The sequence below is a fragment of the Vibrio sp. VP6 genome (genome assembly GCF_028823755.1).
Lineage (GTDB): Bacteria > Pseudomonadota > Gammaproteobacteria > Enterobacterales > Vibrionaceae > Vibrio > Vibrio parahaemolyticus.
Genome location: NZ_JAPEID010000029.1, coordinates 1 through 57,671, shown reverse-complemented (window position 1 = coordinate 57,671; position 57,671 = coordinate 1). Strand labels below are relative to the sequence as shown.

Below are 57,671 nucleotides of genomic sequence, written 5' to 3'. Positions count from 1 at the left end.
ACTCTTGGAAGCGTTATCAAGCAATACCTGAGTCCGCTTATCAATCTCATACACACCTTGAAAATTTCCATGCTCAGCGAATTTGGTCAAGATGTTCAGCCAAAAGTCATCATTCACATTCAGAAGGTGATATTTTGCTAGTTTCAACTCTTTCGAGTGCAGCAAGATAGCATTGATAAGAGCGATAACTTTGATCACTTTTTGATAAGCGGTTGTTGGACTAATAATCTTCCCACCGTTTTCAAGTGGATTATCTGCCGCTGTGATCCAGTATTTAAAGCTGTTTAACAACTTTTGGTGTTTTTTATCCGTGAGTTTCTTTCCGTCATCCAAATACACACTATCCCAATGGATTGTTTTTGGCTTTTTACAGAATGTTATTGTCCATTTAGGTGCAGTAAATTTGGACTCCAACCACTCAGGCTGTCTGTCATCGTAGCTGTAGATGCCTGTATGGAAATTCGTAATGATATCTAATGCTCGATAGTCATCATTTGCTACTGAGAAATTGATAATATCTTCAAGAGACTCGGCACTTAGACCATTCAAAAGCGAATGGTCTAGCACGATGCTTTCAATGAGGTTAGCAATAGAGGAATTGTCGATAGCAACACTTAACATAGCAGCGCTCCCTTAATCGAGTCAGTATCTAGTTTGTTATTGGTTGCAATATCAAGCATTCCCATCAAATCATCATCAGCACTATGCTTGCCTGAACTCAGGGTATCTAAAACAAACACTGCTGATTGATACCAGTGAGCCACAATATCTAAAAAAGAGTCCCCCTCATCACTACTCTCAACAACAAGGCGTATCGCCATTAAAAGTTGCAAAAGAGATGTCGAGATAGTGTATGTCAACTGGTCAAATGCTAATGATTCAGAAACTTCCTTATCAGTAGTCTGCTGCTGAGTAAAACCATGATCGAAATGCTCTGGAATATTGCTTATTCCGTGATTATTTAAGAACTCTTCGATGTCCTCTGCACTCATGTTCACAGCATCAAGTCGATGCACTGAATCTTTCATGGCTTCAAGTAAAATGGCGTTCTGAAACTGACGAACCCAACGTGCATTAAAGAAGTCCATGAGTGGTTTAGGAAGGTAAGAGGTCAGTAGGTTTGCATCCTTCTTTTCATGACCCAGCGCCTCGGCAACGGCATCCATTGAACGTGTTTCCAAGTAAATTTGAAAGCCTCTGTGTCGTCTGATTGAGCGTAATGAATGGATGCCAGAAATGGTTTTGGAATCTTTCAAGGTGATATCACTGCTCTTATCAAAGAGCGATTTGTCTTGAAGCCAATCATAAAAATCATTTGCCGAGAAAAGAGTTACAATGATATTGCTTGGGCGTATAGCATTGGTAGTGGTTGCAGTTAAAATCATCTTTCGCCAATTTACATTCCCTTTCTGCTTCAGGTGTTCACGCGCCATGCGTGTATGCTGTATCAAGAACTCTACTATAGATTTAGAAAACTGATTAAGCACTACTTCTTGCTGCGCATTGGTCGCTCCTTTGCGTGATTTGTAACTGACAGCAATATGCTGATTACCAACCTGCTTGTAGCCCACCATATTGCCATTTACATCAAATAAGTCCCACTTTGCTAACCAAGAAGGTGTTATCAGAGGATGCTCCATCACAAGAAGCGTCAAAAGAACATTCAGTGTTGATTTGGTTGGTAAATTTAACTCTGTATTGAGTTGGCTAGCATTACCTAGGAACCCCAAAAATAATAAATATTGTTCTTTCGCACCGAGGCCGTGTGCATAAAACGTTGCTACCGTATTGTCTAACTTATCTGCACCGACAAGGTTGTAATATTGATGATTATGGCTATTACTACTCAGTGGCTTGACAGAACCTTTGCTCTGAAAAGCTTTATTTCTCTCCTCTCGCTCTAAAAGCTCCTCAAATTTCAAGAGACACACATGCCTAATATGCGCCATGTCTCTATCTACACGATGCTTAATAATTGAAACAGCTTCTTCATCTTTAATTTTAAGTGGGATGTTAGCAAACCATCTAAGGTTTTCTGATGGCGTTGCATTACCACCAATCGAAAAGGTGGGCGCTGCCTCTTTTGGGTCTTTCCAGTCTGGAACGATGAATGGTTTATGAGGCTCAGCAAAAACACCCGTGTTGATGAAGCACTCGGTATAATAGTAAATGGTACTTCGCCACATAGTATGAAAACGCTTTGGGCAGTGCTGAGCAGCTTGGGAACGCACAAATAGCACCTTAAACACCTTGTGGAAAAAGAGTTGCACATGGTTGCGGCTCAGGAGGGCTTCTATTGTTAGTCCGTCTCGGTCGTTATAAACCGTGGAGAAACCCACAAAAAGTTTTCGAAGGTCTTTTAATGCCTGAGCAAGAGATGATGATTTTTGTGTAAAAGCATAGCTTTTTAGAGCAAGATGAACCTTGTTTGTAAACGCTTCGCCAAAATTCACATAAAGCGTATCAAGATAAGCCTCATGTTCTTTGCCTTCTTTTGATACCACCTGCCAACCATTAAGGTAGTCAATTTTTGTTTGATCTAACTTAAGCTGTCGGAATTGAGCTAGGCAGCTCGAAACATCCTCTGAAATTTTAGTGTACGACAGCTTTACGTCATTGAGGTCAAGTTGCTTATCCTGTGCAATGTAACGGAAAAGGTTTTTGAGTTGATTGCCTAAGCTATATCTGCGTATGATAGTGATATCATCATTGCTATAAACAAATCCAATGAGCCGCTGGAAGTGCGTATTGAGTTGGTTTGAGTCATTGAGTATTTCCAATGCACTGTAGTTGCCTTGTTCAACCAAGTAGCAGTAGGTCGCATAAAAATTCAATAACCCCTGTATATATTTTGGGGAGACTGAGTATTCAGCAGCAAGTGTTAGGTAGTTAGAGTATTCTACTGACAGTGCAGTTTTTAATAAAGAAAGCTCATTTAATGCTTTTAGATTCACAATCAGACCCCATAATTGACAACTCATAATAACATTAGTTATCAGAGTGATTGTTATCAATGTAAAAAAAAGGTATGCATTAGCATTTCAAGCATTACTATGCTGCAACTTATCTTGTTTTTGACAATTTTTAATTATTGGGATTATTAAAGTTTCATCAAGGAACAATAACCCATTGTGAGCCAAAGAAATCTCACCTGGTCTTGGCACCGAGCCACCACCAACTAATGCCGCCATCGAACTGGAATGGTGCGGCGCACGAAACGGACGCGACTTCCAGTTGTGCTCATTAATCTCACTTTGCGTCAGTGATGCGACTGAAGCCGTTTCCATCGCTTCTTCATCGCTCATCTCCGGCAGTAAGTCGCATAAACGCGACGCCAGCATGGTTTTTCCTGTACCAGGAGGACCAAGGAAAAGTAGGTTGTGGTTTCCAGCCGCCGCAATTTCTAGAGCACGCTTGCCTTGTTGCTGACCAATGATGTCTTGTAGATCTCGACCATGTTTTTCAACCGTTTTTCGCTTCGGAGTTTGATAAAGATTGAGACGATGCTGACCACATAACTCCGCACACACCTCAAGTAAGGATTGCGCTGACTTATGTTGCTCTTTGCCCACCAGCGCCGCTTGATCGCCATTGACATGAGGCACCACCAAATGACGTCCTACTTTGCTTGCAGCCAACGCGGCAGGAAGCACACCTTTGACAGGTCTTAATCCTCCAGACAGGGCTAATTCGCCAACAAATTCATAGTTTTTGAGCCTATCTGTCGCGATTTGCTCTGAAGCCGCCAAAATACCCAATGCAATAGGCAAATCAAAACGTCCGCCTTCTTTAGGTAAATCCGCTGGGGCCAAATTGACCGTAATGCGCTTGGCTGGAAACTGGAAATTTGAATTGATGATCGCACTGCGTACACGATCTTTGGATTCCTTTACCGTAGTCTCCGGCAACCCAACGAGAGTAAGTGTTGGCATTATTCCCCTTAAAACGTAATATCAATCAAATTAAGAGATATAGAAAGGTAAGTATTTATGAGCATTGCATATTCTTACATCCGCTTTTCATCAGCACAGCAAGCGCAAGGGGATAGCTTGCGTAGGCAAACACAACTAGCCCAACGATACTGTGAAGAGAATAACCTGACGCTATCAGATACCAACTTTCAAGACTTAGGAGTGTCTGCTTTTCACTCGGATAATGTGAAGGAAGATAGCGGTCTAGGACAGTTCTTAGAAGCCTTAGAGCAAGGAGCAATACCAGAAGGCTCTTATCTGTTAGTGGAAAGTCTAGACCGCTTGAGTAGAGCTAAAGTTCAAACGGCACTAATACAGATGCTTAGGATTACTCAGTTAGGGGTAAAAATTGTTACATTGATGGACAATCGACTCTATGACAAAGACTTAGATACCACCGACTTGATTATCTCTTTGACGATCATGGAGCGAGCACATAATGAGAGCAAGACAAAATCAGAACGTATCAAAGCAGCATGGACGAACAAAAGACAGAACCCCAACACAACGAATCGTCATAGTAGTGCACCATTTTGGTTAACTTTGAACTCAGATAAACGCACATACACAGTAAAAGAAGAGTATGCAGAGCTTGTACGTAAGATCTATCAGTTATCAATTGATGGATGGGGCGTTATAAAAATAGTCCGATACCTAAATGAAAATGGCATTACTGCACCTAAGGGAGCAAGTTGGGCAACAACAACGGTCAACAGAATCTTAAATTCAAAAGCGGCTTTAGGTCACTATGAACCGACTCAAAACAGAAAATCACTGAATACACTGATTGAGGACTACTACCCTCCGATCATTGATGAAACAACTTATTACCTCTCTCAACAACGTAAATTTGAACGCTCAAAACCAGAAGCAGCAGGGAGAAAAACAGAGTACCCAAACCCTCTAAATCAAATCGCTAAGTGCAAAAAATGCGGTTCATCAATGTACTACGAAAACAAAAGCCAGAGCTTAAAGTATCTGACTTGCAGAGAATTTAAGAAGAAAAATTGTACTAACAAACCGATAAGAATGGAGTTGATTTACCGATTCATTTATGAGGTATTCAACAGCCCTATGTATCATCAACAACATGCTAAGTTAGTGGACAAGTCGAAGCAGAAAGATGTTAATCACCATGCAGAGTTAAAAGGAAGATATGAAGCAGAACGTAAAGCTTACGAGGAGCTTCTAGAGGCATTTTCTTCCCGTAGTGACCCCATTGTATTAAAGGATTTACAAAGGCGCTCTGCGTTGATTCTAGAGCTTTCTAAGCAGATGGAAGAAGAAAAAGCTAAGGAAGCTGTTGAGAATGCTAGAACAGTACACATAAACTTCACTGAAGCGTTACAACTGACAGTCAATGCCTTTCATTTGCCCTTAGAGGAGGTTAAGGTAGAAGAGCTAAGCACTGATGAACTATTCAACACTAGGGTTAGACTCAATAGAATCTTAAAGCAAGCCTTCAATCATCTATCCATCTTCCATTGTAATGAAAGTAAAAGAATAACAATAGAAACAGAAGTGACAGAGGACTATCCAATAGATTTGAGATATGAGACAAACCAGAAAGCTATCAAAGAACCAATGAAGAATAGGATCTGGTCAGTGTATTAATTCTTTTATTGCCCCTTATAGGAAGGACAGGGATAAGGAATATCCCTCACGAAGTGAGATAAGATCATTGGTATAAAAGATAGACACTGAGAGAAGGAAGACATAGAAGATAACTTCACCTCACGAAGTGAGAATTATTCTCTAGAGAATGTCCGTCTCTCAGTGAACTTAAACACTAGTTGGTTAGTTCCACAACCACCACACAAGAAGAGCATCAATTGTTTAGACACTGAGGTAGTACAACTAGCTGTAACCTTAAGAGGCAAAGAAGCCTATTGTTTCCCAACCGTGACTAATCAGATAGGTCTAACTTCTATTACTAACAAATCAGAAAAGCCTTTCCCCCTTTATGGGAAGGTGTCCACTCACGGTAGGTACGTGTAGAAAATGGTTAATTTATTCAGGCGTATATGTATGAGTAATGAGATTCAATCCTGATTATTTCACACTTGTTAATTGCTAGTTTGCCATATCCTAAGAGTCTGCTTATTATACGACCGATATTTTCATGTGAGGTGGTTTAGAATGAATAAGTTTTTATCTCTTGTAGTGTCTTTTTTTATCCTGTCACTTGTAGGGTGTCAAAGCACTAAAAGTGATAGCGCCGTAAACCCAACACTTAGTAACTATCATGTTAGTAAGTTGGCGGTATTAGCAGTAGATAGCCCAGAGATTGAAGATATAGTTACAACTACATTACAAGATAATGGAGTAAATGCTACGGCAGTAAGAAGCTTACTTACTTTCGCCAAAGACGAAAAAGATTTTTTTGATCAAATAGTTAAGAACGGTTACTCTGATATTTTAGTCATAAAATCTTCTGTAGGAACGAGACAAGTTTCAGTTAGTGGCTATAACACGAATATAAACACTTATAATACCTATAATGGCACTGATTCTTATGCAACCACTACCCCAATTACTTCCTCTACAAACAATGCCTTAGCTATTGCGACAATACTAAACGTAGAGGGCATCAAGGTGTGGCAATCAAAGATAGATTTATCTGCTGGTGGACACCTTTACACTGATACGGACTCTATGACCGAAGGGTTAAGTGATGCACTGATAGAAGAGTTACAGAATAGCTCTCTATTGTAATCTTCGAAGGGTATTACAGCCTTGTTTTCCAATGCCTTTTTATAGTACTCAACCCTATCCCTAAGGCTCTAGCGGCTTCACTTTGTCCTAAGCCTTGGGATTTAGCATTTTGAACCTTTCTGTTTGTCTCTATAGCTGGTGGGCGTCCTAACGTCTTTCCTTCTGCTTTTGCTCTTTCTAAGCCTTGAGCTGTACGCTCTCTTATTCTGTTTCTTTCAAACTCGGCAAAAGCCCCAAACATTTGAAGCATCAAACGCCCTTCTGAGCTACTAAGGTCAGTAACAGGTAAATCAAGACAAACAAGCCTTACACCCATATCAGAGAACATCTGTACAGTTTGCTGTATGTCGATAGCATCACGCCCTAAGCGGTCAAGCTTTAGAACAACAAGAGAATCCCCTTCCTCCAGTCTGTCTACAAGTCTTTTAAACTCTGGTCTATCCATAGCCTTAACACTACCGCTAATCGTTTCTGATACAACTCTATTTGTTTGCACTTCAAAACCTGCATTAGCAATAGCTAAAATTTGGTTCTCTGTTGTTTGTTCAGTGGTACTAACACGACAATAAGCAAAACTTCTCATTCGTTTATCTCTAGCTGGGTCATAAAAGGCTAGTTCACATTTAAGCATAGACCATAAATGAAGTTCAATACTTTATGGGCTAGTTTTTTATAGTTTATTTGCTAGGTCATAAAACGAATGTTTAATGGACTAAGATTAAGCTAACCTCTTTTTTACATTGCATTTATTAAAAAGGTTAATATTGCCATTAATAGTAAAGCCGGGCATGCCATTACTGATATGCACTTCCACACTAACTGACGGCGCTTGCACCCCGACACTTGCCCGACTATGAATGATTGCCAGCCCCATAAACTCCCCAATCTATTGAACACTATATAAACAAATGTTTTATCTATGTGGTTATGTTATATACCGCGTCCAAATTGAGAGTTAATGTGAAAAAAGAATGACTTTTTGCTTGTCATGCAGCGGATTTGTGTGATACCACTAATGACGCAAACATTTTCGTAGAACATTACACAATACTATTTAACGAAAAAAGAACGACAGACAGATGAACCTATTCGCTCACATCAACACACTGCTAGCCCTGATTATCGTGGTCATTATTGGCACCGCGCGGGGGCTTGTGGGCGAAAGGTAACCACAAATTACAAAAAACCCCCGCGCTGAAAAGTCCGGGGGTTTTTTTACAACTACAAGTTGTCATCTGTCTAACCCTCGGACAGTTTAACGGGAAGAATGGGAGCGCACATGAAGTGCAACACACATGGCAATCGCTACGAGCCACAACGTAGCAAAGGAGGTTTACGATGACTGGTGCACAACTTGTCGTAGCCGCTTTAAGACAGCAAGGCATCAAGACGGTGTTTGGTTATCCCGGTGGAGCCATCATGCCAATCTATGATGCCTTGTATGACGGAGGTGTCGAGCACATCTTATGCCGTCATGAACAAGGGGCCGCTATGGCCGCCATCGGTATGGCTCGATCCACTCAAGATGTTGCCGTGTGCATGGCAACTTCCGGCCCTGGGGCCACCAACCTTGTTACCGGCCTAGCCGATGCTTTCCTTGATTCCGTTCCTTTGGTAGCCATCACAGGTCAGGTTGCCAGCTCTCATATCGGTACCGATGCGTTCCAAGAAATGGATGTGATTGGTATGTCTCTCGCCTGTACTAAGCACAGTTATCTCGTTACTGACATTGAAGATCTTGCGCCAACGCTAGCCGAAGCGTTTGAAGTGGCCAAAACGGGTCGTCCGGGCCCGGTCATTGTCGATATTGCGAAAGATGTTCAGCTTGCTCAAGCCCCAACAGAATTACTGCCACCTTACGTTGCACCTGAAATCGAAGACGTCAGCGCTGAAGACATCAAACGCGCGCAAGACGTACTGGCGGCGTCCACTCGCCCGGTATTGTATGTCGGCGGCGGTGTGCAGCTTGCGAAAGCAACAGATGCAGTGAGAGAGTTCTTACGTCTGAACCCGATGCCAGCGGTAAGCACTCTGAAAGGCTTAGGTACGATTGAACGCCATGACCCTCACTACTTAGGCATGTTGGGTATGCACGGCACCAAAGCGGCCAACCTTGTGGTTCAAGAAGCGGATCTGTTGATTGTCGTAGGCGCGCGTTTTGATGACCGTGTGACGGGCAAACTCGATACCTTTGCGCCGCACGCCAAAGTCATTCATATCGACATCGATGCGGCCGAAATCCATAAGCTTCGCCACGCAAACGCACCACTGCGAGGCGACATCAATACCATTCTTCCTCAGTTGGAGCTGACTCAAGATATCTCATCGTGGGTTCACCACAGTGAAAGTCTGCGTAGCGGCTTTAAGTGGCGTTACGACCACCCTGGCGATCTTATCTACGCGCCGCTGCTGCTTAAGCAGTTATCTGACATGATGCCAGACAGCGCAATCGTCTCGACTGACGTAGGCCAGCACCAAATGTGGGCAGCTCAGCACATTCAGCCACGCGATCCGCAAAACTTCATTACTTCCGCAGGCTTAGGCACCATGGGTTTTGGTTTGCCAGCAGCAATGGGCGCATCAGTCGCGCGTCCGGATGATCAGTCTATCCTTATTACAGGTGACGGTTCATTCATGATGAACGTGCAGGAGCTAGGCACGCTAAAACGTCGCCAAATTCCTGTGAAGATTGTTCTCCTAAACAACCAACGTCTTGGCATGGTTCGCCAATGGCAATCACTGTTTTTCGACGGTCGCCACAGTGAAACCATTCTTGATGACAACCCAGATTTCGTGATGTTGGCAAAAGCCTTCGACATTCCGGGCAAAACCATCACCAAGAAAGAAGAAGTCGAACCTGCACTTAAAGAGATGCTAGCGAGCGAAACTTCTTACATGCTTCACGTTTTAATTGATGAAGAAGAAAACGTGTGGCCACTTGTACCACCTGGTGCATCAAACAGTGATATGTTGGAAAACACGTAGGAGACATCACATGGACAGATATTTACTCGACATCAAAGCCGACGACAAACCGGTACTGTTAGAGCGCGTTCTACGTGTGATTCGTCACCGAGGCTTTGTGATCAAACAGGTGGCCGCTACTCAAAACCACGAAAGTAAAGTAGCCAGCGTCGAGATCATCGTCGACAGCGATCGACCAATCTCGTTTTTGATCAATCAAATTGAGAAGTTGTGGGACGTTCGTAAAGTTGAGGTGCTGAAAATCCGCAACGATGAACTGCCAAATCACAACTTACAACAACACGTAAGTGCATAAGGAAGGCAACAAATGGCAACGAAAACTGTAGATTTCATTTGGTTTAATGGTGAGATGGTTCCATGGGCAGAGGCGAACGTGCACGTTCTCACTCACGCCATGCATTACGGCACCTCGGTATTTGAAGGGGTACGCTGCTACAACACACCAAAAGGCCCAATTGTCTTCCGTCACCGTGAGCATGCACAGCGTTTAAAAGATTCCGCCAAAATTTACCGCTTCCCTATTCCATACTCTGTTGAAGAAATCATGGAAGCAACGCGTGAAACTCTGCGTCAAAACAAACTCGACAGCGCTTACATTCGTCCATTGGGATTTGTGGGCAATGTCGGTTTAGGTGTGTGTCCTCCAGTAGGCACCGAAATGGAACTGATCATCGCGGCGTTCCCATGGGGCTCGTACCTTGGTGAAGAAGCACTAGAAAAAGGCGTGGATGCGATGATTTCAAGCTGGAATCGCGCGGCACCTAACACCATCCCTACCGCTGCAAAAGCGGGTGGTAACTACCTTTCTTCACTACTCGTTGGTGGTGAAGCACGTCGTCATGGTTACGACGAAGGTATCGCACTGAGTGTTGACGGTTACTTGTCAGAAGGCGCGGGCGAGAACATCTTTGTCATCAAAGATCGCGTGATCACTACACCACCAGCCACCAGCGCTATCCTACCGGGCATCACTCGTGACTCGATCATGACCATTGCTCGCGATAAAGGTTACGAAGTCCGTGAAGCTAACATTGCCCGCGAAGCGCTATACCTTGCGGATGAAGTATTCATGACCGGTACCGCAGCAGAAGTTGTGCCTGTAGCTACCATCGACAAAATTGAAGTGGGCAGCGGTAAACGCGGTCCGATTACCAAAGAATTGCAAGAAGCCTACTTTGGCCTATTTAACGGCACCACAGAAGATAAGTGGGGCTGGTTAGACTATGTGTACCCAGAGCAGCAGTAAGAAGGATTTAAGAAATGCCAAAATATAGATCAGCAACCACCACACATGGTCGTAACATGGCGGGAGCTCGTGCGCTCTGGCGTGCAACCGGTGTAAAAGACGAAGATTTCGGTAAACCAATCATAGCAGTGGTGAACTCATTCACTCAGTTCGTACCAGGCCACGTACACCTTAAAGATTTGGGCCAACTTGTTGCTCAAGAGATTGAAGCGGCAGGCGGCATCGCAAAAGAATTCAATACCATCGCCGTCGATGATGGCATCGCAATGGGTCACGGCGGCATGCTTTACTCGTTGCCATCACGTGAACTGATTGCCGACTCGGTCGAATACATGGTTAATGCGCACTGTGCAGATGCGATGGTGTGTATCTCTAACTGTGACAAAATCACTCCAGGGATGCTGATGGCGTCAATGCGTCTCAACATTCCAGTTATCTTCGTATCTGGCGGCCCAATGGAAGCGGGCAAAACCAAGCTTTCAGACCAGATCATCAAGCTAGACCTTGTCGATGCCATGATCCAAGGTGCCGATCCAAAAGTGTCTGACGAACAAAGCGAACAGATCGAACGCAGTGCATGCCCAACGTGTGGATCGTGTTCAGGCATGTTCACCGCAAACTCAATGAACTGTCTGACAGAAGCTCTGGGTCTGTCTCAGCCAGGCAACGGCTCGCTGTTGGCAACGCATGCCGATCGTAAAGAGCTGTTTATCAATGCAGGTAAACGCATCGTTGAACTCACCAAACGCTACTACGAGCAAGATGACGAAACGGCTCTACCACGCAATATCGCGACCAAAGCCGCATTTGAAAACGCGATGGCACTCGACATCGCAATGGGCGGTTCGACCAATACGGTGTTACACCTTTTAGCTGCAGCGCAAGAAGGTGAAGTCGATTTTGATATGACGGACATCGACCGCATGTCTCGCCAAGTACCACACCTTTGTAAAGTGGCTCCTTCAACGCAGAAATACCACATGGAAGATGTACACCGTGCGGGTGGCGTTGTCGGTATCCTTAGTGAACTGAACCGTGCAGGTCTGCTGCGCAATCAGTCTAAGACTGTCCTAGGACTGACTTGGGAAGAACAGCTAGCCAAATACGACATCATGCTGACCGATTCAGAAGAAGTGAAATCATTCTACCGTGCTGGCCCTGCGGGTATCCGCACCACACAAGCATTCTCGCAAGATTGTCGCTGGGATACCCTCGATGATGACCGCGCGGAAGGCTGTATCCGCACCAAAGAAAACGCGTTTAGCCAAGATGGCGGCCTTGCCGTTCTGAAAGGCAACATCGCGCTGGATGGCTGTATTGTGAAGACTGCTGGTGTGGACGAAAGCATCCTGAAATTTACTGGCCCTGCGGTAGTGTTTGAAAGCCAGGAAGATGCGGTAGACGGCATCCTTGGCGGCAAAGTGAAAGCGGGCGATGTAGTTGTGATTCGCTACGAAGGTCCAAAAGGTGGCCCGGGCATGCAAGAAATGCTCTACCCAACCACTTATCTAAAATCGATGGGCTTAGGTAAAGAGTGTGCGTTATTAACTGACGGCCGCTTCTCTGGTGGTACATCTGGTCTGTCTATCGGCCATGCTTCTCCAGAAGCGGCCAATGGCGGTGCGATCGGCTTGGTTCAAGACGGCGATTTGATTGCGATTGATATTCCAAATCGCAGCATCTCTCTTGAGATCTCTGAACAGGAACTTGCAGAGCGCCGCGTAAAACAAGACGAACTGGGTTGGAAACCAGCAAATCGTCAACGTGAAGTGTCTTTCGCCCTAAAAGCGTACGCCAGCATGGCAACCAGTGCTGACAAAGGTGCAGTACGAGATAAATCGAAGCTAGAGGGCTAGCCATGATGGAATCTCAACCCGAAAAAAAAGTGAATCAATCTGGCGCAGACTATCTGCGCCAAATCCTTCGCGCACCTGTTTATGAAGTCGCAACAGTAACGCCGCTGCAAGAAATGCCTCGTTTATCTGCACGTATCGGGAATAACGTACAGATCAAGCGTGAAGACCGCCAACCAGTACACTCGTTCAAACTGCGCGGTGCCTACAACATGGTGGCAAGCCTAACTGAAGCACAGAAAGCCGCGGGGGTGATTGCAGCATCGGCAGGCAACCACGCTCAAGGCATGGCACTGTCTGGCACCAAACTCGGAATCAAAACCACGATTGTTATGCCAAAAACCACACCAGACATCAAAGTCGATGCGGTACGCAGTTTCGGTGGCAATGTGGTGTTGCACGGCAACAACTTTGATGAAGCCAAAGCCGAGGCCGAACGCTTGTCAGAACAACATGGCTATACGTTCGTGCCTCCTTTCGACCACCCATTGGTGATCGCAGGCCAAGGCACCATCGGCATGGAAATGCTGCAGCAAAATGGTCATCTCGACTATATCTTCGTGCCAGTTGGAGGCGGTGGCTTGGCGGCTGGTGTAGCGGTTCTGGTCAAGCAACTGATGCCAGAAATCAAAGTCATCGCCGTCGAGCCTGAAGACTCGTCTTGTCTGAAAGCGGCGCTTGATGCTGGTGAGCCAGTGGTACTCGACCAAGTCAGCATGTTTGCTGATGGTGTGGCGGTAAAACGCATCGGTGAAGAAACGTTCCGCTTGTGTCAGAAATACATTGATGGTCATGTGGCGGTTTCAAGCGATGAAATCTGCGCTGCCGTAAAAGACATTTTTGAGGATACTCGCGCGATTGCTGAACCATCCGGGGCGCTTGCGCTTGCTGGCTTGAAAAAGTTTGTTGAGCAAAACCAACTGGAAAACAAAAACCTTGCCACGGTGCTGTCTGGCGCAAATACCAACTTCCATGGTTTACGTTATGTTTCAGAGCGTTGTGAATTAGGTGAGAAGCGTGAAGGTCTATTAGCCGTGACGATTCCAGAACGCCAAGGCGCTTTCTTTGAATTCTGTAATCTGATTGGCGGCCGCGCTGTCACCGAGTTTAACTACCGTTACAACGATGATGAACTGGCGAATATCTTTGTTGGTGTACGCCTGCAAGGCGGTCAGGAAGAGCTGGATAACATCATTCGCGATCTACGCGAAGGTGGCTACCCAGTCGTGGATTTGTCCGACGATGAAATGGCCAAACTGCACATTCGTTACATGATCGGTGGCAAGCCCTCGAAACAGCTGAAAGAACGTCTCTATAGCTTTGAATTTCCTGAGTATCCAGGCGCACTATTGAAATTCTTAAGCACGCTTGGCACCCATTGGAACATCAGCCTATTCAACTACCGTAACCACGGCGCCGACTACGGACGCGTTCTATGTGGTTTCGAGTTAGATGAAAGCGACTTAGCCCAATTTTCAGCGCATTTACGAGAACTTGGCTACCAATGTAAGGATGAAACCGATAATCCATCCTACAAGTTTTTCTTGTCTTAATTCGCCTTATCAACACCTCGCTGCAGCGAGGTGTTTTGTTTCCAATTTACGGTTTCATGGACCAAGTGATGAGCTAATACTGAGATCGGACGTTTCTTTTGACTAACACTGCAACCAATCTTGATGCAACTGATTCGGTGATCCCAAATAATCCACCATCCATTGGATCAACTTATGATCGTCATCTTTACGCCATACCAAACAGCATCGGCTCAATGGCTTGTCATCTTGCAGCAGTTTCTCCACCAGCACACCTTCATGAATAAGTGGCATCGCAATATGACGCGGCATATACCCGACTCCAACGCCATTTTTTAAACATTCAATCGCACTGTACCAATTGGGCAATAATAAACGACGCTGCTTGGCATAGTGACCTGTGTGTCGTTTTGGCAGTACGTTCGATGTGTCATCCAGACAAATCGCGGGGAACTGGCTAACAAACTCTTCGGTGAGAACCTGCTGACGTACACAAGGATGAGCAGGCGACATGACAAACGCCCAATCCAACACCCCCATATCTTTCACTTCGAAATCCCCGCCGACCGGAACCGCTGAAGTGGCTCCGACTACGATGTCGGCACGACCTTGAGCGATCGCCTCCCAAGAGCCGTTAAAGACTTCCATGTTGATTTGCAGTTCCGCAAATTCAAACTCTCGATAAAAATCTTCCACTAGCGGCTTGAGCTTTTCGAGCTTCACTACGTTATCCAACGTCAGTTTCAACGTTGTTTTCCAGCCGTGCGCAGCGCGACGAGTTTGTGCTTTCACCTCTTCCATCTGACGCAGTAACGAGCGAGCTTCAGCCATGAATAGCTCACCCGCTGGTGTTAATTCAACTTTCCTTGGTAAGCGGCGAAATAGCACGACGTCCAAATCCTGCTCTACCTGTCGCACGCCATAGCTGATCGCCGAAGGAACTTTGTGAAGCACTTCAGCAGCGGCCGTAAAACTGCCTAACCGAGCAACCGTATCGAGCATTTCCAGTGATGCTTTAGAGAACATGATTTCTGACCATTCAAAAAATTTGATTGATAACCAACAATTTTAGCGTTTTATTTTCTCAAAATCGAAAAATAGAATAATAAGGTAAATAAATCAGGGTTGGCGCCAACTGATATTGATTAAAAAATGATTAAATAATTTGATTGGTTGAATCATGAAAATATCAAAACTACAGCTCGTTTATCTTGCAGCTTTATCTATGCTTGGCTTTGTTGCCACTGACATGTACTTACCTGCGTTCAAAGCGATGGAAATCGACTTTGCTACAGGTCCCGAACAAATCGCACTTTCTCTGACCGTATTTCTTGTAGGTATGGCTTTTGGTCAGTTGATGTGGGGATTGGCATCGGATAAATTTGGTCACCGCAATACGCTGGCCGCAGGTCTGGTACTCTTTACCATTGCCTCATTCGGCTTAGCATTCTGCGATGAAGTTTGGCAGCTACTGACACTGCGCTTTGTGCAAGCAATCGGCGTGTGTGCTCCTGCGGTTATCTGGCAAGCGATGGTGATCAAGCGTTACTCCAGCAGTAGCCAGCAAATTTTTGCAACCATCATGCCGTTGGTGGCACTATCACCAGCACTTGCACCTCAACTGGGTGTGGTTTTAGCGGATAGCTTTGGTTGGCATAGTATTTTTATCGCATTAACGCTTGTTGGTGTGGTGCTCGTTGCTGCAACCATGGCACAAAAGAACGAACAAGCCGAAATCAAACAAACCAGCATGTCTGCGGATATTAAAGCGTTACTAGGTTCAAAAACTTACCTAGGTAACGTGTTTATGTTTGCAACCGCTTCGGCAGCGTTCTTTGCTTACCTTACTGGTATGCCAGAAATCATGGCGCAGCTAGGATACGAAGCCAAAGACATTGGTCTGAGCTTCATCCCTCAAACCATTGCGTTTATGGCTGGTGGCTATTTAGGTAAAGTCGGCGTACGTAAGTTTGGGGATGAGAAAGTATTACGCCAGTTAATCGGCCTGTTCAGCGTTGCTGCACTACTGATTTTCGTCGCTTCACAGTGGGAGCTTACGTCAATCTGGCCAATTCTTGCGCCATTCTGTTTGATTGCCGTTGCAAATGGTGCGCTTTACCCAATCGTCGTAAACCGTGCCCTAGCTAGTGCACACCAAAGCCCAGCGACAGCAGCAGGTCTACAGAACAGTCTGCAAATCTGTGTGAGCAGCTTATCGAGCGCATTAGTTGCCGCGATGGCAAGCCAAGCTCAAATGGTTACGGGCGTGGCAATCGTCATTTGTATGGGTGGTTTGTGGATGGGTTACATTTTGTCGAATCGTGAACTATCTAAGCATTTCACTACACCTGACAACGCTCGCGTCGTCAGCGAAGATGAACTTTAAGTCTGTACTTCAGTCCATCCGATCATAATAAGAGCCGCGTAATGCGGCTCTTTTCATTTATAAACTTTTCAGTCCCCACTTTTGAGCAGTCTGCTTAAAGAAGCCTTGTGTTTTTTTTAACTCCACCCAGTGATTGATGTAGTTAATCCAGACTTGGTCGTCTTGTGGTAACAACATGGCTATTGGAGTCGGTCTGCGAGGTGCTTTCACAGGCACAATCGCCAACTGTTTGAACTTGTCCACCAGCGTCGCCGCTTCCACATTGGAAGTCACAGACACGTCCGCTCTGCGAGCCAACAGCTCTTGGAAATCTCGCGCGGGAACTTCAATCACAATATGCTGCGCCGATGGGAAGAACTCTTTCACCATTTTTTCTTGTACCGTACCTAACGTCGCAGCCACTTTCACATCGGGTTTATTAAAATCCGCCCAATCAGAGAATTTGGCGAGATCTTTTTTCTGCACCACTGGCACAAACGCCAAGTAGAAATAGGGTTGGCTATAACCAGCCACCTTCGCACGCGACATGTTTAAAGACGCACTGCCAGTGATGTCGTACTTGTTGGCCGTAATGCCATTAACCAGCGTTTTCCAATCGGTGGCAACGTACTCCACTTTGACACCCAGATCTTTAGCAAGCTCGGTTGTGACATCAATATCAAAACCACGATAACTGTTCGTGGCTGGATCTTTCATTGTCATCGGATTCCAGTCCCCAGTCGTCCCTACTCTCAACACGCCTTTATCCAGAATCTCTTGAAGACGGCTCTGAGCATGAACAACTTGAGTGACCATAAGCAGACATATTCCTAGCGCAAACAAAATCTTTTTCATTTTTATTCCCTTAAAAATAATGACCTTATACGGTTTAATTATTAACCTTTATTACAACCCCATTGATAACATAGCAGTAACAATGGAAGTTTTTTAGTTAATTCAGGGAGTAAATGTGACCTTTCGAACTCTATGGCTGATTTCGCTGCTGTTGTTAACGGGTTGCTCAGATCACCAATGGGGCTGGTATGTACTCGACCCGTCAACGGAACAAGGGATAACCAACCTAAAGTTTTTAGTCGCGGGGTTTAATGACACCATTCAAGTGTCACTCTTGAGTATGTGTTTTGCCATGACACTTGGGCTGCTGATTGCGTTGCCTGCACTTTCTCGCTCACCAACGCTCAAATGGATGAATCGCATCTACGTTGAGGTGATCCGCTCAATCCCAGTATTGGTGTTGCTCTTATGGGTTTACTACGGCATGCCAACGCTGCTCGATGTCTCTCTCAATCATTTTTGGGCGGGGGTAATTGCACTGACTATCGCTGAAAGTGCGTTTATGGCAGAAGTATTTCGCGGTGGGATTCAAGCGATCAACCGAGGTCAGCATGAAGCGGCAGAATCACTTGGTTTGAATTATTGGCAGAAGATGCGCTTGGTGATTCTTCCGCAAGCATTTCGACAAATTTTACCGCCGTTAGGGAATCAGTTTGTCTATATCCTCAAAATGAGCTCTCTGGTGAGCGTAATCGGTTTAAGTGACTTAACTAGACGTGCCAACGAGTTAGTGGTTAATGAGTACTTACCGTTAGAAATTTATACCTTCTTGGTTCTGGAGTACTTGTTACTCATTCTATTCGTTTCTCAAACAGTACGTTGGTTAGAAAAGCGTATCGCGATTCCCAGTTACTGATACTTGCACTCAAAACGACAAAGCCGCTCTCACTGGAGCGGCTTTGAGAATTTAGCTTTTAAGCTCAGGTAACGCTTACTTTTGCTTAACTGGACGTTGCTTTGAGAATTTAGCTTTTAAGCTCAGGTAACGCTTACTTTTGCTTAACTGGACGTTGCCAACCAGTAATCTTACGCTCTTTAACGCGAGTGATCACTAACTCACCCTCTTCCACGTCTTTAGTCAGTGTGGTACCAGCGCCGATAGTGGCACCATCAGCAATAGTGACAGGTGCCACCAGCTGGCTATCAGAGCCAACAAACACATCGTTACCAATGATGGTCTTGAACTTATTTGCGCCATCGTAGTTACACGTAATCGTGCCCGCACCGATATTAGTGCGTTGACCGATTTCCGCATCACCAAGGTAAGTCAGGTGGTTTGCTTTAGAGCCTTCACCAATGCGCGCATTTTTCACTTCCACGAAGTTACCGACGTGCGCGTCGTTACGTAGCTCGGCACCAGGACGCAGACGAGTGAATGGACCTACGGTACACTCTTCACCAACGGTTGCGCCTTCAATCACACTGTAAGGACGAACGATAGTGTTATCGTCGATTTCACAGTCTTTCAGCACACAACCAGTGCCGATAATGACGTTATCACCCAGCGATACGTTACCTTCGATGATGACATTTGCATCGATTTCACAATCCATACCGCACTGAAGCTCACCGCGTAAGTCAAAACGCGCTGGGTCACGTAGCATCACACCTTGTTCAAGTAGTTTTTGTGCTTGCATAGATTGGAACGCGCGCTCTAGACGAGCAAGTTGAGCGCGATCATTAACACCTTCTACTTCAATGGCATTCACTGGGTGAACCGCTTCAACGGCACGCCCTTCGTCGTGCGCAGCAGCAATAACGTCTGTTAGGTAGTACTCACCTTGAGCATTGTTGTTGTTTAAGCCTGACAACCAACGCTTCAGATCACCACCAGTCGCAACCATTACGCCAGTGTTGATCTCTTTAATTTGCTTTTGTTCTTCGCTTGCGTCTTTTTGCTCAACGATAGCAACCACTGGACCATTTTTACGAATGATACGGCCGTAACCAGTCGGGTTATCGAGCATTACAGTAAGTAACGCGATGCCACCTGTTGGTTGTGCATCAAGTAGGTTTTCAATGGTTTCAGGAGAAATCAGTGGAACATCACCATAAAGAACTAGGATCTTTTCATCGTCTTCGAAACGTGGAGAAGCCTGATCCACCGCGTGGCCAGTACCAAGCTGATCTGCTTGAAGTATCCAGTTAACAGTCTCATCGGCAAGTGTGGTTTGCATTTGATCACCACCGTGACCAAAGACTAGGTGAATGCTTTGTGCGCCAAGGCCAGTACAAGTATCGATAACATGTTTAACCATTGGCTTCCCTGCCAAAGTGTGTAGCACTTTAGGCATATTTGAGTGCATACGGGTACCTTTACCCGCTGCAAGAATCACAGCACTGAACTTCATTGAGAACCTATAGACGTTTTCTGTTAATTGGCCGTTATTTTAAACAGCTCTTTTTGAATAGTTAATGGAATTAAGTAAATTTCCAACTAAAAATAATCAAAAAGGCGACCTTAAAGGTCGCCTTTTGTCATGCAACGTTGCTAATTGAGCTTAGCGACGCTTTTTGGTCAGCTCGATAACTCGAAGCTGAGCAATGGCTTTAGCCAGTTCGCTGGCCGCTTGTGCGAAGTCCATGTCACCATGCTGATTCTGGATTTTCTCCTCAGCGCGGCGCTTGGCTTCTTCTGCCTTCGCTGCGTCTAGATCTTCACCACGAATCGCTGTATCAGCCAGTACTGTAGCAGTACCAGGCTGAACTTCGACCATACCACCAGAGACATAAATGAACTCTTCGTGGCCGTGCTGTTTCACAATACGCACCATACCAGGCTTAATAGCGGACAGCAGCGGAGTGTGGCCGTGGAAAATACCCAGCTCACCTTCGCTACCGGTCACCTGAAACGTTTCTACGCGACCAGAGAAAATACGTTTCTCAGCGCTCACTACGTCTAGGTGAAAGGTTATTGGTGCCATATCGCCTCCTAGTTAGCCTTATAGCTTCTTCGCATTCTCGATAGCATCGTCAATCGTACCGCAGTACATGAACGCTTGCTCTGGAATGTCATCGTACTCACCAGCTAGTAGACCTTTGAAGCCACGTAGAGTCTCTTTAAGAGGTACGTAAACACCAGGGTCGCCTGTAAATACTTCTGCTACGTGGTAAGGCTGAGTTAGGAAACGCTCAATCTTACGTGCACGAGATACAACTTGCTTATCTGATTCAGATAGCTCGTCCATACCTAGAATCGCAATGATGTCTTTCAGCTCTTTGTAGCGCTGAAGTGTCTGCTGAACGCCACGAGCGATGTCGTAGTGATCTTGACCAACAACTAGTGGGTCTAGCTGACGAGACGTAGAATCTAGTGGGTCGATCGCTGGGTATAGACCCATTGCTGCGATGTTACGGTTAAGTACAACCGTTGCATCCAAGTGCGCGAACGTTGTTGCTGGAGACGGGTCAGTCAAGTCATCCGCAGGTACGTATACCGCCTGTACAGACGTGATAGAACCTTGCTTAGTTGACGTGATACGCTCCTGTAGTACACCCATCTCTTCTGCAAGAGTTGGCTGGTAACCTACCGCTGAAGGCATACGACCTAGAAGTGCTGATACCTCAGTACCTGCAAGCGTGTAACGGTAGATGTTATCAACGAACAGTAGTACGTCACGACCTTCGTCACGGAAACGCTCTGCCATTGTTAGACCAGTCAGAGCAACACGTAGACGGTTGCCCGGTGGCTCGTTCATCTGACCGTAAACCATCGCTACTTTAGATTCTTCAGGATTCTCAACGTTTACAACGCCCGCTTCCTGCATCTCGAAGTAGAAATCGTTACCTTCACGAGTACGTTCACCAACACCAGCAAATACTGATAGACCTGAGTGTTGAAGTGCGATGTTGTTGATAAGTTCCATCATGTTAACGGTCTTACCTACACCTGCACCACCGAATAGACCGATTTTACCACCCTTAGCGAATGGACAAACCAAGTCGATTACTTTAACACCAGTTTCTAGAAGTGCTGTTTCGTTTGATTGCTCTTCGTAGCTTGGTGCTTCACGGTGGATAGAGTAAACCTCTTCTGCACCGATCTCACCACGCTCATCAATCGCGTCACCTAGGACGTTCATGATACGACCTAGAGTTTTAGTACCTACTGGTACTGAAATTGGAGCGCCAGTGTTAACTACTTCAACTCCACGACGTAAACCATCAGAGCTACCCATTACGATACAACGAACTACGCCACCGCCTAGCTGTTGTTGAACTTCAAGAACTAGACGCTCTTTTGAGTCCGTTACGTTTAGAGCGTCATATACACTAGGTACTTCGCTCTGTGGGAACTCTACGTCGACTACCGCACCGATGATCTGTACGATCTTACCTGTAGCCATCGTTAATCCTCTAAACTATTTCGTTTTACCTAAGCTTAAACCGCAGATGCACCACCAACGATTTCCGACAGTTCTTGTGTGATCGCAGCCTGACGGGCTTTGTTGTACACAAGTTCCAGATCTTCAATCAAGTTGGTTGCGTTATCCGTTGCAGCCTTCATCGCAATCATTCGAGCCGCTTGCTCACAAGCAAGGTTCTCAACCACACCTTGGTATACCTGAGACTCTACGTAACGCACTAATAGCGTATCCAGTAGAGGCTTTGGCTCAGGCTCATAGATGTAGTCCCATGAGTGCTCACGCTGCATCTCTTTGCTGTCCGATTTAGGCAAAGGTAGCAATTGATCGATCGTTGGTTGCTGAACCATAGTGTTCACAAACTTGTTGAACACTACGTATAGACGGTCCAGTTCACCTTCATCGTATTTCTTAAGCATTACGCCAACAGAACCGATTAGGTCTTCTAGGCTAGGGCTGTCGCCAAGGCCAGAAACCTGTGCCGCAACTTTTGCGCCACCATGTTTAAAGAAAGCTGTTGCTTTCGAGCCAATCACTGCCAGCTCAATTTCAGCGCCTTTCTCTTTCCATGTTTGGATGTCTGTAACGGCTTTTTTGAACACGTTGATGTTCAAACCACCACACAGACCACGGTCTGTCGAAACGATGATGTAACCAACACGTTTCGCTTCACGCTCTTCTAGGTACGGATGACGGTACTCTAAATTTGCGTTTGCCACGTGACCGATCACTTTACGCATTGTTTCAGCGTATGGACGAGAAGCTTCCATTGCATCTTGAGAGCGACGCATTTTTGAAGCTGCTACCATTTCCATCGCTTTCGTAATTTTCTGCGTGCTTTTAACACTACCGATTTTATTACGTATCTCTTTTGCGCCGGCCATCGTTACTCTCCGTTAGTTGGTGGCAGAAACTGCCACCGACCTAATTACCAAGTTTGGGTTGCTTTGAAGTCGTCAGTCAGTTTCTTCAACTGAGCTTCGATTTCATCGTTGTAAGCACCAGACTTGTCGATCTCAGCTGCTAATTCAGCGTATTGACCGCGAGCGTACGATAGTAGAGCCGCCTCGAAATCTAGAACTTTGTTCAGTTCTACATCATCAAGGTAACCGCGCTCTGCCGCGAAGATAACTAGTGCTTGGTCAAATACAGACATTGGAGCGTACTGCTTCTGCTTCATTAGTTCTGTAACTTTTTGACCATGGTCTAGCTGTTTCTTCGTTGCTTCATCAAGATCAGAAGAGAACTGAGCAAATGCTGCTAGTTCGCGGTATGCAGCTAGTGCTGTACGAATACCACCTGATAGTTTCTTGATGATTTTTGTCTGAGCTGAACCACCTACACGAGATACTGAGATACCTGGGTCAACCGCTGGACGTACACCTGCGTTGAATAGCTCAGTTTGTAGGAAGATCTGACCATCGGTAATCGAGATTACGTTAGTCGGTACGAATGCTGAAACGTCACCTGCTTGAGTTTCGATGATAGGAAGAGCAGTCAAAGAACCAGTCTTACCTTTCACTTCACCGTTAGTGAAACGCTCTACGTACTCTTCATTTACACGAGCTGCACGCTCTAGTAGACGTGAGTGTAAGTAGAATACGTCACCTGGGAATGCCTCACGGCCTGGTGGACGTTTTAGTAGTAGAGAGATCTGACGGTAAGCTACCGCTTGTTTAGATAGATCATCGTAAACAATCAGTGCGTCTTCGCCGCGATCGCGGAAGTATTCGCCCATCGCACAACCTGCATATGGCGCTAGGTATTGTAGCGCTGCAGATTCAGAAGCAGATGCAACAACAACGATAGTGTTTGCTAGCGCGCCGTGCTCTTCTAGTTTGCGAACTACGTTAGCGATAGTCGATGCTTTCTGACCGATTGCTACGTAGATTGAGAAAATACCAGAGTTTTTCTGGTTGATGATCGCATCGATCGCCATCGCTGTTTTACCAGTCTGACGGTCACCGATTACAAGCTCACGCTGACCACGACCGATAGGGATCATTGAGTCAACTGATTTGTAGCCAGTTTGTACAGGTTGGTCTACCGATTTACGGTCGATTACACCTGGTGCGATCACTTCTACAGGTGAAGTCAATTTCGCTTCGATTGGACCTTTACCATCGATAGGCTCACCCAGCGTGTTTACTACGCGGCCTAGTAGTTCTGGACCAACTGGCACTTCAAGAATGCGGCCAGTACCTGTAACTTTCATGCCTTCCTTAAGGTCAGCATATGGGCCCATTACTACCGCACCAACCGAGTCACGCTCAAGGTTAAGTGCCAGTGCATAACGGCCACCCGGTAATTCAATCATTTCACCTTGCATCACGTCCGCTAGGCCGTGGATGCGGATGATACCATCGCTTACCGATACGATAGTACCCTCGTTGCGAGCTTCACTAACAACTTCGAAAGATTCGATACGCTGTTTGATCAGATCGCTAATTTCCGTGGAATTAAGTTGCATGCTCCAATCCCCATTAAGACTGCAATGCATCGCTCAGGCGGTTCAAACGACCACGCGCTGAGTCATCGATGACTAGGTCTCCGGCTCGAATAATAACCCCACCAAGTAGGGTCTCATCTACACTGCAATTCAGCTTCACTTTGCGTTCAAGACGCGCTTCAAGTTTGCTGCCAATATTTGCAAGTTGTTCATCAGAAAGTTCTGATGCTGAAATGACTTCAACATCAATTTCTTTCTCATGCTCTTTCTTCAGAATGAAGAATTGCTCACAAACATCAGGAAGGGCCGCTAAACGACCATTCTCAGCCATCACCTTAAGAAGGTTTTGACCGTGCGCATCAACTTGTTCACCACAAACTGCAACAAAGATTTCTGCCATTTTTTCAGCAGAGAATGAACTGGTTAGAAGCTCATTCATTTGTTCGTTTTTGGCAACTTCAGCAGCAAAAGACAGCATTTGACCCCATTGGTCTAGCTGGCCCTTATCTACCGCAAAGTCGAAGGCTGCTTTAGCATAGGGGCGTGCGATTGTAGTCAAATCAGACATATGCGCCCCCAGACTTAAAGTTTTGCAGTAATGTTGTCGAGAATATCTTTTTGCGCATCTTTATCGATTGTACGCTCAAGGATTTTCTCAGCACCAGCTACAGCCAGAGTAGCAACTTGTTTGCGCAGCTCATCGCGTGCACGATTACGTTCAGCTTCAAGTTCTGCTTCCGCTTGCGCTAGGATTTTCTGGCGTTCTGCCTGAGCTTCCTCGCGAGCTTCATCAATAATTTGAGACTTACGCTTGTTCGCTTGTTCGATGATCTCAGTTGCTGTGCGCTTCGCTTCTTTCAACTGATCAGAAGCGTTGGCTTGTGCTAGATCCAAGTCTTTAGCAGCACGTTCAGCTGCTTGAAGACCATCAGCAATTTTTTTCTGACGTTCTTCAATCGCTTGCATCAATGGTGGCCATACATACTTCATGCAGAACCACACAAATAGTGCGAACGAGATTGCTTGACCTAGCAGAGTTGCGTTTATGTTCACAACAGCTACCCCTCTATTTGGACTTAGTGTTAATCAGTGACAAGCTAAAGCTTGTCCCGAGTTAAAGGTGATTAACCTAGTTGACCAACGAATGGGTTTGCAAATGTGAATAGTAGCGCGATTACGATACCGATCATTGGAACCGCATCAAGTAGACCTGCGATGATGAACATCTTAACTTGTAGCATAGGAGCCATTTCTGGTTGACGTGCTGCACCTTCTAGGAATTTACCACCTAGTAGTGCGAAACCAATCGCTGTACCAAGAGAAGCAAGACCGACGATAATACCTACGGCGATTGCAGAAAAGCTCAGTAAAGTTTCCATTACTATCTCCAATTTATAGTTGTTGGCTTAGTGCCCAAATAAAAAGCTTAAAAAATTAATGATCAGAGTCTTCGTGTGCCATTGACAGGTAAACAATTGTCAACATCATAAATACGAAGGCTTGAATCGTAATAACCAAGATATGGAAGATTGCCCACGGTAGTGAACCCATCCATTGTAAGTACCATGGTAGCATTGCCGCACAAAGAATGAATACAACCTCACCCGCAAACATATTACCGAATAGACGCATACCAAGTGAAAGAGGTTTCGCAAGTAGCGATACCACTTCGATCAGTAGGTTAAACGGAATCATCAGTGGGTGATTGAATGGATGTAGTGCAAGTTCTTTTGCGAATCCACCTAGACCTTTCACTTTGATGCTGTAGTAGATCATCAATGCGAAAACGCCTAGAGCCATAGCCATGGTGATATTCACATCAGCAGAAGGTACGACCTTAAGGTAAGGAATACCTAGCCAATGCTCTGCTGGGTATGGTAAGAAGTCGATCGGGACTAAGTCCATCACGTTCATCAAAAATACCCAACAAAAGATAGTCAGTGCTAAAGGCGCGATCAGTGGGTTGCGTCCATGGAACGTGTCTTTGACGTTATCGGCGACAAATTCAACGATCATTTCTACAGCACACTGAAGCTTACCCGGTACACCCGCTGTTGTTCTCTTTGCTACTTTGTAAAAAATTCCGAGGAAGATTAAACCAGTAAACCAAGAAAAAAACAGGCTATCGATATGTACGTTCCAGAAACTTGTCTCCGACCCTACTAAGCCTAACTTATACAGCGATAGGTTAGAAAGGTGGTGGGCAATGTATCCGGACGATGTTAGCGCTTCACCTGGCGCAGCCATAACTCATCCTATTTTTTGTTGTTAATGAATAGCACTGGTGCACAGATATTAATACCTAGTACCAGCAAATAGGTTAGTTTGAGGGGAACGAGTTCCACCTGCATATACATGTAGGCAACGTAGAACAGTGCAACCGTGATGAGAATTTTCAGTACTTCGCCCGTGTAGAAGGACGCAGCGATGCGCTTGGCAGCGCGAGCCCCACTAAACATAAAAGCACATAGCGCGAATACAGCATTGGCGACAACAAAGATGCCACCACCAATCAACGCTGAAATTCCCCATTCAGGATTTACGGCTACCGCCATTCCTGCTGCCACAAAAATAACCGCGCCAGACTGGATCATTAACAATTGCCTTGCGAGCTCTCGTCCTGGTCTAGCTAACGCAGCTACCATGTATTCGTACCTCTAGTAATATCCACTTCGCACTAATTCTCTATGTGCAGGGAAATTGGCGAAAATTATACGTTCAGTCGGAGTTAATGCAATTATATTGCATCAAAAACTTACAGTTTTGTTTACAAAACGACAACTTTCGCACAAAATTCGATTAATTAGATTAATTGACCTAAATCAATTATCTCATCTAGGCCTCTAGCTTGGCAATTAGTTGGTCTAATTTGTGAGGCTCATCAATACTTATCGTCAACTTCGCTTTTCCGTTTGCAGAACGGCTTAAGGAAACCTTCGCATCAAGTAGTTGACTCAATTTATGCGACATTTGCTCGGCTTCGGTATCTTCTTGTTGAGCTTTTTGCTCATTTTGTGGGGCTAAGCACTTTTTTACTAACTGTTCGGTTTGTCGAACCGTCATTTGCTTTTTAGCCACCATTTGAGCCACTTCGACTTGCTGTTCACCTTCCAGTGCCAGCAGCGCACGAGCATGCCCCATTTCAAGTTGTTTCTCCGCCACCAAGCGTTTAACGTCGGCATCCAATTGGTTGAGACGCAACAAGTTACTCACGGTAGTTCTTGACTTACCAATCACATCCGCCACTTGCTGATGCGTTAGCGAGAACTCATCTTGTAGACGCTCCAATGCTTGCGCCTCTTCAATCACATTCAAGTCTTCACGCTGAATGTTTTCGATCAAAGCCATAGCAATAGCTGCGCGGTCTTCAACTTTCTTAACCAAGCAAGGCACGCGTTTCAGGCCAGCTTGTTTAGCGGCACGCCAGCGACGTTCGCCAGCGATGATCTCAAACTGTCCGCCAACAACCTGACGAACCACGATCGGCTGGATAATGCCTTGCGATTGAATAGAAGCCGCTAATTCTTCAAGCGCTTCAGGTGCCATATCTTTACGCGGTTGGTAGATCCCCGGCTGCAATTGGCCAATGGCTAATTCAGTGAGTTCACCGTCTGCTGACAAGGCTTGGCTTTGCGATGCAATTTGCTGTTTTTCACGAGCAAACGAACTGGTCGACAACAACGCATCCAGTCCTTTTCCTAGACCACGCTTAGACATGGATTGAATTCCTTAGGTTAGAGTTAAACTGGGATTTCTTCGCGGCGGAGCATTTCGCCCGCTAGAGCAAGATACGCTTTGGCGCCAGCTGAGTACTTGTCGTAGTACATCGCTGGTTTACCGTGACTTGGGGCTTCTGCCAAACGCACATTACGCGGGATGACAGTACGGTAGACTTTATTGCCAAAGTGCTTTTTAAGTTGGTCGGATACTTCATTAGACAGGCGGTTGCGCGGGTCGTACATCGTACGCAGTAAACCTTCAATCTTGAGGTTTTCGTTTACCACAGCCGCTAACTTGCTAATCGTATCCATAAGAGCAGTTAAACCTTCTAACGCAAAGTATTCACATTGCATCGGCACCAGCACAGAGTCGGCTGCAGCCATAGCATTGATTGTAAGAAGGTTTAGAGAAGGAGGACAATCAATAAAGATGAAATCATAGTTATCGCGAACTGTCGACAGTGCATTTTTCAAACGAACTTCTCGCGCGAACACTTCCATCAATTTGATCTCAGCTGCCGTTACGTCTCCGTTGGCAGCAATTAGATCGTACTTCCCTGTCGTTTGAGTACAGACCACTTGATCAAATGGGGTTTCTTCCACCAAAAGATCGTATGCAGTGGCATCAACCATGTATTTGTCGACACCACTGGCCATCGTAGCATTGCCTTGAGGGTCGAGATCGATCACCAAAACCTTGCGCTTTGTTGCCGCCATCGAAGCCGCTAAGTTAATGCACGTTGTTGTTTTGCCGACCCCACCTTTCTGGTTGGCGATTGCTACAATTTTACCCACGACTACCTCGCTAATTTTCCTTGCGCGATAAGATTACTAGATGACGATCGCCTTCCAACTCAGGAACAGCTAAAGATATGATCTCGGTCACACTACACCATTCAGGAAGCAGATCCATTTCATCTTTAGGGTGCTGTCCTTTCAACGCAAGAAAGACGCCGTCTTGTTCTTTCGGCAAATGGTGGCACCATTCCACCATGTCCGTCATTGAAGCAAAAGCTCGACTCAAAACGCCATCAAATTTTTCTTCCGGTTGGAATTCTTCGACGCGACTTTGAATTGGTGTCACGTTTTTCAAACCTAACGTGTGGACAACTTGCTTGATAAAACGGATGCGCTTACCGAGGCTATCGAGCAGAAAGAACGTTTTCTCCGGATGCATGATCGCCAAAGGAATACCTGGCAATCCTGGGCCAGTGCCCACATCGATAAAACGTTCACCTTGCAGATGCGTGCCGACCACGATGCTATCAAGGATATGTTTCACTAACATCTCTAAAGGATCGCGAACCGAAGTTAGGTTGTACGCTTTGTTCCACTTATCGAGCAGCTCAACGTAACCGACTAACTGCTCTCGTTGTTTTTCTGAAACGTCTAAATCGGTCTGTGCAATCAGTGAATCAAGCTTGGTTCGTAGTGCACTCATTACTCTTCCTCGCCTTTTTTCAGCAAGCCGTGCTTCTTCAGATGCACAAGAAGAATTGAAATCGCTGCAGGCGTAATGCCGGAAATACGCGAAGCAATGCCAATACTTTCCGGTTTGGCTTCGCTCAGTTTCGCAACCACTTCGTTCGACAAACCTTTTACGTCTTTGTAATCCAAATCCGCAGGCAGTTTTGTGTGTTCGTGGCGAAGTGATTTTTCGATCTCTTCTTGCTGACGCTTGATGTAACCGTCGTATTTCACCTGAATTTCTACTTGTTCTGCCGCTTGTTGATCTTCAAGAGCAGGAGCAAAGGCATCAAGTTGAGTCAATTGTGAGTATGAGATCTCTGGACGACGCAAAAGATCCTCACCACTTGCTTCACGCGCCATTGGCGTTTTCAGCAGTTTGTTCAGTTCATCAATGCCCGCCGAGTTTGGGTTTACCCAAGTAGACTTCAGACGCTGACGCTCGGTTTCCATGTTCTCGATTTTTTCGTTGAAACGCGCCCAACGAACATCATCAATCAAACCAAGTTCACGAGCTTTTTCTGTCAAACGAAGGTCGGCGTTGTCTTCTCGAAGCAATAGGCGGTATTCCGCGCGAGAAGTGAACATGCGGTACGGTTCTTTGGTACCCATGGTCGACAAATCATCAATCAGAACTCCCATGTATGCTTGGTCACGGCGCGGGCTCCAGCCTTCTTTGCCTTGGCTGTACAAGCTTGCGTTCAAGCCCGCCATTAAGCCTTGTGCCGCAGCTTCTTCGTAGCCTGTTGTACCGTTGATTTGGCCAGCAAAGAATAGACCACTGATGAATTTAGTCTCGTAAGTTTGCTTCAAATCACGTGGATCGAAGAAATCGTACTCAATCGCGTAACCAGGACGAACAATGTGTGCGTTCTCGAAGCCTTTCATTGAACGAACGATTTGAACTTGAACATCAAACGGCAAGCTGGTGGAAATACCATTCGGGTATAACTCGTGCGTGGTAAGACCTTCAGGTTCAATGAAAATTTGGTGGCTGTTCTTATCCGCAAAGCGCATCACTTTGTCTTCGATAGACGGACAGTAACGTGGGCCAATTCCTTCGATCACACCTGCGTACATTGGGCTACGATCTAGGTTATTGCGGATCACTTCATGAGTTTGTTCATTGGTATGCGTAATGAAACAAGGAATTTGACGCGGATGGTGTTCGCGCTTACCCATGAATGAGAAAACTGGTGTTGGGTTGTCACCGTGTTGCGCTTCTAGCACTGAGAAATCAACCGTGCGAGCATCAATACGTGGTGGTGTTCCCGTTTTTAGACGATCCACTCGGAATGGCAACTCACGTAAGCGACCCGCCAATGCGATCGATGGTGGATCCCCAGCGCGACCGCCTGAAGAACTTTCCATACCAATGTGGATCTTACCACCAAGGAAAGTACCTACGGTCAGCACAACCGCTTTGGCATGGAATTTAAGACCCATTTGAGTCACAACGCCAACAACGCGATCTTGTTCAACAATCAGATCATCAACCGATTGCTGGAACAGAGTTAGGTTTGGCGCGTTTTCTAATGCGTTGCGTACGTACGCTTTGTACAGAGCGCGATCGGCTTGAGCTCGAGTAGCTCGTACTGCAGGACCTTTCGAAGCATTTAGTGTACGAAATTGAATACCTGCATGGTCGATAGCTTCTGCCATCAAACCGCCCATAGCATCCACTTCTTTTACTAAGTGGCCTTTACCGATACCACCAATCGCCGGATTACAAGACATCTGGCCTAATGTATCGATGTTATGGGTAAGGAGAAGAGTTTTTTGTCCTGTGCGTGCAGATGCGAGCGCGGCTTCCGTTCCTGCGTGTCCGCCACCGACAACAATGACGTCAAAGTTTTCGTGATAAAGCATGAACTGACCTCAGGTATTCAAAGGATTTAATGGACAGATAAAGGAGCAGTATTTTACCTGCTTTATGCCAGAGAGAAAATCGTTTTCTCGTTTTTCCGTTTTAGGCTTCAAGATAAATATATATAAGATCTATATATATGATCTTTTATTGGATCTATTATTAGGATCGACTACTTCTGTGGATAAGTGAAAAATGATCAACAAGATCATGGATCTTCTTTGGATCATATCTTGTGATCATGGTTGGATCTGATCGAGGATTACCTGGGATCAAAAATGGGGTTTATACACAGGGACTAAAATAGATCAAAGTTGTTATTTGGATAACTAAAGGAAAACCACTGGATCTTACCTGACTTATCCACAGACGGTTTGAGTGTTTTTTGTTCAGTTGAAAAGATTTTTTCTACGGAAGGTTATTCACAGAGGGGAAATCAGAGCCGCATCGCGACTCTGTAGGAGATGAGTATGGGGGTTAAAAGCGCTCGATATTCTCTTTTAACCATGCTTCTGCAGCATCTTCTGGGACGTCATGAGCCAGTACATCAATCAACAAGCAATCTGCAATCGGCGTTGCGCCAATATCTTCTAACAAGTTGTAAGCGTGCTTACCGGCAGCGCAGAACGTATCGTAGCTCGAATCACCAATCGCAATGACTGCAAACTTCACGTCGGCCATCTTAGGTGGCGTATTTTGTAATGCTGCGATGAAAGGTTGAATATTGTCTGGATATTCCCCCGCACCGTGGGTAGAGGTGATCACAAGCCAAGTCCCTTGGTTATCGATCTCGTCTAATGACGGTTGGTTGTGGATCGTGGTTTCAAATCCTTGTTCAACGAGCAGATCGCTCAGGTGATCACCGACGTATTCCGCACCACCAAGAGTGCTACCTGTAATAATGTGGATCATACTTCTTCCTTTTGAATGCAATGGACACGATGTGAATCGCGAATAGATGTGTCCATATAAAAAGAAACGCGGCACTAAAACAAGACGTATTGGATTATTTACCGATACAGAATGAAGAGAAGATGCGCCCGAGTAGGTCGTCAGAGCTGAACTCCCCGGTTATCTCATTCAGATGCTGCTGAGTAATGCGTAGCTCTTCGGCAAGGATTTCACCTGCCATATAGCCTTCAAGCTGCTCTTGGCCGATTTGCAGATGCTGGGCTGCACGTTCTAGTGCGTCCAAGTGACGACGGCGCGCCATAAAGCCACCCTCAGTATTACCTGAGAAACCCATGCACTCTTTTAGGTGGTTACGCAGCGCATCGACACCCGCCCCGGTTTTTGCTGAAAGGCGAATCAGAGTAGGATCGTTCACATGACAGATCCCCATATCTTCACCTGTTTGATCCGCTTTGTTGCGGATCACCGTCATGCCAATGCTTTCTGGCAGGCGATCGACAAAATCGGGCCAAATTTCTTTTGGATCGGTGGCGTCGGTCGTCGTGCCATCCACCATAAACAATACGCGGTCGGCTTGCGCGATTTCATCCCAAGCGCGTTCGATACCGATTTTTTCGACTTCATCAGAAGCGTCACGCAAGCCAGCAGTATCGATGATGTGCAAAGGCATACCGTCGATATGGATGTGCTCACGCAGCACGTCACGCGTGGTACCTGCTATGTCTGTTACGATTGCGGACTCTTTGCCCGACAGCGCGTTCAGTAGGCTTGATTTACCCGCATTTGGACGACCAGCAATCACTACTTTCATGCCTTCGCGCATGATCGCGCCTTGGTTCGCTTCTTTGCGTACCGCATCGAGGTTATCGATGATAGCTTGCAGATCTCCTGCAACTTTACCATCGGCAAGAAAATCGATTTCTTCTTCAGGGAAGTCGATGGCCGCTTCCACATAGATGCGAAGATGAATCAGTGATTCCACCAGCGTTTGAATGCGCTGCGAGAACTGGCCTTGTAGCGATTGTAGCGCCGATTTCGCCGCTTCTTCAGAGCTAGCATCAATCAGGTCGGCAATCGCTTCTGCCTGAGTCAAATCCATCTTGTCGTTCAAGAACGCACGTTCCGAGAACTCACCTGGACGGGCAGCTCGTACGCCAGCTATGCCCAGAATACGTTTAATCAGCATATCCATGACCACAGGGCCACCGTGACCTTGCAGTTCTAATACGTCTTCGCCCGTGAACGAGTGCGGGTTAGGGAAGTACAGTGCAATGCCTTGGTCGAGCACCGTGCCATCTTCGGCTTGAAACGGCAGGTATTCAGCGTAACGCGGTTTTAGAGTTTTCCCTGTGACTTCCAATGCCACTTGGTTGGCCTTAGGGCCTGAAACACGAATAATGCCGACACCACCACGACCGGGTGCAGTAGCTTGAGCGACAATCGTATCTGTAGTCATAATCTTGCCTTTTGAGCTGGGCTCGGTGGAGCCATCACTATTAATTAGCTGAATTGTAATCAGCCAAAAACAAAAAGGCGACCTTTTGGCCGCCTTTCTTATTCTTTTGTTAAAAGGTTACTTAGTGTGTAAGCCTTTTTTCTCCAGCGCTTTGTAAATCAAGGTTTGCTGGATCAGAGTAACGATGTTCGACACCAACCAGTACAGAACTAGGCCTGATGGGAAGAACAAGAAGAAGAAGGTAAACATAACCGGCATGAAGGTCATGATCTTCTGCTGCATTGGATCCGTTACGGTTGTTGGGCTCATCTTCTGGATTAGGAACATTGAAGCACCCATCAGTAGTGGCAGGATGTAGTAAGGGTCCTGCGCTGAAAGGTCATGAATCCAACCGAAGAATGGAGAGTGACGAAGCTCAACCGATTCCATTAGCGCCCAGTACAGTGCGATGAAGATAGGCATCTGTAGAACAAGAGGAAGACAGCCACCCAGTGGGTTTACTTTCTCTTTCTTGTACAGTTCCATCATCTCTTGGCTCATGCGTTGACGGTCGTCGCCAATACGCTCACGCATAGCTTGCAGCTTAGGCTGTAGCATGCGCATTTTCGCCATAGACGTGTATTGCGCTTTCGTTAGTGGGTACATTGCACCACGAACGATGAAGGTCAAACAGATGATTGCCACACCCCAGTTACCCACGAAGCTTTGGATGAAAGCAAGCAGTGAGTGAAGTGGTTTAGCGATGAACCATAGCCAGCCGTAGTCCACAACTAGGTCTAGGTTTGGTGCCACTGCTGCCATTTCTTGTTGTAGCTTAGGACCAACCCAAAGTGTTGCTTCAAACTTAGCTTGGTCACCCGTCGCGATCGTTTTGTTCGGCATACGTACGCCGATATCGCCTAGGTTGCCAATTACGCGAGTGTAAAGGTTAGTTCCTGGTTCGTTACGAGGGATCCAAGCAGCTGCGAAGTAGTGTTGGATCATTGCTGCCCAACCTTGGCCATCTGCTAGGTTGATAGACAGGTTACGATCCTGCATATCTTCAAAGCTGTATTTTTTGTAACGAGTATCTTCAGTTGAGTAAGCACCGCCACGGTAGGTTGGCATTGTGATGCTACCACCAGCGTCCATTAGGTTTTGACGTAGGTGTGCGTACATACCGAAGGTTGCGTTGTTACCAGAGTTGTTCGCTACATCGTATTCAACGTTCAGCGCGTAGCTGCCGCGTTTTAATACGTAAGTTTTTGTGTATTCGATGCCGTTTGCAGTAAATGTCATCGGAACGCGTAGTTCGTCTTGACCGTCAGCTAGAGTGAAGCTGTCTGCGCTCACATTGTAGTGAGGACGGTTAGAGCTGCTTAGATCGATACCTTGAGGACCAACAAGACCGCTTTGTGCGATGAATTGATGACCTTGTGTGTCTTTTAGCAGAACGAATGGGTCTGATGAATCAAGTTCAGCAGAGTATTGGTTTAGGTCGGCATGTACCACATCGCCACCAACGGTGTCGATCGACAGAGTTAAAACATCAGTCGTTACTGTGATAGTTTTTGCAGAAGCTTGCTGTTGACCAGGAACTGGGTCCAGCTCATCAGCAAAAGATGGTGCAGGTAGAGTGCTGCTTGATTGAGCCTGTTCAACCGCTTGAGGTGCTGGATTCTTTGCGACTTGCCATTGTTGAAATAGCAAGAAAGAAACCAGTGCCAGAGCGATGAGCAGGATATTACGTTGAGAATCCATCGTTAGTTATCTCTGTCTTGTTTTTGGACTGGTGGAACGGGGTCATACCCCCCTTCATTCAAAGGGTGGCATTTTAATAGACGTTTGCCTGATAACCAACATCCTTTTACAAAACCGTGAGCTCTCAAAGCTTCTAGCGCGTAAGTGGAACAAGTTGGTGTGAACCGGCAACGAGGACCAATCAGAGGGCTGATAAACCAGCGATAAAGATAAACGAGCCCAATGGCTATCCACGTGAAGGGCGAGACAGGCGTTGCCATAGCTTATCAAACAACTTAAAAATTTCCTCATTGCTTAAATCTTGCGCGCTTTTCTTCGCGATCACAACAAAATCTTTGTTTGGAAGTTGATGTTGAGAGTTACGAAAGCTTTCACGAGCCAAACGCTTAAAGCGGTTACGACCGACAGCCGTTTTGATTTGCTTTTTCGGAACAGCTAAACCTAATCGTGGATGAGAAAGTTTGTTATTGCGAGCAATGATGGTGAAATGAGGCGAGCCAGCTCGGTGAGCTTGCTGGAAGACGTTTTGATAATGCTCGGGAGTTAACAAGCGTAACTCCCGATTAAACGCGTACGTGTTCAAAATAAACTAGCGATTATTTTGATAGGCGCGCACGGCCTTTTGCACGACGTGCGTTGATAACTTTACGACCGTTCTTAGTTGCCATGCGAGCACGGAAGCCGTGAGTACGCTTGCGCTTTAGAACTGTAGGTTGAAAAGTGCGTTTCATGATAATTACCTTTACTGATCAGTAGTTTTAGGTTCTTGTTAAACCCGGCGTGGGCATCTGTTTTCTTTATAAAGAAGCTCTTTATATAGAGAAGAACAACCGACGCCTCTCAACAAAGAGGCGGAATTGTAATCACACTCACATAATGTGTCAATGACTCAATGAGTACGAAATTCCGGCCGGGCGATTATACGTAGTGTGAGTAAAATCTCAAGGATCAATCGATCCTGTTGCTTGATCGTTACTCTATTCCTACTTGGTTAAGGAATTTTTTCAAACGAGGATCTTGTGGATTATCGAAAATATCCTGTGGAGAACCTTGTTCGACGATGTTGCCTTCCGCCATAAAGATCACCCGATCGGCGACTTCTTTAGCAAATTGCATCTCGTGTGTTACCACCAGCATGGTTTGATGCTGATTGGCTAACTTCTTCATTAATGAGAGAACTTCACCGACCCATTCCGGATCCAGCGCGGAAGTTGGCTCATCAAAAAGTAACAGTTCTGGCTGTAACGCCATAGCGCGGCCGATGCCGACACGCTGCTGCTGGCCACCAGATAGAGCTGCCGGGTAGCTGTCACCTTTCTCGCCAAGGCCAATATCATCCAGAATCTGCTGTGCACGAGTCAGAGCTTCCTGTTTCTTCCAGCCACGCACGGTAATCAAACCTTCGGCAATATTCTGGCGAGCCGTCATGTGCGCAAAAAGGGCATAGTTTTGGAAAACAAACCCAGTACGGCGACGCAGCGCCAAGACTTCGGCTTTCGTGTGCTTTTGTGTATCGACAGAGATGTCGTCGATAGTGATACGACCTTCGTCGGCTTGCTCAAGGAAGTTAACGGTGCGCAACAGGGTCGACTTACCCGTACCGCTAGAGCCGATAATCACGATGATCTCACCCTGTTTGATATCGAGATCAATGCCTTTCAGGACTTCAGTATCGCCAAAGCGCTTGTGGATATTTTCTAATTTGATCATCGTACGTACGCCTTATTCAGTTTCGCTTCAGCCCAAATTTGTACTCGAGTCAGAATCACCACCACGCCCCAGTAAATCAGAGCAACGGCTAGGAATGCTTCAAAGAAACGAAAGCTTGAAGAGGCTTCCATTTGCGCTTTAGCCATGATTTCTGCCACGCCAAGCGTAAAGGCGAGGGAAGTCGACTTAATCATATCAATGAAGTAGTTCATCAATGAGGGCAGTGCTACTCGTGTTGCTTGTGGCAGAATCACGCGACGCATCGCTTGTGGCGTTGTCATGCCGACCGATAGGCTCGCTTCCATTTGGCTACGATCAATACCGATGATTGCAGCACGAATACTCTCGGCCATATAAGCGGCAAAGTGCAACGTTAAACCAATCACTGCGGCAGAAAATGCATCGATACCCACCATCACAGGGAAGATTTGTGGCAAGCCGTAATAAAGCAGGAAAAGTTGTACTAACAGTGGGGTACCACGGAAGAAGCTGATGTACAGTTGACTCAATTGGTCGAGAACTGGCAGCTTAAATACGCGAATGTTCGCCAAAATGACGGCTAAAATCAGTGAAAAGACCAAGCCCCATGTGGCCATTTCCATGGTTGTGCCAAGATATTTGAGCAATATCGGCAGCAGTTCCAACATGTAATTAAAATCAAATCCCATACGGCTTACCTAAAGGCTAGAGAAAAGAAAAGGTGGAAAACAATGTTCCACCTTCACATGAGTTTATTTTAGGTCGAGAGTTGCGATTGTTCGCATTCTCGAAAGCAAAGTAGCATTACTTCGTGATGTCAGCACCAAACCACTTCACTGAAATCTTTTCTACTGTACCATCTGCACGCATCTCTGCTAGTGCTTTATTCACTTCCGCTTGTAGCTTCTGACCTTTTTCATTGTTGACGAAAGGCCATGCGTTTTGAATGGTTTCAAACGGTTCACCAGCCAGTTCCAGTGGCAGACCTGTTTTCTTGATCAGTTCTAGCGCAGACAAACGGTCCATCACGAAAGCGTCTGCACGGCCAAGCGCAACATCATGCTCGATACCAGTGTCGTAAGTTTTGATGTTGATTTTGCCATCTTTGTCGTATTGGCGTAGTAACTGCTCAAAGTTAGAACCTAGGTTAACCGCAACGGTTTTGCCTGCTAGATCGTCTACACCTTTGATGCTGTCGTTGCCTTTACGTACCGTGATTTGCGCGCCGTCGATCACATAAGGGTCTGCAAACAGGTATTTCGCTTTGCGCTCATCTGTCATGGTGATTTGGTTTGAGATTGTATCGATGCGGCCAGTTTCTAAAAGACCAAACAAACCTGAGAAGTTCGACGTCACGTATTCGATCTTGTAGTCGTTACGCTTACCGATCTCATCCCACATATCCACCTCAAAGCCTTGTAGCTTGTCTTGCTTCACGAAAGTGAATGGGAAGTAACGGCCAGACATGCCCACCTTGACTTCAGTTGCGGCAGTGTCGACTGCCGCTTGAACTGTCGCGGCAGATAGTGCGATGGCTGCAACGGCAACCTTAACCCAGTTTTTCATAATACATCTCCATATTTTTATAGTTGGAAATACTACTGTTAGTTAGCTCAATTAAATAAATAACCAAGAGCAATAACCTAGACCAGAGAGTAATAAGTTCTCATTTGGTTTAGATAATAGACAATTTGGCAAGGAGGCGATGGAAAAACGATCGAATCAAAGCGAAAGGATCGAAAAAAGAGGCGCTGGAAAGAAAATAATACACAGAGTTATCACCAATCTGTCGATCTCGCTAAATTTGCCCAAATGTGGATCAATGTGTGGGCAAATTTGGGGCAAGGTGTGTTGATCTCACCAAGTTTGGCGAAATAATTGTGAATAACTTAGATCTTATTCACTTGATCGTCGATCAATTGCTGGCGATCTTGGTTATCAACAGGTAAAATTGCCAGTCTTTTCCGATAATTCAATTACTCAGTGGGGGCACCGTGTCATCTTCGCTTTGGCTGCAATGTTTGCAGCAGCTTCAAGAAGAGCTACCAGCTACAGAATTCAGTATGTGGGTTCGTCCGTTACAAGCGGAGCTCAATGACAATACTCTCACTCTATTCGCGCCAAACCGCTTTGTGTTGGATTGGGTGCGTGATAAGTATCTGAACAGCATTACTCGTTTACTGCAGGAATACTGTGGTAACGACATCCCGAATTTACGCTTTGAAGTGGGCAGTCGCCCAGTTTCTGCGCCTAAGCCAGCACCGACACGTACGCCGGCGGATGTGGCTGCGGAATCTTCAGCGCCTGCGCAGTTGCAAGCACGTAAACCTGTGCACAAAACATGGGATGACGACCCTCAAGCGATTGCAGCGATCAATCACCGCTCAAACATGAACCCAAAACATAAGTTCGACAACTTCGTAGAAGGTAAATCGAACCAACTGGGTTTGGCTGCGGCGCGTCAGGTATCGGATAACCCAGGAGCAGCCTACAACCCACTGTTCCTTTACGGTGGTACTGGTCTAGGTAAAACTCACTTGCTTCACGCTGTGGGTAACGCGATTGTGGATAACAACCCGAACGCGAAAGTGGTGTACATGCACTCTGAGCGTTTCGTGCAAGACATGGTAAAAGCACTGCAAAACAATGCGATTGAAGAGTTCAAACGCTACTACCGCAGTGTGGATGCACTCCTTATCGATGACATCCAATTCTTTGCCAACAAAGAGCGCTCACAAGAAGAATTCTTCCATACCTTCAACGCATTGTTGGAAGGTAACCAACAGATCATCCTAACTTCTGACCGTTATCCAAAAGAGATCAGCGGGGTAGAGGATCGTCTGAAATCGCGCTTTGGTTGGGGTCTAACGGTTGCGATCGAGCCGCCTGAGCTAGAGACGCGTGTGGCGATTTTGATGAAGAAAGCTGAAGACCATCAAATTCATTTGGCTGACGAAGTTGCGTTCTTTATTGCAAAACGTCTGCGTTCCAACGTTCGTGAGTTGGAAGGCGCGTTGAACCGAGTCATTGCCAACGCGAACTTTACTGGCCGCCCAATCACCATCGACTTCGTTCGCGAAGCGCTGCGCGATCTGCTGGCGCTGCAAGAGAAGTTGGTGACCATTGACAACATTCAAAAGACGGTTGCTGAGTACTACAAAATCAAAGTGGCGGATCTGCTGTCTAAACGTCGTTCTCGCTCCGTTGCACGTCCTCGTCAATTGGCGATGGCACTGGCTAAAGAGCTAACTAACCACAGCTTGCCAGAAATCGGTGATGCGTTTGGTGGCCGAGACCATACGACTGTTTTGCATGCATGTCGCAAGATTGAGCAGCTGCGTGAAGAGAGCCACGATATTAAGGAAGATTACTCGAACTTGATTCGCACCCTGTCTTCTTAATCGGTTAGAATAACGGTATTCTAAGCAAATCAATTTTTGAGCTGACAGCGTAAAGAGCCAAGCATGAAATTTACTATTGAACGTAGTCATTTAATCAAACCGCTACAACAGGTTTCGGGCGCTTTGGGTGGCCGACCAACCCTGCCTATTTTGGGCAACCTACTGATTAAAGTAGAAGAGAACGTGCTATCAATGACCGCGACTGACTTAGAAGTGGAATTGGTGAGCAAAGTGACTCTAGAAGGGGATTTCGAAGCGGGTAGCATTACCGTTCCTTCGCGTAAGTTTCTCGATATTTGCCGTGGCTTACCAGACGATGCGATCATCACTTTTGTGTTAGAAGGCGATCGCGTTCAAGTTCGTTCTGGTCGCAGCCGTTTCTCACTGGCAACGCTACCAGCGAATGACTTCCCGAACATTGAAGATTGGCAAAGTGAAGTTGAAGTATCACTGAGCCAAGCGGATCTGCGTACGCTTATCGACAAAACTCAGTTCTCGATGGCAAACCAAGACGTACGTTACTACCTCAACGGTATGTTGTTTGAAATCGATGGCACGACACTGCGTAGTGTGGCGACCGACGGTCACCGTATGGCAGTATCGCAAACTCAACTAGGTGCTGACTTCGCCCAAAAGCAAATCATCGTGCCACGCAAAGGTGTGCAGGAATTGGTTAAGCTGATGGATGCGCCAGAGCAACCTGTCGTTTTGCAAATTGGCAGCTCAAACGTGCGTGCAGAAGTGAACAACTTTATCTTCACGTCTAAACTGGTTGATGGCCGTTTCCCTGACTATCGCCGCGTATTACCGCAACATACCAACAAAACACTGATCGCAAGTTGTGATGAATTGCGCCAAGCGTTCTCGCGTGCTGCGATTCTTTCTAACGAAAAGTTCCGTGGTGTGCGTGTTAACTTAGCGGGCAGCGAAATGCGCATTACGGCAAACAACCCAGAGCAGGAAGAAGCCGAAGAGATGCTGGATGTGACCTTTGAAGGTGACCCAATTGAAATCGGCTTCAACGTTAGCTACGTGTTGGATGTGCTGAACACGCTACGTTGCGAGAAGGTACAAGTGTCGATGTCGGATGCCAATGCCAGTGCATTGATTGAAAATGCCGACGATGACAGTGCCATGTACGTGGTGATGCCAATTCGTCTATAAGCCAACTGAATGCCTCTTTCTCGTCTCATCATTCAGCAGTTTCGCAACATTAAAGCCTGTGATATTCAGTTATCAGCAGGCTTTAACTTTCTTATTGGACCGAACGGTAGTGGCAAAACCAGTGTCCTAGAAGCGATTTATTTACTTGGGCATGGTCGCTCATTCAAAAGCTCTCTCACTGGTCGTGTGATTCAAAATGAGTGTGATGAACTGTTTGTTCATGGTCGTTTTTTGAACTCGGATCAATTTGAGCTACCTATCGGCATTAATAAGCAGCGCGATGGCTCGACAGAGGTTAAAATAGGCGGTCAATCTGGGCAAAAATTGGCGCAATTGGCGCAAGTGTTACCGCTGCAGTTGATACATCCAGAAGGGTTTGATTTACTGACGGATGGTCCAAAACATCGCCGTGCATTCATCGATTGGGGCGTGTTTCATACCGAGCCAGCATTTTATGATGCATGGGGTCGTTTTAAGCGTCTCAACAAACAGAGAAATGCGCTGTTGAAGACCGCGAGTAGCTATCGTGAGCTCAGTTATTGGGATCAAGAGATGGCGCGTTTGGCGGAAAACATCAGCCAGTGGCGGTCACTGTACATTGAACAGATGAAAACCGTCGCAGAAACGATCTGTCAGACATTTTTGCCAGAATTTGAGATCCAATTGAAGTATTATCGTGGTTGGGATAAAGACACTCCATACCAAGAAATACTAGAAAAGAATTTCGAGCGTGATCAGTCTTTGGGGTACACCTTTAGTGGCCCAAACAAAGCTGATTTGCGCATTAAAGTGAATGGAACGCCCGTTGAGGATGTTCTGTCACGCGGTCAGTTAAAGTTGATGGTGTGTGCGTTGCGTGTGGCGCAAGGGCAACATCTTACAGCGATGACCGGTAAACAATGCATTTACCTAATTGACGACTTTGCGTCGGAATTAGATAGCCAACGTCGCAAGCGTCTTGCAGATTGCTTGAAAGAGACAGGCGCACAAGTATTTGTAAGCTCTATCACTGAAAACCAAATCGCCGACATGCTCGACGATAATGGCAAATTGTTTCATGTGGAACATGGCAGGATAGAGTCAAACTAGAAGAGAGAAACTCATGTCTGAAAATTACGATTCATCGAGTATTAAGGTACTGAAGGGTCTGGATGCGGTACGTAAGCGTCCAGGTATGTACATCGGGGACACGGACGACGGCACCGGCCTTCACCACATGGTTTTCGAGGTGGTGGATAACTCAATTGATGAAGCGTTGGCAGGTCACTGTAAAGACATCGTTGTGACAATTCATGAGGACAACTCGGTTTCCGTTAGCGATGATGGTCGTGGCATTCCAACAGAAATGCACCCAGAAGAAAAAGTATCAGCAGCAGAAGTTATCATGACCGTACTGCACGCTGGTGGTAAGTTCGATGATAACTCGTACAAAGTATCAGGCGGTCTTCACGGTGTGGGTGTTTCGGTAGTAAACGCACTGTCAGAAAAAGTGGTACTAACCATCCATCGTGGCGGTCATATCCACACGCAAACTTACCGTCATGGTGAGCCTGAAGCGCCTCTAGCGGTTGTGGGTGATACGGATAAAACCGGTACACAAATTCGTTTCTGGCCAAGTGCAGAAACTTTCTCTAACACTGAATTCCATTACGACATCCTAGCAAAACGTCTGCGTGAGCTATCGTTCTTGAACTCAGGCGTTTCTATCAAGCTTATTGATGAGCGCGAAGCGGACAAGCAAGACCACTTCATGTATGAAGGTGGTATTCAAGCGTTCGTTCAGCACTTAAACACCAACAAAACACCAATCATCGAGAAAATCTTCCACTTCGACTTAGAACGTGAAGACGGCATCTCGGTAGAAGTGGCAATGCAGTGGAACGATGGTTTCCAAGAGAACATCTTCTGTTTCACCAACAACATTCCACAGCGCGATGGTGGTACTCACCTTGCTGGTTTCCGTGCGGCACTAACACGTACGCTAAACAGCTTTATGGATAAAGAAGGCTTCTCGAAGAAAGCGAAAACAGCAACATCAGGCGACGATGCGCGTGAAGGTTTGACTGCCGTTGTTTCAGTAAAAGTGCCTGATCCAAAATTCTCGAGCCAAACCAAAGACAAACTGGTTTCTTCTGAAGTGAAATCAGCGGTTGAATCGGCGATGGGTGAGAAATTATCTGAGTTCTTGGTCGAAAACCCAAGCGAAGCGAAGATGGTTTGTTCGAAAATCATCGATGCAGCACGTGCACGTGAAGCCGCACGTAAAGCGCGTGAAATGACTCGTCGTAAAGGCGCGCTAGACCTAGCAGGCCTACCAGGCAAACTTGCAGACTGTCAGGAAAAAGATCCGGCACTCTCTGAACTATACATTGTGGAGGGTGACTCTGCGGGTGGTTCAGCTAAGCAGGGTCGTAATCGTAAGAATCAGGCAATCCTACCACTGAAAGGTAAGATCCTGAACGTAGAAAAAGCACGTTTCGACAAGATGTTGTCTTCGCAAGAAGTTGCAACGCTTATTACAGCACTTGGCTGTGGTATCGGTCGTGACGAGTACAACCCGGACAAACTGCGTTACCACAACATCATCATCATGACCGATGCTGACGTCGATGGTTCGCACATCCGTACGCTACTGTTGACTTTCTTCTACCGTCAAATGCCAGAGCTTATCGAGCGTGGCTACGTGTACATTGCTCAGCCACCACTATACAAAGTGAAGAAGGGCAAACAAGAGCAGTACATCAAAGATGAAGAAGCGATGAACCAATACCAAGTATCATTGGCATTGGACAACGCATCACTGCACGTAAACGCAGAAGCTCCAGCTCTAGCTGGCGAAGCACTAGAAAAACTGGTTCAACAATACAATGCAGGTATCAAGCTTGCTGATCGTATGAGCCGTCGTTACCCTCGCGCCTTAGTGCATGAGCTTATCTACACATCTCGTCTAACGGCTGAGCAGTGTCATGATGCAGCAGCAGTAGAAGCTTGGACAAAACAACTTGTTGAGCAACTAAACGCGAAAGAAGTGGGTGCAAGCCAATATAGCTACGAAGTGGAGCTGCACGCAGAGCTTGGTTTGAGCCTGCCTAAGATCATCGTTCGTACACACGGTGTGACTCACGAGCATGCGCTAAGTGTTGATTTCCTAAACTCAAAAGAATACGGCAAGCTGGCGGACCTTTCTGAAGTCCTAGACGGTCTTCTAGAAGAGGGCGCGTACATCAAACGTGGTGAACGTACTCTGCCAGTATCAAGCTTTGCTGAAGCACTTGAGTGGTTGGTTAAAGAATCGATGCGTGGTCTAAGCCGTCAGCGCTACAAAGGTCTAGGTGAGATGAACCCAGATCAGCTTTGGGAAACCACAATGGACCCAGAGACGCGTCGCATGATGCAAGTAACGATTGAAGATGCGGTAGGCGCAGACCAATTGTTCACAACGCTAATGGGTGACCAAGTTGAACCTCGTCGTCACTTCATCGAAGAGAACGCACTGAAGGTTGCAAACCTAGACGTGTAGCGACAAGCGTTTTTGGATAGAAAAAAGCAGCGAGCCATCGCTGCTTTTTTGTTTCTTGGTGGTATGAAAATCACCACTTTATGCCAAGACTTTGGCTTTTCTGCTACTAACTGCCAGAGGCTTGAGTAGCGGCACCATTTTGTTTCCCTTTTCTGTTTTTCTTGCCATTTTGTTCGCTTGAGTGCTTTTGCTTTCTTTTTCCTGCTCGCTATAGTGCTGTAGAGCTTTCCAATCATACGAGGTTAGAAAACATGGTGACGATTTTCCTGAACTAAGCCGGAGGTGATGCACTTCCGGTTCAATGCACTGCAATTATCTGTAAGACAAGGCATTAAGAAGGAAAATATCATGTTTGAACGCTGGTTCACTGCGTACTGCTTAGCGCTGCGAACTTGGTGGTTAACCAGTCGCTTTTTAACCTATCAATCACCACTAAGATTACTGTCGCTGTTTGAAGCCTACGAACAGCAAACCCAGTGTCGAAACTTAGCCCGAATTGCGATTGGCGACACCGTTCGCTTAGTGGATCTTGACCGCTCCTATCAATATCGCATGACGTTAGTTGATTCACGTAAGAGCCAACCTCTTGCGGGGATGCTAGCTGTTGATTCGTACTTAGGTTCCCGATTGTTGGGACGTTCTCAGGATGAGGTCTTAGAACTCGAGATATTCAACCAGCGCCGCTGCTTTGTGATTACCGAAATCATTCATCAATCACAGCCACCGACACCGCATCTGGTGTGTAGCTGTATGTTATGTCAGTAAAATAGAGGTGAAGTCATGAGTAAAAAAGACAAGAAGCAACCCCAGTTAAGCTTGAAAGAAAAACGTAAGTTGAAGCAAGAAAAAGCGGCCGAGCAAGGGATGGTGAAAGCGCGTAAACCATCTCGCAAATAAAAATTGCGGCTTATAAGCCCGCCGTAAGAGGTGGGCTTTGTATTGTTGTCGCGTAGGAAAAGCGAGCTTAATTTGAGGTCTTTGATAGGCGCGTTGAAATTTTTTTCATTTTGTCCCTTGAAAGCGATTTTTGATGACCTTATATCTAGTTGTGAAGAGGATGACTGGCTTGCTAGAGACTAGAAGACCAGCCCTCTGGAATCGCTAAAACGAGATCGCTCAAAAGAGGATATGGTGTTTTAGCACACAACTTAAACCTTTAGATTCAATATCATGTCTCCGAGCCAAACCAAGGCCAGTGGAATGATAAGAATCTCTTAGTTCGGCGTCGGTTTTTGCATAAACACGCCAGTAGGATGAAGTTCATCCGAATTAAGACTATTGCTTAATTAAGAGGATAGATTTATGCGTAACGTAGATTTCTCACCACTATACCGTAATGCAATTGGCTTTGATCGTCTGCTAAACCTGATGGAAGCGAATACAGCGAAAAATACTTCTGGCGGTTACCCTCCGTACAACATCGAGCAAAAAGATGAGCACAACTACCGTATTACTATGGCCGTTGCTGGTTTCTCTGAAGACCAACTCGATCTAACTCAAAATGAAAACATGTTGATCGTGAAGGGTGAGCGTAAAGCCGAAGAAGGCAAAAACTACGTGTACCAAGGCATTGCAGAGCGCGATTTTGAACGTAAGTTCCAATTAGCGGACTATGTAAAAGTGACTGGCGCTTCAATGGAAAACGGCCTATTACACATTGACTTGGTTCGTGAAATTCCAGAAGCAATGCAACCACGCAAAATTGCTATCGGTGGCAACAACCTGCTAGAAAGCAACTAATCAGCAAGTTATTTGCCCTATAGAGTGAGAAAGAGCGCCAGTTGGCGCTCTTTTTAATTTGTGTCTTTGATGTGGGAGTTTGCTTTACTGACCTTGTTGGTAAGCCTTTTCGACTTCTTCCGCGATAATCGCGATACCTTTCTGCATCATCTCATCGTCTTGAACGTAGTTCATGCGCAAGCACTGATGAGCATGGTCCCACTCGTCTTTCTGACCAATAAAGAAGTACTCACCCGGAACAATCAACACGCCACGCGCTTTCAAGCGTTGGTACAACTCCATTGTCGTAATTGGCAGCTCATCAAACCATAACCACAAGAAGATCGCCCCTTCAGGTTTGTGGATACGGAATCTCTCATCGGTAATCGCCTGTTGTAGCAGTTCAACCGCGCGTTGTGATTTCTGCTTGTAGAACGGCTTAATCACCTCTGAACTCAGTTTGAGTAGATCGCCTTTAGCGATGATGTGGTTTGCCAATGCTGGGCCAACACTGCCTGGCGCTAAGCTGATGATGCCATTCATATTGGTGAGTGCTTGGGTGATTTCTTCACTCGCAATCACAATCCCACATCGCACACCCGGTAAGCCAAGTTTAGATAAGCTCATGCACAGGATGGTGTTTTCATTCCAGAACGGTTCGACATCTTCAAAAATGATGTTCGGGAACGGCAAGCCGTACGCATTGTCGATGATCAGTGGGATGTTGTTCTCGCGCGCCAATTTGTCCAGTTTACGCACTTCTTCGTCAGTCAGTACGTTACCTGTTGGGTTGGTTGGGCGAGATGCACAAATTGCTGCGACGGAGTCATCGACGGTGAGCTTTTCAAAATCAACGTGATATTTGAATAGGCCGTTGTCGAGTAGCTCGATTTCTGGATGGTATGAGACAAAAATGTCTTCATCGATACCTGCATCACCGTAGCCAATGTATTCCGGTGCGATAGGCAACAGGACTTTTTTGTGCGAACCATCTGGCTGCTGACCAGCAAACAAATTAAATAGGTAGAAGAACCCGCTTTGGCTGCCATTCGTCAGGCTAATATTCTTCTCACTGATGTCCCAGCCGTATGTTTCACGAAACAGCTGTGCGAGCGCTTTGACGAACACGTCTTTACCCTGAGGGCCATCATAATTAGTGAGCGCGGCGACGAGTTCGCCATTGGCGAGCATTTCTTCACTGGCTTGGTGAAAGTAATCGAGCATGGCAGGAATGGCGGCCGGGTTACCCCCACCGAGCATGATGGCACCTGGCGTGCGTAGGCCATCATTCAAATCGTCCATTAACTGCGTAATACCTGAATACTGATTAAATTTTTCACCAAACTTTGAGAACTGCATGCTTACATATACCTAATTCATTGTGATTGCTTTATGTGTCTTGATTGCTGACGAAACATCAGCTTATAGAGTAATACTTGACCTTACCCTAATGTTATTACGACGCAAAGTGTGAATTTACTCGAAGAAGAAAAAAGTTTGTCATCAGACCAGATGGAGAGGATTTGGAATTAAAAAAGGGAAGCGAAATGCTTCCCTTGCTGGTGGAGTGAGTCGGTTATTCGCCAGTGTAAACAATCAGTACTTTGTCGTCTTGATATTGGCGTTCGAACGCGTAGTAGCCTTCTTGATTACGAGTGATGTGCTTACCTTGAGCAACCGCTGGGTGGCGTTGACGGAATTCGCCCAATTTCTGCCAATGTTGTAGTAAGTCTTCACGCTCGCCATGAATCTTGTCCCATGGCATGTCGGAACGTGTACCTTGGGTCGGATCGGATCCAGTCACGCCAAAGTCACGGGCAATCTCATCGCCATAGTAGATTTGTACTGCACCCGGTGCCAGCATTAACGCATTGGCGGCGCGAGCTTGGTCATCAAAGCTGCGGCTGCGTGCCGACCAAAACAGTTGAGTATCGTGCGAAGACAGGTAACTCAACACGTTGAACTCAGGATCGGAGTTAATACGTTCTGCATAGCGGCGGTAATCATTATCAAGTTGAGCGAAACACTTTAGCGCTTTTGGTGCCACGTCAGATTGGAACTCGAAGTTGATGATCGAATCGAAGCCGTTATCGAAATACGGGCTCTTCACCACGCTGTGTGCCCACACTTCGCCGGTCATCCAAAATGGCAGATCGTCTAGTGCTTTGTCGGGGTGGTTTTGTTTCCATTCGGCGAGGGCTTGAGTGGTACTTGCTTTGAGCTCTGCCCACGCTTCCATCTCAACGTGTTTGGCGGTATCGACGCGGAAGCCATCAATGCCGTAATCACGTACCCAATCCGATAGCCATGTGATCAGATGTTCTCGTGGGGTTTTCAACTCATCTTGCGCATTGGTGTTTTTATTGCGGAAGAAGTTTGGTAGTCCGGTTTTCTGCGTCGATTCGGTTTTGAGATCCGGTAGGTAGTTCAAAGACATGGTGATGTCGTTGTATCCCGGCGCATCGTAATCGCCAATGTCGGTGCGAATCCAATCTTTGCCCCACCATTTTTCCCACGCTTCACTATCACCGTATTTGATGTAGTCGTTGAAGCTGTGCCAGCTTTGTCCTGATTTTGGCTGCCAGTCGGTCCATTTTTCACCAAGTACTTGTTTGGCTTCTTGGTCATCAAGGTAAAGCTGACCAAAGCCGAATTCTTGCATGTCAGCTAATGTGGCGTAGCCGGTGTGGTTCATGACCACATCCCAAATCACGCGGATGCCTTTCTTGTGGGCGGTATCGACGAAGGTTCTCAGCTCATCTTCGGTACCCATGTTGGCATCAAGCTTGGTCCAATCTTGGTGGTAGTAGCCGTGATAGCCGTAGTGTTTAAAGTCGCCCTTATCGCCGCCGCCAACCCAACCATGGATTTGTTCCAGTGGTGAAGTTATCCAGATGGCATTCACACCGAGGGATTCGATGTAATCGAGTTTTTTCGTCAGACCCGCTAAGTCACCACCGTGGAAAGTACCAATCTCGTATTTACCGTCTTTGCTGCGACCGTAGCTGTTGTCATTGTCTGGGTTACCATTGTAGAAGCGGTCGGTCATGACAAAATACACCGTCGCGTTATCCCAGCTGAACGGTTTATCGGCTTGCGGTTCAACCTCTTCTAACAGCAATAGACCTTGGCTCATAGGGCCTGGTTGCATGGTGACGCTGCCATTGGCGACGGTGGTTTCTTGCCCGGTTAAGGCGTCACGAACAACAGTGCCATCAGTAAAGGTTTGGGCTACGTTGATGGTTTTAGCTGTGTCGGTTGCAACAGGGCAAGAATAGGTGATGTCCTGACTTTGTTTTGGTTTGATTTTAACGGTTAGCTCATTGGTGTCTGGATTGAGCGTGAAGAGGTAGGTATTGGCTTTGAAAATGCGCAACGGCATAGATGTGTCGGTTGCGCAGTTATCCATTTTTAATGGTGTATTGAATTTGATGCGGCTTTCTTCCGCTAGCGCAAAGCTGTTGCCACAGGTTTGTTTGCTGTCGGCAATGGTAAAGGTGTAGTTGCCTTTTTCTAGTTTTTGTTCTGCGACGAGTAAGCCGTCTGAGTTTGGTTCGAAGACGGCAGTATCGTCTCCAACGCTTAATACGATGGCATTTTCTGGAATTTGGCTGCAGGCGCTCAGTAGGCCGATAGAGAGTGCGAGAATTGTTTTTTTCATTGTGTCCTTCCCCCGAATAAACAACCCAGTTATAGCAAAACTGTGCCTCTACAATCCGAGCTCTGCACCAACAAGTTCAACGCGTCCCACCCTACAAATTTTTGCCTTGTTCACAAAATGAATAATAAGAACCGGTTATCTCCGTTTGAAGGCAACAAAAAAGGGAAGCTGACGCTTCCCTTTTACTTATCTCTTAATCACTTCGAAGAGTAATGAATTACTTTTGAAGCAAAGAAATGTCTGCGATCTGTAGGAACAGGTTACGCAGGTTGTTTAGCAGTGTCAGACGGTTCTTCTTAAGTGCTTCGTCGTCTGCCATTACCATTACGTTATCGAAGAACGCATCTACTGGTTCACGTAGGTCAGCTAGCTTGCTTAGGGCTTCTTGGTAGTTACCGGTTGCAAATGCTGGCTCTAGTGCTTCTGTCATGACTTCAACGCTTTCTGCTAGTGCTTTCTCTGCGTCTTCTTGTAGAAGTGCTAGGTCAATTTCTTCTGCTAGTTCGCCGTCGAATTTCGCTAGGATATTACCTACACGTTTGTTCGCTGCTGCTAGAGACTCTGCCGCTTCCAGTTCACGGAAGTGAGAAACCGCTTTTACACGTTGGTCGAAATCTGCTGGTTTCGTTGGGCGACGCGCTAGTACCGCTTGAATGATGTCTACGCTGAAGCCTTCGTCTTGGTACCAAGCACGGAAACGACCAAGCATGAACTCGATAACGTCTTGTTCAACGTTGTCGTTGGTTAGGCGGTCGCCGAACAGTGACTTCGCTTTCGCTACTAGGTCAACAAGATCTAGGTTGTAGCCGTATTCAACGATGATACGTAGTACACCTAGAGATGCGCGACGTAGTGCGAATGGGTCAGAACCTTTAGGCGCTTGACCAATACCGAAGATACCGACGATAGTGTCTAGCTTATCTGCCATTGCAACTGCGGTTGAAACGCCGTTTGATGGCAGTTCATCACCTGCGAAACGAGGCATGTATTGCTCGTTCAGCGCGACTGCAACTTCTTCTGCTTCACCGTCGTGACGAGCATAGTGCATACCCATCACACCTTGAGTATCCGTGAATTCGAATACCATTGAGGTCATTAGGTCACATTTTGCTAGTAGACCAGCACGCTTTGATTTCTCAACGTCAGCACCGATTTGCTCAGCAATGTAGCCAGCAAGTTCTGTGATGCGGTCTGTTTTGTCTTTGATCGTACCCAGTTGCTTTTGGAAGATCGCTTGTTCTAGCTCAGGCAGACGGTCGATAAGCGGACGCTTACGGTCTGTGTTGAAGAAGAACTCTGCGTCAGCAAGACGAGGACGAACCACTTTCTCGTTACCTTCGATTACGTAACGAGGCTCTTTTGATTCGATGTTCGATACGAAGATGAAGTTCGGTAGTAACTTCTTGTTTTCATCGTAGACAGGGAAGTACTTCTGGTCACCTTTCATGGTGTAAACCAACGCTTCAGAAGGCACTTTTAGGAACTCTTCTTCGAACTTCGCTGTTAGAACTACTGGCCATTCAACCAGAGACGTTACTTCTTCGACTAGGTCATCTTCTAGGTCAGCGATACCGCCAACCGCTGCTGCTGCTTTTTGTGCGTCAGCTAGGATGATTGCTTTACGCGCTTCGTAATCTGCCATGACTTTACCGCGCTCTTCTAGGATTGCAGGGTATTGCTCAGCAGAATCGATAGTGAACTCTTTTTCACCCATGAAGCGGTGGCCACGAATAGTGCGGCTTGATGCTACGCCTAGGATCTCGCCTTCGATTAGGTCGCTGCCCATTAGCATGGTTAGCGTCTTAACTGGACGGATAAATTGAGTCGTTTTGTTACCCCAGCGCATTGGTTTTGCGATAGGTAGGTTTGCTAGTGCTTTTGCTGCAAGTTCAACTACGATCTCAGACGTTGGCTGACCTTTCACTTCTTGTTTGAACAGTAGCCATTCGCCTTTGTCGGTTACCATGCGATCAGCTTGGTCAACAGTGATGCCACAACCGCGTGCCCAGCCTTGAGCTGCTTTGGTCGGGTTGCCTTCCGCGTCAAATGCTGCAGAAACCGCAGGACCACGTTTTTCAACAACTTTGTCTGATTGGCTTTCTGCCAATGCTGCGACTTTTAATGCAAGACGACGAGGTGCCGCGAACCATTTTACGCCTTCGTGAGCAAGCTCAGCGCCTTTTAGTTCTGCTTCGAAGTTTGCTGCGAATGCTTCAGCTAGAGTACGAAGTTGCGTTGGTGGTAGCTCTTCTGTACCTAGCTCGATTAGAAATTCTTTTGCCATGTGACTCTACCCCTTACGCTTGTTCTTTCTTACACATTGGGAAGCCAAGAGCTTCACGCGATGCGTAGTATGCTTCTGCTACTGCTTTAGTCAGATTGCGGATGCGCAGGATGTAACGTTGACGCTCTGTAACCGAGATTGCTTTGCGTGCGTCTAACAAGTTGAACGCGTGTGCCGCTTTCAAGATGCGCTCGTAAGCAGGCAGAGGTAGCGGTTTTTCTAGCTCGAGTAGTTCTTTCGATTCTTTTTCACACTGGTCGAAGAAGCTGAATAGGAAATCAACGTCTGCGTGTTCGAAGTTGTAAGTTGATTGCTCAACTTCGTTTTGGTGGAAAATGTCACCGTAAGTTACCTTGCTGCCGTCTGGCGCGATGTTCCAAGTTAGATCGTAAACCGAGTCTACTTCTTGGATGTACATTGCTAGACGTTCGATACCGTAAGTGATCTCACCAGTCACTGGTTTACACTCAAGGCCGCCAACTTGTTGGAAGTAAGTAAACTGAGTTACTTCCATGCCGTTTAGCCAAACTTCCCAGCCTAGACCCCATGCGCCTAGTGTTGGGTTTTCCCAGTTGTCTTCTACAAAACGGATGTCGTGTACAAGTGGGTCAATACCAAGAACTTCAAGGGAGCCAAGGTACAACTCTTGAATATTGTCAGGCGATGGTTTTAGCGCTACTTGGAATTGGTAGTAGTGCTGAAGACGGTTAGGGTTTTCACCGTAACGGCCATCAGTAGGACGACGTGAAGGTTGTACGTAAGCTGTCGACATTGGCTCTGGGCCAAGCGCTCGTAGACAGGTCATTGGGTGAGAGGTACCCGCACCCACTTCCATATCTAGCGGTTGAACAATGGTACAACAATTTTGAGCCCAATAATCCTGCAGCGCGAGGATCATTCCCTGGAAGGTTTTGATATCGTATTTTTGCATAAGTCAGGTTCGCGCGATTCTCTAGTTACTCATTAATTCGTCTCGTATGCCGAGTTTTTCAACTCAAACAAGGGCGATAAAGAGTAATTACGGTTGAATAAAATAACAATCAAGTATAACCAGATATTGAGCATGGGAGTAGAGCTAATCTTGATTAATTCGTGGGCAATTTTCTCCTTTAATGAATTTTTACCGCGTTATCTGCTGTATTTTTCCTAAAAGGGAGTTTTCACCTGCTTTGACTCTTGTGATGCGCAACAAAGGTGGCTAGAATTGCGCCTGTCTTTGGGGAGTAGCTTACCTGATGAAGTCTCTGTTTCATCCGGTTCGTTCGTCAACATAATTGGTGCAAAATCACCATGGCGTTCGAGACTTGAAGCCTTTCAAGTTTAGCAAGACCTTAGACAAATCATCACGAACCGGGGTGGGGCGTGAGGTTTGTCTATGGTTAAAATAATTATCCCGCCCCAATGAGCATGTCGTGAGCGTTTTAGCTATTTCAATTACTACTGTGGCGTTAGCAGAAATTGGCGATAAGACCCAATTGCTATCCCTATTACTTGCCAGTCGTTACCGCAAACCCATTCCCATTATTGCAGCCATCTTTTTGGCGACCATTGCCAACCACGCTTTAGCTGCATGGTTAGGCGTGGTAGTGGCCGACTATCTATCTCCTGATGTTTTAAAATGGGTGCTGGTGGTCAGTTTTGTTGCCATGGCCGCTTGGGTTCTGATCCCAGACAAACTGGATGACGACGAAGAGATCTCGAATCGTGGACCATTCATTGCCAGCTTTATTGCCTTCTTTGTCGCCGAAATCGGTGATAAAACTCAGATTGCGACTTCCATTCTAGGCGCGCAATACGCGGATGCGCTGAGTTGGGTCATACTTGGCACTACCATTGGTATGCTGTTGGCCAACGTACCAGTGGTGTTGATTGGTAAGCTTTCAGCAGACAAGATGCCATTGGGTTTGATCCGTAAAGTAACCGCTATTTTGTTCGTGTTGTTGGCGATTGGTGCGGCCTTCTTTTAATGGTTTGAAGCGGATAACGTAGCCTGAAAAGGAAAAACGTTATCTGCGAACAATCGTTAAAATGGTGCGAATTATCAATAACTAGCGAATTAGTGGCGCAGCTCAAACTCTGACTTAAAATCGCTCCGTAGCGTGACGGATGACATATTAGTGTCATACTTGTCATGGTAGTTTAATGGTGTGAATGATAGCGAGAGGGCAAGTTTATGCTTACACGTTACATGGGGATGACCCCAAAGAGTCAGAGTTATTTATTCACCTTTGGTTTGGCGCTGTGCTTGTTAGCGATGGTACTGACTGATATGTGGTTGCCGATTGTGGCAGGGACGTTCATTCTTACTGGCTTGACGGTTGAAGCGTGGATTCGGGTGGCGCACATTATTCCAATGCATGAAGAAATACGTGCGATGCAGAAACAACTTAACAAACTCCAATCTGAAGTTCGCACACTAGAATATGACGAATAAACAAACGGCAGCCCACTGGGCTGCCGTTTTTGATCTCACTGAGATTATTCCAAACCTTTCTTAATCAGGTACTGATAAGGCAGTTGTTCTGTTTGCGCTGCAATCAACTGGTGATCCATAAAGCGGCAGAAACTCGGAATATCTCGAGTTGTCGATGGGTCGTCCGCTTTTACTAGCAAAACCTCACCATCTTGCATGTTGCGAATTGTCTTCCTGACCATCATCACTGGCTCTGGGCAGCGCAGTCCTTCCGCCTCTAACGTCTTTGTTGCCAGTTCAGGATTAAAGCTCATAGTGTGATTCTCGTAACTAACTTAGCGGTGAATTTTACGTTCGTTGAAAAAATATTCAATAACCACTTGGCAAACGGATTTTTTTATTTTACCTTAAATTAACAATTTGGTAACAACTGGCAAGGAGAGGCGATGTTAACAGCGTTAGACAGACTCACGATTTACTCAGTGCTGTGTTTTATCTCGTTCTGTGCATTGGTACTTAGAACGCCAGCTGAAACCTCATTGATGCCTTTAGCAGGCATGAGTGCAACCATTATTGGGATTTGGATTGAGATGCACAAATGGTCAGGTGCATCAGAGCAAGAGAATTAGCGCCTCTTGCCTCAATCAAACATGATCAATACCGCTCACCTATTTTTACCAACACTTCATTCCGACACTATCCCCATTTTTCTTGGGCTTCCCCGCTGAAAGGCGGGATTTTTTTTGCCTGAAGAGTACAATTTGATAAAACCCTCGTATTGTAAGTGGCAAATCGTGGAACTAGAAGACATCTATCGCCGAGATCTGAATTTATTAGTCGCGTTGCGTGTACTGATTGAAGAAAGCAGCGTCAGTAAGGCGGCAACTCGCCTTAATTTAAGCCAATCGGCGATGAGTCGTGTGTTAGGGCGATTACGCGATCTGCTTGGTGATCCGCTGTTTACGCGCCAAGGTCAGCACTTGATCCCAACCCAAAAAGCGCTAGAAATTGATCGCTCTTTAGGTGAACCGTTGGAATCGCTGCGCCAATTGTTGTCGCCCGTCGAGTTCGATCCTCAGCAGTGCGATCAGACGTTCACCATCGCGACCACGGACTACGCTATGCAAACTATCCTGCCGTTTGCTTTACCGCGCATTTATCAAGAAGCGCCGAATGTGTCGTTTAACTTTTTGCCTTTGCAGCATGACCGTTTATCCGATCAGTTGACTTATGAAGGGGCCGATCTCGCCATTTGTCGCCCAACTGGCCCCGTAGAGCCGCTGCGTAGCGAGATTCTTGGTCGCGTTGGCGTGTTGTGTTTACTGTCCAAACAGCATCCTTTGGCGAATCAAGAGATGAGTTTGGACGACTATTTGAGCCACCCTCACGCGATGATTGCCATCAGTGATGGAGTGAAAGCGTTGATTGAGCAAGCTTTAATCGACAAGCCGCAACGCAAAATGGTGCTGCGTGCGTACCATTTAGAAGCTGCGCTGGCGATTGTGGATACACTACCTATCATCATTACCGTTCCGGCAGATTTGGCGTATCTGGTTGCTGAGCGCTATGACCTAGTCGTAAAACCGTTGCCATTCCAATTTACGCCTTTTGATTATTCGATGATTTGGCATGCGCGCTGTGAGCATTCTCCTGCTCAAGAATGGCTGCGCTCCGTTGTGCGTGAAGAGTGCAGCAGGCTGATTGCAAAGCGAATCGAAGACATGGGATTGAACTGATAACAAAAGAGCCAGCAACGCTGGCTCTATTTACGTGAAGTGCTGATTTGTAGCTTGATAACTATCGCTTGATAACTATAGCTTTATAGCTACAGCTTGATGACTATAGCTTGATAACAATGCGACCGGTTACTTGGCCGTTGGTAATATCTTCGGCGTATTTTGGCGCTTCAGCGAGCTCTACTTCAGTACACGCTTGCTCGAAGTAGCTGTCTGGTAGTAGCTCAACCAGTTTTTCCCACGCTGCGATGCGTTTTTCGGTTGGACACATCACGGAATCCACACCTTGCAGACGCACATTACGTAGGATGAACGGCATTACTGTGGTTGGCAGGTCAAAACCGCCAGCAAGACCACACGCCGCGACGGCGCTGTTGTAATCCATTTGCGCCAATACTTTCGCTAGCACTTTGCTGCCAACGGTGTCGACTGCGCCAGCCCAAATTTGTTTTTCTAGTGGGCGTGCAGGCTCTTCAAATTCAACACGGTCGATGATGCGACTTGCGCCCAGTTTTTCTAAAAGTGGACCGTTTTGTTCAACACGACCAGTAACGGCTGCCACTTTGTAGCCCAGTTGAGCCAGAAGCG

General features: G+C 46.3%; 52 protein-coding genes and 3 pseudogenes (1 of these 55 running past the window's edge). 19 read left to right on the top strand and 36 right to left on the bottom strand.

The window, feature by feature from the left end:
* From OU793_RS17370 to OU793_RS17360, 3 genes and pseudogenes are all read right to left on the bottom strand, one after another.
* Positions 1-621 carry the start of a site-specific recombinase phage integrase family domain protein gene (locus OU793_RS17370; RefSeq protein ID WP_015297534.1) on the bottom strand. Its footprint begins 1,791 nt before the window's first position, so only the first 621 of its 2,412 coding nucleotides appear in the window; the start codon lies at positions 619-621; its stop codon lies beyond the left edge, outside the window.
* On the bottom strand, positions 615-2,954 hold the full coding sequence (locus tag OU793_RS17365; protein ID WP_041170561.1) for a hypothetical protein: 2,340 nt from the start codon (positions 2,952-2,954) through the stop codon (positions 615-617). Before OU793_RS17365 ends, OU793_RS17370 begins: the two co-directional genes overlap by 7 nt.
* Before the next feature lie 156 nt (positions 2,955-3,110).
* Positions 3,111-3,920: pseudogene (locus OU793_RS17360) on the bottom strand (YifB family Mg chelatase-like AAA ATPase); the annotation flags it as partial.
* Between the two features lie 69 nt (positions 3,921-3,989).
* Between OU793_RS17360 and OU793_RS17355 the strand changes: the two are divergent.
* Both OU793_RS17355 and OU793_RS17350 read left to right on the top strand, forming a co-directional pair.
* The gene (locus OU793_RS17355) at positions 3,990-5,585 is read left to right on the top strand and encodes a recombinase family protein (RefSeq protein ID WP_274647811.1); all 1,596 of its coding nucleotides are present in this window, start codon (positions 3,990-3,992) and stop codon (positions 5,583-5,585) included.
* Positions 5,586-6,110: 525 nt separating this feature from the next.
* Positions 6,111-6,686: a hypothetical protein gene (locus OU793_RS17350; RefSeq protein WP_274647810.1), complete on the top strand. Its 576-nt coding sequence runs from the start codon at positions 6,111-6,113 to the stop codon at positions 6,684-6,686.
* 13 nt (positions 6,687-6,699) lie between these two features.
* Here OU793_RS17350 and OU793_RS17345 read toward each other — a convergent pair whose 3' ends face one another.
* A complete protein-coding gene (locus tag OU793_RS17345) occupies positions 6,700-7,269 on the bottom strand; it encodes a recombinase family protein (protein ID WP_274647809.1) in 570 nt (189 codons plus the stop codon).
* 183 nt (positions 7,270-7,452) lie between these two features.
* Positions 7,453-7,560, bottom strand: a pseudogene (locus OU793_RS17340) (ATP-binding protein); the annotation flags it as partial.
* Positions 7,561-8,024: 464 nt separating this feature from the next.
* On the opposite strand from OU793_RS17340, the gene ilvG reads away from it, so the two are divergent.
* From ilvG to ilvA, 5 genes are read left to right on the top strand one after another with little or no spacing between them, the layout of a single operon-like run.
* Entirely contained in the window at positions 8,025-9,671 is a 1,647-nt protein-coding gene (gene ilvG / locus OU793_RS17335; protein ID WP_005461385.1) for an acetolactate synthase 2 catalytic subunit, read from the top strand.
* Between the two features lie 10 nt (positions 9,672-9,681).
* On the top strand, positions 9,682-9,966 hold the full coding sequence (gene ilvM, locus OU793_RS17330; RefSeq protein ID WP_005378958.1) for an acetolactate synthase 2 small subunit: 285 nt from the start codon (positions 9,682-9,684) through the stop codon (positions 9,964-9,966).
* Between the two features lie 12 nt (positions 9,967-9,978).
* On the top strand, positions 9,979-10,917 hold the full coding sequence (ilvE, locus tag OU793_RS17325; protein WP_140103292.1) for a branched-chain-amino-acid transaminase: 939 nt from the start codon (positions 9,979-9,981) through the stop codon (positions 10,915-10,917).
* 14 nt (positions 10,918-10,931) lie between these two features.
* Positions 10,932-12,773, top strand: a complete 1,842-nt coding sequence (ilvD, locus tag OU793_RS17320; RefSeq protein WP_140103293.1) for a dihydroxy-acid dehydratase — start codon at positions 10,932-10,934, stop codon at positions 12,771-12,773.
* A gap of 2 nt (positions 12,774-12,775) precedes the next feature.
* Positions 12,776-14,323 carry a threonine ammonia-lyase, biosynthetic gene (ilvA, locus tag OU793_RS17315; RefSeq protein ID WP_053805075.1) on the top strand — a complete coding sequence of 516 codons (1,548 nt, stop codon included), beginning with the start codon at positions 12,776-12,778 and terminating at the stop codon, positions 14,321-14,323.
* 102 nt (positions 14,324-14,425) lie between these two features.
* Here the strand turns inward: ilvA and punR are convergent, their stop codons facing one another.
* Positions 14,426-15,328, bottom strand: coding sequence for a DNA-binding transcriptional activator PunR (gene punR, locus OU793_RS17310; protein WP_005465352.1), 903 nt, complete (start codon positions 15,326-15,328; stop codon positions 14,426-14,428).
* A gap of 154 nt (positions 15,329-15,482) precedes the next feature.
* Here punR and punC point away from each other — a divergent pair, with 154 nt between their 5' ends.
* The gene (gene punC / locus OU793_RS17305; RefSeq protein ID WP_025499525.1) at positions 15,483-16,688 is read left to right on the top strand and encodes a purine nucleoside transporter PunC; all 1,206 of its coding nucleotides are present in this window, start codon (positions 15,483-15,485) and stop codon (positions 16,686-16,688) included.
* Between the two features lie 57 nt (positions 16,689-16,745).
* Here punC and OU793_RS17300 read toward each other — a convergent pair whose 3' ends face one another.
* The gene (locus OU793_RS17300; RefSeq protein ID WP_140103294.1) at positions 16,746-17,522 is read right to left on the bottom strand and encodes a transporter substrate-binding domain-containing protein; all 777 of its coding nucleotides are present in this window, start codon (positions 17,520-17,522) and stop codon (positions 16,746-16,748) included.
* Positions 17,523-17,637: 115 nt separating this feature from the next.
* On the opposite strand from OU793_RS17300, the gene OU793_RS17295 reads away from it, so the two are divergent.
* Positions 17,638-18,378, top strand: a complete 741-nt coding sequence (locus OU793_RS17295; protein ID WP_140103295.1) for an amino acid ABC transporter permease — start codon at positions 17,638-17,640, stop codon at positions 18,376-18,378.
* Between the two features lie 133 nt (positions 18,379-18,511).
* Here the strand turns inward: OU793_RS17295 and glmU are convergent, their stop codons facing one another.
* From glmU to OU793_RS17180, 23 genes are all read right to left on the bottom strand, one after another.
* Positions 18,512-19,873, bottom strand: coding sequence for a bifunctional UDP-N-acetylglucosamine diphosphorylase/glucosamine-1-phosphate N-acetyltransferase GlmU (gene glmU / locus OU793_RS17290; RefSeq protein WP_024699592.1), 1,362 nt, complete (start codon positions 19,871-19,873; stop codon positions 18,512-18,514).
* Between the two features lie 150 nt (positions 19,874-20,023).
* Positions 20,024-20,446 (bottom strand): F0F1 ATP synthase subunit epsilon, encoded by a 423-nt coding sequence (locus tag OU793_RS17285; protein WP_005456027.1) that lies wholly within the window; start codon positions 20,444-20,446, stop codon positions 20,024-20,026.
* An 18-nt stretch (positions 20,447-20,464) separates the two neighbouring features.
* Entirely contained in the window at positions 20,465-21,868 is a 1,404-nt protein-coding gene (atpD, locus tag OU793_RS17280) for a F0F1 ATP synthase subunit beta (RefSeq protein ID WP_005481178.1), read from the bottom strand.
* Between the two features lie 35 nt (positions 21,869-21,903).
* Positions 21,904-22,770 carry a F0F1 ATP synthase subunit gamma gene (gene atpG, locus OU793_RS17275; RefSeq protein WP_005457304.1) on the bottom strand — a complete coding sequence of 289 codons (867 nt, stop codon included), beginning with the start codon at positions 22,768-22,770 and terminating at the stop codon, positions 21,904-21,906.
* A gap of 44 nt (positions 22,771-22,814) precedes the next feature.
* The gene (gene atpA, locus OU793_RS17270; RefSeq protein ID WP_005457301.1) at positions 22,815-24,356 is read right to left on the bottom strand and encodes a F0F1 ATP synthase subunit alpha; all 1,542 of its coding nucleotides are present in this window, start codon (positions 24,354-24,356) and stop codon (positions 22,815-22,817) included.
* Between the two features lie 13 nt (positions 24,357-24,369).
* The gene (atpH, locus tag OU793_RS17265; RefSeq protein ID WP_005481164.1) at positions 24,370-24,903 is read right to left on the bottom strand and encodes a F0F1 ATP synthase subunit delta; all 534 of its coding nucleotides are present in this window, start codon (positions 24,901-24,903) and stop codon (positions 24,370-24,372) included.
* A 14-nt stretch (positions 24,904-24,917) separates the two neighbouring features.
* Positions 24,918-25,388: a F0F1 ATP synthase subunit B gene (gene atpF, locus OU793_RS17260; RefSeq protein WP_005458451.1), complete on the bottom strand. Its 471-nt coding sequence runs from the start codon at positions 25,386-25,388 to the stop codon at positions 24,918-24,920.
* A gap of 71 nt (positions 25,389-25,459) precedes the next feature.
* Complete coding sequence (atpE, locus tag OU793_RS17255) at positions 25,460-25,714, bottom strand: F0F1 ATP synthase subunit C (RefSeq protein ID WP_002540812.1); 255 nt, start codon at positions 25,712-25,714, stop codon at positions 25,460-25,462.
* Between the two features lie 55 nt (positions 25,715-25,769).
* Positions 25,770-26,582, bottom strand: coding sequence for a F0F1 ATP synthase subunit A (gene atpB / locus OU793_RS17250; RefSeq protein ID WP_005458499.1), 813 nt, complete (start codon positions 26,580-26,582; stop codon positions 25,770-25,772).
* 8 nt (positions 26,583-26,590) lie between these two features.
* Positions 26,591-26,980: a F0F1 ATP synthase subunit I gene (locus tag OU793_RS17245; RefSeq protein ID WP_005458481.1), complete on the bottom strand. Its 390-nt coding sequence runs from the start codon at positions 26,978-26,980 to the stop codon at positions 26,591-26,593.
* Positions 26,981-27,170: 190 nt separating this feature from the next.
* Entirely contained in the window at positions 27,171-28,052 is an 882-nt protein-coding gene (locus OU793_RS17240; protein WP_005458443.1) for a ParB/RepB/Spo0J family partition protein, read from the bottom strand.
* Between the two features lie 23 nt (positions 28,053-28,075).
* The gene (locus OU793_RS17235; protein WP_005458453.1) at positions 28,076-28,849 is read right to left on the bottom strand and encodes a ParA family protein; all 774 of its coding nucleotides are present in this window, start codon (positions 28,847-28,849) and stop codon (positions 28,076-28,078) included.
* 10 nt (positions 28,850-28,859) lie between these two features.
* Entirely contained in the window at positions 28,860-29,495 is a 636-nt protein-coding gene (rsmG, locus tag OU793_RS17230) for a 16S rRNA (guanine(527)-N(7))-methyltransferase RsmG (RefSeq protein ID WP_005458456.1), read from the bottom strand.
* Complete coding sequence (gene mnmG / locus OU793_RS17225) at positions 29,495-31,390, bottom strand: tRNA uridine-5-carboxymethylaminomethyl(34) synthesis enzyme MnmG (protein WP_140103296.1); 1,896 nt, start codon at positions 31,388-31,390, stop codon at positions 29,495-29,497. Before mnmG ends, rsmG begins: the two co-directional genes overlap by 1 nt.
* Before the next feature lie 475 nt (positions 31,391-31,865).
* A complete protein-coding gene (mioC, locus tag OU793_RS17220; protein WP_005458506.1) occupies positions 31,866-32,300 on the bottom strand; it encodes an FMN-binding protein MioC in 435 nt (144 codons plus the stop codon).
* Between the two features lie 94 nt (positions 32,301-32,394).
* Positions 32,395-33,756: a tRNA uridine-5-carboxymethylaminomethyl(34) synthesis GTPase MnmE gene (gene mnmE / locus OU793_RS17215; RefSeq protein ID WP_005458483.1), complete on the bottom strand. Its 1,362-nt coding sequence runs from the start codon at positions 33,754-33,756 to the stop codon at positions 32,395-32,397.
* A 117-nt stretch (positions 33,757-33,873) separates the two neighbouring features.
* Positions 33,874-35,496, bottom strand: coding sequence for a membrane protein insertase YidC (yidC, locus tag OU793_RS17210; RefSeq protein ID WP_005497514.1), 1,623 nt, complete (start codon positions 35,494-35,496; stop codon positions 33,874-33,876).
* A 2-nt stretch (positions 35,497-35,498) separates the two neighbouring features.
* A complete protein-coding gene (yidD, locus tag OU793_RS17205) occupies positions 35,499-35,756 on the bottom strand; it encodes a membrane protein insertion efficiency factor YidD (RefSeq protein WP_005378822.1) in 258 nt (85 codons plus the stop codon).
* Complete coding sequence (gene rnpA, locus OU793_RS17200) at positions 35,723-36,046, bottom strand: ribonuclease P protein component (RefSeq protein WP_015296021.1); 324 nt, start codon at positions 36,044-36,046, stop codon at positions 35,723-35,725. The genes yidD and rnpA overlap by 34 nt, the downstream gene beginning before the upstream one ends.
* Before the next feature lie 46 nt (positions 36,047-36,092).
* A complete protein-coding gene (rpmH, locus tag OU793_RS17195) occupies positions 36,093-36,227 on the bottom strand; it encodes a 50S ribosomal protein L34 (RefSeq protein ID WP_005378825.1) in 135 nt (44 codons plus the stop codon).
* A 241-nt stretch (positions 36,228-36,468) separates the two neighbouring features.
* Positions 36,469-37,206, bottom strand: coding sequence for an amino acid ABC transporter ATP-binding protein (locus tag OU793_RS17190; protein ID WP_005481188.1), 738 nt, complete (start codon positions 37,204-37,206; stop codon positions 36,469-36,471).
* Complete coding sequence (locus tag OU793_RS17185) at positions 37,203-37,874, bottom strand: amino acid ABC transporter permease (protein WP_005497519.1); 672 nt, start codon at positions 37,872-37,874, stop codon at positions 37,203-37,205. The genes OU793_RS17190 and OU793_RS17185 overlap by 4 nt, the downstream gene beginning before the upstream one ends.
* A gap of 115 nt (positions 37,875-37,989) precedes the next feature.
* A complete protein-coding gene (locus OU793_RS17180) occupies positions 37,990-38,751 on the bottom strand; it encodes an amino acid ABC transporter substrate-binding protein (protein ID WP_020904417.1) in 762 nt (253 codons plus the stop codon).
* Positions 38,752-39,179: 428 nt separating this feature from the next.
* On the opposite strand from OU793_RS17180, the gene dnaA reads away from it, so the two are divergent.
* The 6 genes from dnaA (at position 39,180) to OU793_RS17150 (ending at position 47,010) form a co-directional block, all read left to right on the top strand.
* Positions 39,180-40,586 (top strand): chromosomal replication initiator protein DnaA, encoded by a 1,407-nt coding sequence (gene dnaA / locus OU793_RS17175; protein ID WP_005488867.1) that lies wholly within the window; start codon positions 39,180-39,182, stop codon positions 40,584-40,586.
* 63 nt (positions 40,587-40,649) lie between these two features.
* Complete coding sequence (dnaN, locus tag OU793_RS17170) at positions 40,650-41,750, top strand: DNA polymerase III subunit beta (protein WP_005486165.1); 1,101 nt, start codon at positions 40,650-40,652, stop codon at positions 41,748-41,750.
* A gap of 9 nt (positions 41,751-41,759) precedes the next feature.
* Positions 41,760-42,839, top strand: a complete 1,080-nt coding sequence (gene recF / locus OU793_RS17165) for a DNA replication/repair protein RecF (protein ID WP_005458661.1) — start codon at positions 41,760-41,762, stop codon at positions 42,837-42,839.
* 13 nt (positions 42,840-42,852) lie between these two features.
* Positions 42,853-45,270 carry a DNA topoisomerase (ATP-hydrolyzing) subunit B gene (gyrB, locus tag OU793_RS17160; RefSeq protein ID WP_005458663.1) on the top strand — a complete coding sequence of 806 codons (2,418 nt, stop codon included), beginning with the start codon at positions 42,853-42,855 and terminating at the stop codon, positions 45,268-45,270.
* Between the two features lie 348 nt (positions 45,271-45,618).
* Complete coding sequence (locus tag OU793_RS17155) at positions 45,619-46,035, top strand: GreA/GreB family elongation factor (protein ID WP_005486183.1); 417 nt, start codon at positions 45,619-45,621, stop codon at positions 46,033-46,035.
* Positions 46,036-46,572: 537 nt separating this feature from the next.
* A complete protein-coding gene (locus OU793_RS17150; RefSeq protein ID WP_005458680.1) occupies positions 46,573-47,010 on the top strand; it encodes an Hsp20 family protein in 438 nt (145 codons plus the stop codon).
* An 84-nt stretch (positions 47,011-47,094) separates the two neighbouring features.
* On the opposite strand, the gene OU793_RS17145 is transcribed toward OU793_RS17150, so the two are convergent.
* From OU793_RS17145 to glyQ, 4 genes are all read right to left on the bottom strand, one after another.
* Entirely contained in the window at positions 47,095-48,348 is a 1,254-nt protein-coding gene (locus OU793_RS17145) for a valine--pyruvate transaminase (protein ID WP_097371515.1), read from the bottom strand.
* Between the two features lie 217 nt (positions 48,349-48,565).
* Positions 48,566-50,650: an alpha-amylase gene (locus tag OU793_RS17140; protein WP_140191178.1), complete on the bottom strand. Its 2,085-nt coding sequence runs from the start codon at positions 50,648-50,650 to the stop codon at positions 48,566-48,568.
* A gap of 217 nt (positions 50,651-50,867) precedes the next feature.
* Entirely contained in the window at positions 50,868-52,934 is a 2,067-nt protein-coding gene (glyS, locus tag OU793_RS17135; RefSeq protein ID WP_025624887.1) for a glycine--tRNA ligase subunit beta, read from the bottom strand.
* A 13-nt stretch (positions 52,935-52,947) separates the two neighbouring features.
* Positions 52,948-53,865 (bottom strand): glycine--tRNA ligase subunit alpha, encoded by a 918-nt coding sequence (glyQ, locus tag OU793_RS17130; protein WP_159403994.1) that lies wholly within the window; start codon positions 53,863-53,865, stop codon positions 52,948-52,950.
* Positions 53,866-54,346: 481 nt separating this feature from the next.
* Between glyQ and OU793_RS17125 the strand changes: the two genes are divergently transcribed.
* The gene (locus OU793_RS17125) at positions 54,347-54,901 is read left to right on the top strand and encodes a TMEM165/GDT1 family protein (RefSeq protein ID WP_005458690.1); all 555 of its coding nucleotides are present in this window, start codon (positions 54,347-54,349) and stop codon (positions 54,899-54,901) included.
* 206 nt (positions 54,902-55,107) lie between these two features.
* On the top strand, positions 55,108-55,368 hold the full coding sequence (locus tag OU793_RS17120) for a hypothetical protein (protein ID WP_005497541.1): 261 nt from the start codon (positions 55,108-55,110) through the stop codon (positions 55,366-55,368).
* Positions 55,369-55,412: 44 nt separating this feature from the next.
* On the opposite strand, the gene tusA is transcribed toward OU793_RS17120, so the two are convergent.
* Complete coding sequence (gene tusA / locus OU793_RS17115) at positions 55,413-55,661, bottom strand: sulfurtransferase TusA (RefSeq protein WP_005426051.1); 249 nt, start codon at positions 55,659-55,661, stop codon at positions 55,413-55,415.
* 132 nt (positions 55,662-55,793) lie between these two features.
* Between tusA and OU793_RS17110 the strand changes: the two genes are divergently transcribed.
* Positions 55,794-55,976 (top strand): hypothetical protein, encoded by a 183-nt coding sequence (locus tag OU793_RS17110; protein WP_005458692.1) that lies wholly within the window; start codon positions 55,794-55,796, stop codon positions 55,974-55,976.
* Between the two features lie 165 nt (positions 55,977-56,141).
* On the top strand, positions 56,142-57,083 hold the full coding sequence (locus tag OU793_RS17105; RefSeq protein WP_005458693.1) for a LysR family transcriptional regulator: 942 nt from the start codon (positions 56,142-56,144) through the stop codon (positions 57,081-57,083).
* A 103-nt stretch (positions 57,084-57,186) separates the two neighbouring features.
* Here the strand turns inward: OU793_RS17105 and OU793_RS17100 are convergent.
* A pseudogene (locus OU793_RS17100) lies at positions 57,187-57,671 on the bottom strand (oxidoreductase); the annotation flags it as partial.

Bases quoted from the DNA above. Each gene is read 5' to 3' on its own strand.
- ilvG (WP_005461385.1), top strand. From the start codon at position 8,025: ATGACTGGTGCACAACTTGTCGTAGCCGCTTTAAGACAGCAAGGCATC.
- atpB (WP_005458499.1), bottom strand. From the start codon at position 26,582: ATGGCTGCGCCAGGTGAAGCGCTAACATCGTCCGGATACATTGCCCAC.
- atpD (WP_005481178.1), bottom strand. From the start codon at position 21,868: ATGGCTACAGGTAAGATCGTACAGATCATCGGTGCGGTAGTCGACGTA.
- OU793_RS17155 (WP_005486183.1), top strand. From the start codon at position 45,619: ATGTTTGAACGCTGGTTCACTGCGTACTGCTTAGCGCTGCGAACTTGG.
- OU793_RS17140 (WP_140191178.1), bottom strand. From the start codon at position 50,650: ATGAAAAAAACAATTCTCGCACTCTCTATCGGCCTACTGAGCGCCTGC.
- ilvA (WP_053805075.1), top strand. From the start codon at position 12,776: ATGATGGAATCTCAACCCGAAAAAAAAGTGAATCAATCTGGCGCAGAC.
- OU793_RS17245 (WP_005458481.1), bottom strand. From the start codon at position 26,980: ATGGTAGCTGCGTTAGCTAGACCAGGACGAGAGCTCGCAAGGCAATTG.
- atpE (WP_002540812.1), bottom strand. From the start codon at position 25,714: ATGGAAACTTTACTGAGCTTTTCTGCAATCGCCGTAGGTATTATCGTC.
- OU793_RS17355 (WP_274647811.1), top strand. From the start codon at position 3,990: ATGAGCATTGCATATTCTTACATCCGCTTTTCATCAGCACAGCAAGCG.
- OU793_RS17110 (WP_005458692.1), top strand. From the start codon at position 55,794: ATGTTAACAGCGTTAGACAGACTCACGATTTACTCAGTGCTGTGTTTT.
- OU793_RS17300 (WP_140103294.1), bottom strand. From the start codon at position 17,522: ATGAAAAAGATTTTGTTTGCGCTAGGAATATGTCTGCTTATGGTCACT.
- mioC (WP_005458506.1), bottom strand. From the start codon at position 32,300: ATGATCCACATTATTACAGGTAGCACTCTTGGTGGTGCGGAATACGTC.
- atpA (WP_005457301.1), bottom strand. From the start codon at position 24,356: ATGCAACTTAATTCCACGGAAATTAGCGATCTGATCAAACAGCGTATC.
- punR (WP_005465352.1), bottom strand. From the start codon at position 15,328: ATGTTCTCTAAAGCATCACTGGAAATGCTCGATACGGTTGCTCGGTTA.
- OU793_RS17190 (WP_005481188.1), bottom strand. From the start codon at position 37,206: ATGATCAAATTAGAAAATATCCACAAGCGCTTTGGCGATACTGAAGTC.
- OU793_RS17180 (WP_020904417.1), bottom strand. From the start codon at position 38,751: ATGAAAAACTGGGTTAAGGTTGCCGTTGCAGCCATCGCACTATCTGCC.
- punC (WP_025499525.1), top strand. From the start codon at position 15,483: ATGAAAATATCAAAACTACAGCTCGTTTATCTTGCAGCTTTATCTATG.
- glyS (WP_025624887.1), bottom strand. From the start codon at position 52,934: ATGGCAAAAGAATTTCTAATCGAGCTAGGTACAGAAGAGCTACCACCA.
- OU793_RS17345 (WP_274647809.1), bottom strand. From the start codon at position 7,269: ATGAGAAGTTTTGCTTATTGTCGTGTTAGTACCACTGAACAAACAACA.
- rsmG (WP_005458456.1), bottom strand. From the start codon at position 29,495: ATGAGTGCACTACGAACCAAGCTTGATTCACTGATTGCACAGACCGAT.
- glmU (WP_024699592.1), bottom strand. From the start codon at position 19,873: ATGAAGTTCAGTGCTGTGATTCTTGCAGCGGGTAAAGGTACCCGTATG.
- gyrB (WP_005458663.1), top strand. From the start codon at position 42,853: ATGTCTGAAAATTACGATTCATCGAGTATTAAGGTACTGAAGGGTCTG.
- mnmE (WP_005458483.1), bottom strand. From the start codon at position 33,756: ATGACTACAGATACGATTGTCGCTCAAGCTACTGCACCCGGTCGTGGT.
- recF (WP_005458661.1), top strand. From the start codon at position 41,760: ATGCCTCTTTCTCGTCTCATCATTCAGCAGTTTCGCAACATTAAAGCC.
- OU793_RS17350 (WP_274647810.1), top strand. From the start codon at position 6,111: ATGAATAAGTTTTTATCTCTTGTAGTGTCTTTTTTTATCCTGTCACTT.
- OU793_RS17120 (WP_005497541.1), top strand. From the start codon at position 55,108: ATGCTTACACGTTACATGGGGATGACCCCAAAGAGTCAGAGTTATTTA.
- dnaN (WP_005486165.1), top strand. From the start codon at position 40,650: ATGAAATTTACTATTGAACGTAGTCATTTAATCAAACCGCTACAACAG.
- ilvE (WP_140103292.1), top strand. From the start codon at position 9,979: ATGGCAACGAAAACTGTAGATTTCATTTGGTTTAATGGTGAGATGGTT.
- ilvM (WP_005378958.1), top strand. From the start codon at position 9,682: ATGGACAGATATTTACTCGACATCAAAGCCGACGACAAACCGGTACTG.
- yidD (WP_005378822.1), bottom strand. From the start codon at position 35,756: ATGGCAACGCCTGTCTCGCCCTTCACGTGGATAGCCATTGGGCTCGTT.
- tusA (WP_005426051.1), bottom strand. From the start codon at position 55,661: ATGAGCTTTAATCCTGAACTGGCAACAAAGACGTTAGAGGCGGAAGGA.
- ilvD (WP_140103293.1), top strand. From the start codon at position 10,932: ATGCCAAAATATAGATCAGCAACCACCACACATGGTCGTAACATGGCG.
- OU793_RS17285 (WP_005456027.1), bottom strand. From the start codon at position 20,446: ATGGCACCAATAACCTTTCACCTAGACGTAGTGAGCGCTGAGAAACGT.
- atpH (WP_005481164.1), bottom strand. From the start codon at position 24,903: ATGTCTGATTTGACTACAATCGCACGCCCCTATGCTAAAGCAGCCTTC.
- OU793_RS17185 (WP_005497519.1), bottom strand. From the start codon at position 37,874: ATGGGATTTGATTTTAATTACATGTTGGAACTGCTGCCGATATTGCTC.
- atpG (WP_005457304.1), bottom strand. From the start codon at position 22,770: ATGGCCGGCGCAAAAGAGATACGTAATAAAATCGGTAGTGTTAAAAGC.
- rpmH (WP_005378825.1), bottom strand. From the start codon at position 36,227: ATGAAACGCACTTTTCAACCTACAGTTCTAAAGCGCAAGCGTACTCAC.
- yidC (WP_005497514.1), bottom strand. From the start codon at position 35,496: ATGGATTCTCAACGTAATATCCTGCTCATCGCTCTGGCACTGGTTTCT.
- OU793_RS17240 (WP_005458443.1), bottom strand. From the start codon at position 28,052: ATGTCTAAGCGTGGTCTAGGAAAAGGACTGGATGCGTTGTTGTCGACC.
- glyQ (WP_159403994.1), bottom strand. From the start codon at position 53,865: ATGCAAAAATACGATATCAAAACCTTCCAGGGAATGATCCTCGCGCTG.
- mnmG (WP_140103296.1), bottom strand. From the start codon at position 31,390: ATGCTTTATCACGAAAACTTTGACGTCATTGTTGTCGGTGGCGGACAC.
- OU793_RS17150 (WP_005458680.1), top strand. From the start codon at position 46,573: ATGCGTAACGTAGATTTCTCACCACTATACCGTAATGCAATTGGCTTT.
- OU793_RS17145 (WP_097371515.1), bottom strand. From the start codon at position 48,348: ATGCAGTTCTCAAAGTTTGGTGAAAAATTTAATCAGTATTCAGGTATT.